Source organism: Pseudomonas sp. URIL14HWK12:I5 (assembly GCF_900176445.1).
Lineage (GTDB): Bacteria > Pseudomonadota > Gammaproteobacteria > Pseudomonadales > Pseudomonadaceae > Aquipseudomonas > Aquipseudomonas monteilii.
Window position 1 is genome coordinate 223,171 of sequence record NZ_FWXQ01000001.1, and the last position, 55,189, is coordinate 278,359.

The window sequence follows — 55,189 nt, forward strand, 5'->3', positions numbered from 1 at the left end:
GACGCACGTTATCAGACTTGCCGATTTGTGACAGAAACAAAAGTCTCAGCGGCGGTCCAGCGAGTAGACGAACGGTGCCACGACTTCGATCGTGCCATTGTTCAGCAACTCGGGTGGCGGCTTGGGTACAGTGCCGGCCCGACGGATCATTTCCAGCGTCGCCCGGTCCAGTGCGGCGCTACCCGAGCCACCAGCCATGGAGTACGACACCACCTTGCCTTCGGCGTCGACCACGAAGCGCAGGCGGTTGATGCCCTGCAGACCGCGACGGCGCGCGTCTTCCGGGTAACGCTTGTACTTGGCCAGGTGACGCAGCAGGTCGCTCTGCCAGGTCGGCAGGGCGTTGCTGTTGGACGCAATGCTCGGCGCCGGTGCCGCGGACTTCTGCGGCGGCGTGTTGCTGGGCGGTGCGTCTACCGTTTGTTCGGTCGGTGGTGCTTCCTTCGGCGGCTCAGGCTTTTTCTCGGGCTTGGGCGGCTGTGGCTTGGCCTTCGGCTTGGGCGGCTTGGGAATGGCGATCTTGGGCTTGGGTGCCTCGGCCAGCTTCGGCAGCGGCGGTTCCTCGACCGGTGCCGGTGGCTGCGGCGCCGCTTTCGGGGGCGGTGGTGGCGCAGGCTCCGGCAATGGCGCCAGCTCGACCATCATGGCTGCCGGTGGCAGTTCGATGGCCTGGGGCACCGACCAGTTGAGCGTCAGCAGCACGGCGACCACGTGCACGCCCAGCACGATCGCCAGGCTGCCACCGTAGCGCGCCATGTTAGAGCGCGTTTTTGTCATTTCTTGGCTGCCGTCTCGAGACCTACCAGACCGACCTTGAGGTAGCCGGCCGCGCGCATGTTGTTCATCACTTCCATCAAGTCACCGTAATCCACGCCTTTGTCAGCCTGGAAGAAGATGGTGGTTTCCTTGTCACCCTTGGTCTTGGCATCGAGCATCGGGCCAAGCTGGTCGGGTGCAGCAACCTGATCGTCGCCGACGTACAGCTTCTGGTCGGCCTTGACGCTGACGAACACCGGTTTTTCAGGCCTCGGCGCCGGTTTGGCGGTTGAGGCCGGCAGGTCGACCTTGATGTCGACCGTGGCCAAGGGGGCTGCGACCATGAAGATGATCAGCAGCACCAGCATCACGTCGATGAACGGCGTAACGTTGATTTCGTGGTTTTCGGCGAGGTCGTCGCCACCTTCGTTGAGATGCAGGCCCATGGCTTACCCCACTTTCACCATGTGCGGGGCGGCGCGCTCGCTGCCCTGGTGGTCCAGGTCACGGCTGACCAGCAGCAGTACCTGGGCGGAGGCGTCGGACACCTGGGCCTTGTAGCCGGCGATGGAGCGGGCGAAGACGTTGTAGATGACCACGGCCGGGATTGCTGCGACCAGGCCCAGGGCGGTGGCCAGCAGGGCTTCGGCGATGCCGGGGGCGACCACGGCCAGGTTGGTGGTCTGGGTCTTGGCGATGCCGATGAAGCTGTTCATGATGCCCCATACAGTACCGAACAGACCTACGAACGGCGCGGTGGAACCGATGGTTGCCAGTACGCCGGTGCCGCTGCTCATGGTACGGCCGCTGGCGTGCACCAGGCGCTCCAGACGGAAGCTGACGCGCTCCTTGATGCCTTCTTTTTCGCGGGCATTGGCCGACAGGCGCATCTCTTCGAGGGCGTCGTGAACCAACGTGTGGGCCAGGGTGCCTTCCTTTTTGGAGACTTCGCTGGCTTCTTTCAGGGTGGTGGACTTCTTCAGCTGGGCGATTTCACCACGCAGGCGACGTTTGGCGCCCATCAGCTCGAAGCCTTTGGCGATCCAGATGGTCCAGGTGATGATGGAGGCGATAGCCAGGCCGATCATGACGATCTTCACCACGATGTCGGCGTTTTTGTACATGCCCCACGGGGACAGGTCGTGGGCCATGCCCAGGGACGTGTCTTCAACCAGTGCATCGGTAGCGGGATCACCCACAACCTGCGAATCTGCCGGGGCGGCAGCTTGTACTTCGCCAGCGGGAGCCTGGCCTTCCACAGCCGGTGCCGCCGGGGCAGCTTTAGCAGCCGGAGCGGAAGCAGCGGCTGGTGTAGCGGCATTGGCGGTTGGCTCATCGGCCATGGCCACCGGGGCCAGCACCAGGCTGAGTGTCAGCGCGGCGATGGCGCGCCAGGCGCGCGACGGGGTTGGCGAAGCGGAAGGTTGAGTACGTGTCATGCTGGCCGGACCTGATGAAGAAAAAGTGGACGTTCTCCAAGGCCTCGAGATAGGCCGAGAACAAATTGGTCGCCATTATTGCAAGTAATTCTTGTTAACAAAAGTAATCTTGTTGCTTTTTTCGCCTATGGTCTAGCCGCCCATCGTGTAGCGTGGCCGGGCTGATCAATTGGTCTAGGGAGTTTTGTGATGTCAGACCTATCCGTGATGGTGGTGGGATGTGGTGATGTAGGCGGGCGTTTTGCCAAGCAGATGCTGGCCAAAGGCTGGCAGGTAAGCGGCCTGCGCCGTTCTGTCGGGCAACTGCCTGCGGGTATTGCACCGGTTGCCGCCGACCTGGCGGAACCTGCAATTCCGCAAGCCTGGCCGCAGGGCTCGCTGGACTACCTGGTGTACTGCGTGGCGGCCAGCCAGCACGACGAGGCGGGTTACCAGGCGGCCTACGTCGACGGCTTGCGCCATGTGCTGGCGTGGCTGGCCGAGCGAGGCCAGCGCCCGCGTCGCCTGCTGTTTGTATCGAGCAGCAGCGTGTATGCCCAAAAAGACGGTGAATGGATCGAAGAAGGTGCAGCCACCGAGCCTGAAGGTTATTCCGGGCGGGTGATGCTGGAGGCCGAGCAGCTGGCGCTGGCCAGCGGCATTCCGGCAAGCGTGGTGCGTCTGACCGGCATCTATGGCCCAGGCCGCGAGTGGCTGCTGAGCCAGGTGCGCCAGGGTTACCGCGTCGCCGAGGAGCCGCCGCTGTATGGCAACCGTATTCATGCTGAGGATGCTGCCAGCCTTTTGGCCCACCTGCTGCAGGCCGATGCCGACGGCAAGGCGCTGGACGACTATTACATTGGCGTCGATGACGACCCGGCACCGCTGGCCGATGTGGTGGCTTGGCTGAGGGCGTACATGGGGGTTACCGAGTGGTCTGATGAGCAGCGGGTGCGGCGTACTGGCAGCAAACGCTGCAGCAATGCCCGGGCGCGGGCGTTGGGGTGGGTACCGGTGTATCCGAGTTACAAGGAAGGGTATGCCGCGATTCTGGAAGGGAAGGGCTAATCGCCGAGGTTGATGCGAGTCTCTGTGGGAGCGGGCAAGCCCGCGAAGAATGCAACGCGGTGTATGGCACCGGCTTCGCCGGTGTTCGCGGGCTAGCCCGCTCCCACAGGGACCGCGTTCGACTTCAATTCTGCTCCAGCACCCACTGGCGCTTACCTGCCGCCAGCTCCGGCATTTCATCCGGTTGTGCACGGTTCACTGCCTGGAAAATCTCCAGCTTGCCGCCATCACGCTTGATGATGAACGGCGCACCACGCTGGTTACGCTCCAGCCACAGGCTGTCATTGCTGCCGCCCATGGTCGCGCAATCGCCCGCCAGGCACAGGGCGAAACGGTCCGGCCCGGGCAGGCCGGTAACGTTACCGGTGTCGCTGAAGCGCACGCTGGCACCTTTGCCCTGGCCTTCGGTGATCTTCCAGTCGCCGCCCAGGTAGGCCTGGTACAGCGCCTTCTCGAAGCTGCTACCCAGCGGGGCATTGGCGGTAGCCGGTGCCTTCGCGCGTACGAAGGTCTGCTTGGCTCCGCTTTGATCAACGGTCAGCAGTTCATCGCCATCAAGCGACAACTGCTCGGTCTGGCCACCTTCGAAGCTGGCCTGCCACTGCTTGTCGTTGGCGCTCAACTGGCCGTCAGCGGCCTCGAAACCATTGCTGTAGCTGGCCTGCTGGCTGGCAACGTCGAGTTTCCACTCGAACACCGGGCCGTGCTCGTTCAGCGCCTGGCGCAGGCTGCTGCCCTTGACGGCCGCAGTGATGGCGTCCTGGTTGATCCAGGTGCCGTTGAAGTCTTCGGGTTTGTGGCTGGCGCAGCCGCCCAGAAGCAGGGCTGCCAGTGTGAGGGGCAGTGCTTGACGCATGAGGGAATAACCTTGCAGAAGAGGGAGGGGTGACGGGCGGGGTGCCCGTCACCAAGGGCATCATTCGATGACCAGGATGGCGTCCATTTCGACCTGGGAGCCTTTCGGCAGCGCGGCAACGCCGATGGCGGCGCGGGCCGGGTAAGGCTGCTCGAAGTAGCGGCCCATCACCTCGTTGACCTTGGCGAAGTGGCTCAGGTCGGTGAGGAAGATGTTCAGCTTGACGATGTCCTTGAACGAACCACCAGCGGCTTCAGCCACGGCTTTGAGGTTCTCGAACACTTGCACGGTCTGAGCTTCGAAGCCTTCGACCAGCTCCATGGTCTTCGGGTCCAGCGGGATCTGGCCAGACATGTACACGGTGTTGCCGGCCTTGATCGCCTGCGAGTAGGTGCCGATGGCAGCTGGGGCCTTGTCGCTGTTGATGACGGTCTTGCTCATGATGACTCCTTGCGGTTGGCGGACTACGTACGCATGCGGGTGATGCGGACCACACCGGTCAGGGTACGCAGCTTCTTGATCACACGCGCCAGGTGCACGCGGTCGTGCACGCTGACCACCAGTTGGACCACGCTGATACGGCCGTCGCGTTCGTCCATGCTGATCTTCTCGATGTTGCCGTCGGCGGCGTTGACGCTGCTGGCCAGCAGGGCGATCAGGCCACGCTGGTGCTCCAGTTCGACACGCAGTTCGACATTGAACTCGCCCGCGATGTCCTTGGCCCAGGAGAGCTGCACGCACTTCTCCGGGTTGTGGCGGATTTCACTGATGTTGCGGCAGTTCTCAAGGTGCACGACCATGCCTTTGCCAGCCGACAGATGGCCGACGATCGGGTCACCCGGGATCGGCGTACAGCACTTGGCGTAGCTCAGCACCAGGCCTTCGGTACCACGGATCGCCAGCGGGCCTTCCGGCGCCGGCAACTGCTCGCCTTCGGCCGACAGCAGGCGACGTGCAACCACGTAGGCCATGCGGTTGCCCAGGCCGATGTCTTCGAGCAGGTCTTCGATGAGTTCCAGGCGGTACTCGGCGAGGATCGACTGGATGCGTTCCTGGGGGATTTTCTCCAGGCTGCTGTCGAAGCCGGTAAGCACCTTGTTCAGCAGGCGTTCGCCCAGGCTGATGGACTCGGACCGACGCTGCTGCTTGAGGGCGTGGCGGATGTGCGTGCGCGCCTTGCCGGTGACCACGAAGTTGAGCCAGGCCGGGTTCGGCCGTGCGCCCGGTGCGCTGACGATTTCCACCGTCGAGCCGCTTTGCAGCGGCTCGGACAGCGGCGCCAGGCGGCGGTTGATGCGGCAGGCGATGCAGCTGTTGCCCACGTCGGTGTGCACCGCGTAGGCGAAGTCGACAGCCGTGGAGCCTTTGGGCAGCTCCATGATGCGGCCTTTGGGCGTGAACACGTAGACCTCGTCCGGGAACAGGTCGATCTTCACGCTTTCGATGAATTCCAGCGAGTTGCCGGCACGTTGCTGCAGTTCAAGGATGCCCTTGACCCACTGACGGGCACGGGCGTGGCTGCCCTTGGGCTGCTCGTCGTCGTTGGACTTGTACAGCCAGTGCGCGGCGATGCCGTTGTTGGCCATCTCTTCCATTTCGCGGGTGCGGATCTGGATTTCGATGGGCACGCCGTGCATGCCGAACAGCGTGGTGTGCAACGACTGGTAGCCGTTGGCTTTGGGGATCGCGATGTAGTCCTTGAAGCGACCGGGCAGCGGTTTGTACAGGTTATGCACGGCGCCGAGCACGCGGTAGCAGGTGTCGACCTTGTCGACGATGATGCGGAAGGCGTACACGTCCATGATCTCGTTGAAGGCACGGCGCTTGCCGCGCATCTTCTTGTAGATGCCATAGAGGTGTTTCTGCCGGCCGCTGACCTCGCCCTCGATGCCGTCGGCGGCCAGGCAGTTGGCCAGCGAGTGCTCGATCTTGGCGACGATCTCTTTACGGTTGCCGCGTGCGCTTTTCACCGCCCGGTGGATCAGCGACGAGCGCATCGGGTGCATGGCCTTGAAGCCCAGGTCCTCGAACTCCACGCGCACGGTGTGCATGCCCAGGCGGTTGGCGATGGGGGCGTAGATTTCGAGGGTTTCCTTGGCGATGCGCCGGCGCTTTTCGCCAGACAGCACTTCCAGGGTGCGCATGTTGTGCAGGCGGTCGGCCAGCTTGACCAGGATCACGCGGATATCGCGAGCCATGGCCATGGCCATCTTCTGGAAGTTTTCGGCCTGCGCCTCGGCCTTGGTCTCGAAGTTCATCTGGGTCAGTTTGCTGACCCCATCGACCAGTTCGGCCACGGTCTCGCCAAATTGCTGGCTGAGGGCTTCCTTGGCGATGCCGGTGTCTTCGATCACATCGTGCAGCATGGCCGCCATCAGGCTTTGATGGTCCATGTGCATGTCGGCGAGGATGCTGGCCACGGCCAGCGGGTGGGTCACGTAGGGCTCGCCGCTGCGGCGGCGCTGCCCGTCGTGGGCCTGTTCGGCGTAGAAATAGGCGCGGCGGACCAGGTTGACCTGTTCGGGGCCAAGATAGGTCGACAGCCGTTCGGCCAAGGCTTCTATACCCGGCATGGGTTCACCTCCTGCGGAGGAAGAGGGCCTTGCGCCGTGCGACGTCGACCTGGCATCAATCAGACAGCCTCGTTGTTCTCGTCCTCGAACGCGGCGAACACCGGATCCTCGGTGACGATCTCTTCAGCGGCGATGAACTCGTTGGTGACAATGCCTTCGGCGATTTCACGCAGGGCAACAACGGTTGGCTTGTCGTTCTCCCACGCAACGCGTGGCTCTTTGCCGCCGGTCGCCAGCTGGCGAGCGCGCTTGGTCGAGAGCATGACCAGCTCAAAGCGGTTATCCACGTGTTCCAGGCAGTCTTCAACAGTTACGCGGGCCATGGTCTTCCTCAGTAGCAAATGCGGTGGGCGTGCAGCCCAGTAATGGGCAGGCGGACTCGATAGTATAAAAATTCACCAGCCAATAGGGAAGCGCTGTTTTGTCGGGTGGATCGGTGTGGAATTCTTCACGGGCATGCCCGCTCCCACAAGTTCTGCCCATTTCTCACCGCCGCCGCTTTACCTGTGGGAGCGGGCAAGCCCGCGAAAGGGCCGGAACAGACAGCCTCAAACCTGAACTCGACGATAACCTCAGAGCATCGCGCCACGCAACCGCGGCGTAAGCTCTTCAAACAAGGTCTGCACCGAGCGCAGCGCCCGGCAGTCCGGCCGGGTCAGCAGCCACAATTGGGTGTCGCAACCCGGTAGCGGCCCACTCAGCGCATCCACGCCCGGCAGGGCATGCACCATATAATCCGGCAGCGCCGCCACGCCTAGGCCAGCGGTCACCAGTTGGGCGATGGTCGACATGCTGCTGCACTGATAGCGCGGACTCAGCCCCGGGTGCTGCTGGTTGCGCCAGACCACCGTAGGGTGGTCCACCATCGAGTCATCGGGGGCGATCCACGGCACGTTGGCGGGCGACTCGGCCAGACGCTCGCGCCACTGTGGCTGGCCGCAGACGACATAGGAGGTAGAACCCAGGTTGCGGCCCACCAGGTGCTCCGGTGGCGTGTTGGTCAGGCGCAGGGCGATGTCGGCATCGCGCCGGCTGAGGTTGGCAAACGTGTTGGAGGTGCCCATCTCCAGCGATAACGCCGGGTAGTTGGGCATGAACTCGGCCAGCGCCGGCAGCAAGAGGCTGTGCATCACCGCCTCGGTACAGGTCAGCCGCACCGTGCCGCTTACCACCTGCTCGCCACTGGTCATGGCAATGCGCGCCGCCTCCAGTGCCTGTTCCGCGCGTTCGGCCTGCTCGGCCAGCGCCTGAGCGGTGTCGGTCGGCAGGTAGCCCTTGCGGCTCTTGACGAACAAGGCGGTGCCCAGCGCCGACTCCAGCCGGCGGATCGAGCGGAATACTGTCGAAACATCGACTTTCAGCAGCTCGGCGGCCTTGGCCAGCGAGCGGCCCCGCTCCAGTGCCAGGACCAGGGAGAGGTCCGCGTGGGTGATCTGATATTGCATTGGTGCACGCTCTGCTTGCCGAATTGCCAATGTCTGTTGCGTCAGGGCCATTTTATAGTGAAACGGCCCCCCGGAATCAATGCGCCCGGTCGGGTAACCAGTCCCCACGATGGGAAAGTGAAAAGAACAACAGCTGCAACCATCGTCGCCCGTGAGGCGCCAGCCGTATCCCACATCGCCGCAGCACATCAAAGGATGTACACCATGACGTCGGTAACCCCGTGCGCCAGTTCTTCCAGCGAGATGAATGACTTCCTCCAGGCCCATCCGGACACGCAGTACGTCGACCTGCTGATCTCCGACATGAATGGCGTGGTACGTGGCAAGCGCATCGAGCGGGCCAGCCTGCACAAGGTGTACGAGAAGGGCATCAACCTGCCCGCATCGCTGTTCGCCCTGGACATCAATGGCTCCACCGTCGAGAGCACCGGCCTTGGCCTGGACATCGGCGATGCCGACCGCATCTGCTTCCCGATCCCGGGCACGTTGTCGGATGAGCCGTGGCAGAAGCGCCCCACGGCCCAGTTGCTGATGACCATGCACGAGCTGGATGGCCAGCCGTTCTTCGCCGACCCGCGCGAAGTGTTGCGCCAGGTGGTGAGCAAGTTCGACGACTTGGGCCTGGATATCTGCGCGGCGTTCGAGCTGGAGTTCTACCTGATCGACCAGGACAACCTCAACGGTCGCCCGCAGCCGCCGCGTTCGCCCATTTCCGGCAAACGCCCGCAGTCGACCCAGGTGTACCTGATCGACGATCTCGATGAATACGCCGACTGCCTGCAGGACATGCTTGAAGCCGCCAAGGAACAAGGCCTGCCCGCCGACGCCATCGTCAAGGAAAGCGCCCCGGCGCAGTTCGAAGTCAACCTGCACCACGTGGCCGACCCGCTGAAGGCCTGTGATTACGCGATCCTGCTCAAGCGCCTGATCAAGAACGTGGCCTACGACCATGAAATGGACACCACGTTCATGGCCAAGCCCTACCCGGGCCAGGCAGGTAATGGCCTGCACGTACACATTTCGTTGCTGGACAAGAAAACCGGCAAGAACATCTTTGCCAGTGATGATCCGTTGCAAAGCGACACGCTGCGCCACGCCATCGGTGGTGTGCTGGAAACCATGCCGGCGTCGATGGCGTTCCTGTGCCCGAACATCAACTCTTATCGCCGCTTTGGCGCGCAGTTCTACGTGCCCAATGCGCCAAGCTGGGGCCTGGATAACCGCACCGTGGCCGTACGCGTGCCCACCGACAGCAGCGACAACGTGCGCCTGGAGCACCGTGTGGCTGGCGCCGACGCCAACCCGTACCTGATGCTGGCAGCCATTCTGGCCGGCGTGCATCACGGGCTGACCAACAAGGTCGAGCCGGAGGCGCCGATCGAAGGCAACTCCTACGAACAGCTGGAGCAAAGCTTGCCGAACAACCTGCGCGATGCCCTGCGCGCGCTGGACGACAGCGAAGTCCTCAACCAATACATCAGCCCGGACTACATCGATATCTTCGTGGCCTGCAAGGAAAGCGAACTGGCCGAGTTCGAAGTGTCGATTTCCGACCTTGAGTACAACTGGTACCTGCACACGGTGTAAGCCCATGAGCGCAACTGCGGTCCCCTTGATCGGTGTCAGCGCCTGCCGCCAGCAGGTGGGGAAGAACTCGTCGCACACGGTAGGCGACAAGTATGTCGAGGCGGCCGGCTTTGTCGGCTTGCCGCTGATCTTGCCGGCCCGCGACGGAGGCAGCGACCCACAGGCGCTGCTGGCCTGTCTGCACGGCATTGTTTTTACAGGCTCGCCTTCAAATATCGAACCGCATCATTACAATGGCGCCCCCAGCGTGGCGGGTACCCGGCACGACCTGGCGCGTGATCGGCTGACCTTGCCACTGCTGCAGGCGGCGATTGCCGCCGGTGTGCCGGTGTTCTGCATTTGCCGTGGCTATCAGGAACTGAACGTGGCCCTTGGCGGCAGCCTGCACCAACGCGTGCAGGAGCTGCCTGGCTACCTTGATCATCGCGAACCTGAGGACGCACCCCTGGAGGTGCAATACGGCCCTCGTCACCCGGTCGGCATCGAGCCTGGCGGGTTGTTCGAGCGCCTGGGTCTGGCGGCGCAGTTCGAGGTCAACTCGTTGCACAGCCAGGGCATCGACCGCCTGGCCCCCGGCTTGCGCGTCGAGGCACGGGCCCCGGATGGCCTGATCGAAGCAGTGTCCATGCCCGATGCGCCGGGCTTTGTGCTCGGTGTGCAGTGGCACCCGGAGTGGCGCTTCAACGAAAACCCGGTCTCGCTACGCCTGTTTCAGGCGTTTCGCGAGGCCTGCATTGCCTACGCAGCACGGGAGGGCGCACGGCAGGAATGATTCTGACGTCAGCCGAAGGTCTCGGATGACTTGTCCCCGACAGCAAGCTTTCAATGAGTGAAAGCGGGCCTTGTACGCAAGGCCTGTGAAAACAATTCCAAAATTTACGGCAAATACTCATGAGCAATTACACAGAAGCCGGCCGCCCACCCGACGTGGCAGCCGACGCGGGCAACACTCAGCGCAGCAAAGGCCTGGCCAAGGGCCGTTTGGGCTTGCTGGCCAGCGTGGTGCTGGGCATTTCCACCATCGCCCCGGTCTACACCCTCACCGGCGCCCTTGGCCCGACCGTGCGCGAGGTCGGTGCCCACCTGCCAGCCGTGTTCATCGTCGGCTTCCTGCCGATGTTGCTGGTGGCCTTGGGCTACCGCGAGCTGAACTCGGCAGAACCGGACAGCGGTACATCGTTCACCTGGTCGGCACGTGCCTTCGGCCCGATGATCGGCTGGATTGGCGGTTGGGGGTTGGTGGTTGCCACCACCATCGTGCTGTCGAACCTGGCAGGGGTTGCAGTCGACTTCTTCTACCTGTTCCTGGGCCAAATCACCGGCAAACATGAGCTGGCGGCGTTGGCCGATAACCTGTTGATCAACATCGTTACCTGTTGCGTGTTCATCGCCCTGGCGGTGTGGATCTGCTGTCGCGGCATCGCCACCACCATGACCGTGCAGTATGGCCTGGTGGCCTTGCAGTTGGTGGTGTTGATCGGCTTTGCCGTCGCCGCCTTCGGCGGTACCACCGCGCCGCCACCGCTGGCGTTTGATTTCGCCTGGTTCAACCCGTTCGGTGTCGAGTCGTTCTCGGCCTTTGCCGCCGGGCTGTCGCTTTCGATCTTCATCTTCTGGGGCTGGGACACATGCCTGACCGTCAGCGAGGAGTCGGTGGGCAGCGAAGAGGTGCCGGGCAAGGCCGCCACCTGGACCGTGATGCTGATCCTCGGCCTGTACCTGTTCACCGCCATCGCCACCCTGCAGTTTGCCGGTATCAGCGAAACGGGCCTTGGCCTGAACAACCCGCGCATCCAGGAGAACGTCTTTGCCCACCTGGCCGGCCCGGTCATGGGGCCGCTGGCGATCCTGATGTCCATTGCCGTGCTGGCCAGTACGGCGGCGTCGTTGCAGTCGACCTTCGTGGCGCCGGCGCGGACCCTCTTGGCGATGGGGTACTACGGTGCGGTGCCGCCGAAGTTCGCCAGCGTCTGCCCACGTTCGCAAACCCCCCGCTACGCCACTATTTGCGCAGGCCTGGCAGCAGGTCTGTTCTACGTGACCATGCGTAGCCTGAGCGAGAACGTGTTGGCAGATACCATCACCGCGCTGGGCATGATGATCTGCTTCTATTATTCGCTGACCGCATTTGCCTGCGTCTGGTATTTCCGTGGCAGCCTGTTCGACAGCCTGCGCCACTTCATCATGCGCGGCCTGTGCCCGTTGGTGGGTGGGGTGATCCTGTCGGTGATCTTCGTACGGACTGCCATCGACAGCGCCTCGCCGGACTTCGGCAGTGGCTCGCATGTGGGTGGGTTGGGGCTGGTGTTCGTGATTGCCGCGATCATCTCGGTGCTGGGCATCGGGCTGATGATGCTGTCGCGCATGCGCGCGCCGGCTTACTTCCTGGGGGCGACTCTGCGTCAGCAGGCTACCTTGCCACTGCAGGAATAAATAGTTGGGGCCGCTCTGCGGCCCCAACTCGTTTTTCAGCCGATCATTTGCTTCAGAAGCGTCGCATGACGTTGTTGCTGTTTCTTCAACAGCAAGCGATTCGAGCGGAACACCGCCTTCAAATCCTCCAGCGCCACGTCGAAGTCATCATTGATGATCACGTAGTCATACTCGTCGTAGTGCACCATCTCGCTGACCGCTTCTTTCATGCGCCCGGCAATGATTTCTTCGCTGTCCTGCCCACGGCCGTCCAGGCGGTGGCGTAGCGCTTCCTGGCTCGGTGGCAGGATGAACACCGACAGTGCCTGTGGCATCAGCTTGCGCACCTGCTGGGCGCCTTGCCAGTCGATTTCCAGGATCAGGTCGTAGCCCTGATCCAGCGTCTGCTGCAGCGCGCTGCGCGAGGTGCCGTAGAAGTTGCCGAACACTTCGGCATGCTCCAGGAAGTCGCCCTGCGCGATCAGCGCCTTGAATTCTTCGTGGACGACGAAGTGGTAGTTCACCCCGTGTTCCTCGCCCGGGCGCATGGCGCGGGTGGTGTGCGAGACCGAAACGCGGATCTGCCGGTCGTCCTTGGTCAGGGCCGTTACCAAGCTGGTCTTGCCGGCGCCCGAAGGGGCCGAAACGATGTAGAGGGTGCCGCTGCTGTGGTTCATGGTCGGGGTGGCCTTACTCGATGTTCTGTACTTGTTCACGCATCTGTTCGATCAATACCTTCAGGTTGACCGCCGCTTGCGTGCTGCGTGGGTCGAAGGCCTTGGAGCCGAGGGTGTTGGCTTCGCGGTTGAGTTCCTGCATCAGGAAGTCCAGGCGACGCCCTGCGGCACCGCCACCCTTGAGGACCCGGCGCACTTCAGTGACGTGGGTGCTGAGGCGGTCGAGCTCCTCGGCCACGTCGCTCTTCTGCGCCAGCAGCACCATCTCTTGTTCCAGGCGCTGTGGGTCGAGCTCGGCTTGCATGTCGCCGAAACGGTCGAGAATTTTCTGCCGCTGCGCCGCCAGCATCTGCGGCACCAAGGCGCGCAGGGTGGTGACTTCACTGGACATGCTGTCCAGACGTTCGTTGATCAGCCGGGCCAGTTCCTGGCCTTCGCGCAGGCGACCGGCCTTGAGTTCGGCCAGGGCTTCGTCGAACAGCGCCATGGCTTCGGCGTTCAGTGCCTGCGGGTCGCTGGTGTCGGCCACCAGCACGCCAGGCCACGACAGCACTTCCAGCGGGTTCAGGGGTGCTGGCTGCTTGATCAGGCCGGCCACTTCCTCGGCGGCGGCAACCAGCTGCGCGGCGCGCTCGCGGTCTACCTTCAGTGGCTTGCCGTTGCTGTCTTCGTTGAGGCGCAAGGTGCATTCCACCTTGCCCCGCGACAAGCCCTGGCGCAGGCCTTCACGTACGGCGCCTTCGAGGTCGCGCAGGGCCTCTGGCAGGCGCAGGTGCGGTTCCAGGTAACGATGGTTGACCGAACGCAGCTCCCAGATCAGGGTGCCTTGGCTGCCGGCGCGCTCGACACGAGCAAAAGCGGTCATGCTGTGCACCATGGGGAGTACCTCGCTTAGATGAATGAACGGTGGGAGCCTCTCGGCTGCAAGGCGCAGGATTGTAGCGCAGTGGGGCCGTGGCGCCCAATCTGCCTATGTTACCGACGGGCGGCCGCGCCAGTAGGAAAAGGCGACGGGCTGTGGCGGGTACGACAATAGGCATGTCTTCCCCGGGCTGCGGGCTCTATAATGCTCGGCAGATTCAAAGTCCCAGTACAGGTATCCCAGATGAAACGTCCAAGTGGTCGCGCCGCCGATCAGCTCCGCTCGATCCGCATCACCCGCAACTACACCAAGCACGCCGAAGGGTCGGTACTGGTCGAGTTCGGTGACACCAAGGTCATCTGCACGGTCAGCGTTGAAAACGGTGTACCGCGCTTCCTGAAAGGCCAAGGCCAAGGCTGGCTGACCGCCGAATACGGCATGCTGCCGCGTGCTACCGGTGAGCGTAACCAGCGCGAAGCCAGCCGTGGCAAACAGGGTGGCCGCACCCTGGAAATCCAGCGCCTGATCGGCCGTTCGCTGCGCGCCGCGCTGGACATGAGCAAGCTGGGCGACATCACCCTGTACGTCGACTGCGACGTGATCCAGGCCGATGGCGGTACCCGTACCGCGTCCATCACCGGTGCCATGGTCGCCCTGTGCGATGCGCTGGCGGTGATCAAGAAGCGTGGTGGCCTGAAGGCCGGCAGCCCGCTCAAGCACATGATCGCTGCCGTGTCGGTGGGCATGTACCAGGGCGAAGCCGTGCTCGACCTGGACTACCTGGAAGACTCCGCCGCCGAAACCGACCTGAACGTGGTCATGACCAGCGCCGGTGGCTTCATCGAGGTGCAGGGCACTGCCGAAGGTGCGCCGTTCCAGCCTGAAGACTTCAACGCCATGCTGGCGCTGGCGCACAAGGGCATGACCGAAATCTTCGAGCTGCAGCAGGCTGCACTGGCGGACTGACTGATTTCGTAGATACAAAAAAGCCGACATTACTGTCGGCTTTTTTGTATCTGAGCAACGCGCTTAGATGGTCAACGTCCAGTCATAGTCCACGATCAGCGGCGCATGCTGGGAGAAGCGCGGCTGACGCGGCAGGCGGGCGTTACGCACGAAACGGCGCAGGCCTGGCGTGAGGATCTGGTAGTCGAACCGGTAGCCCAGGTTGAGCATCTCGGCCTGCTCGTTGTCCGGCCACCAGCTGTACTGGTCGCCTTCACGGCTGACTTCGCGCAGGGCATCGACGTACCCCATCTCGCCAGTGATCGCATCCATCCAGGCGCGCTCCGGCGCCAGGAAGCCCGGCGACTGCTGGCTGTCACGCCAGTTCTTGATGTCGAGCTTCTGCTGCGCCACGTAGAACGAGCCGCAATAGATGTACTCGCGACGCTTGCGACGCTGCTTGTCCAGGTACTTGGCGAAGTCGTCCATCAACTTGAACTTCTGGTTCAAGTCTTCGTCGCCGTTCATGCCCGAAGGCAGCAGCAGGCTGGCAATACTGACTTTGTCGAAATCTGCTTGCAGGTAACGCCCGTAGCGGTCGGCTGTCTCGAAACCCAGGCCGGTGATGACTGCCTTGGGCTGCATGCGCGAATAAAGGGCCACACCACCTTGGGCAGGCACCTCCGCGTCGCAGGCATAAAGGAAATAGCCATCGAGCTGGAAAGCTGGGTCATCGAGTTCAAAGGCCGAGGCGCGGGTATCCTGAAGGCAGATGACGTCGGCATTCTGGGCTTGCAGCCAGCTGAGCAAACCACGCTCGGCCGCAGCCTGAATGCCATTTACGTTCACACTGATGATCCGCATAAATGGCCCCAAAAATCTCGTGCGTGTATGATACCCGAGCTCAACCCATTTAGCTAAATCCGTGGTGTCCGGGACTATTCATGCAGCCGTATCAGCGCGACTTTATCCGTTTTGCCATCGATCGCGGGGTACTGCGTTTCGGTGAATTCACCCTGAAATCGGGGCGTACCAGCCCGTATTTCTTCAATGCCGGCCTGTTCAACACCGGTTCTGCATTGGCCGAACTGGGGCGGTGCTATGCCGCAGCCATTGTCGACAGCAAGATCCCGTTCGACGTGCTGTTCGGCCCGGCCTACAAGGGTATTCCGTTGGCGGCGACCACTGCCGTGGCCCTGGCAGACCAGCATAAGCTCGACGTGCCTTGGTGCTTCAACCGCAAGGAAGCCAAGGACCACGGCGAAGGCGGCAGCCTGGTGGGTGCGCCACTGGCCGGTGACGTGCTGATCATCGACGACGTGATCACCGCCGGTACTGCCATCCGTGAGGTCATGCAGATCATCAACGCCCAGCAGGCCAAGGCCGCCGGCGTGCTGATCGCGCTGAACCGCGAAGAGCGTGGCAATGGCGAGCTGTCGGCGATCCAGGAAGTGGAACGCGACTTCGGTATCCCGGTGGTCAGCATCGTTTCGCTGACCCAGGTGCTGGAGTTCCTGGCAGATGACCCTCAGCTGAAGCAGCATCTGCCGGCTGTCGAGGCTTACCGCGCGCAGTACGGGATCTGATCCTGGCCTGGAAATGAAAAAGGCGACCTTCTTGTGAAGGTCGCCTTTTTTTGTCGCCCGTGTCGGCCGATCAGCGCGGCTTGCGGTTGGTAATCAGGGTACCCACGCCGCTGTCGGTGAAAATTTCCAGCAGCACAGCATTCGGCACACGGCCGTCGATGATGTGCGAGCTGTTCACGCCGCCCTGCACCGCATCCAGTGCGCACTTGATCTTCGGCAGCATGCCGCCGTAGATGGTGCCGTCAGCGATCAGTTCGTTGACCTGTTCGGTGGTCAGGCCGGTCAGAACCTGACCTTGCTTGTCCATCAAACCGGCGATGTTGGTCAGCAGCATCAGCTTCTCGGCTTTCAGCGCTTCCGCGACCTTGCCTGCTACCAGGTCGGCGTTGATGTTGTACGACTCTCCGTTGGCACCCACGCCGATCGGCGCGATGACCGGGATGAAGTCGCCCTTCACCAGCATGTTCAGCAGATCGGTGTTCACGCTCACCACTTCGCCCACGTGGCCGATGTCGATGATTTCCGGGGTGGTCATCTCGGGCGTCTGGCGGCTGACGGTCAGCTTGCGGGCGCGGATCAGTTCCGCGTCCTTGCCGGTCAGGCCGATGGCGCTGCCGCCGTGGCGGTTGATCAGGTTGACGATGTCCTTGTTGACCTGGCCACCCAGCACCATCTCCACCACGTCCATGGTCGCCGAGTCGGTGACGCGCATGCCGTCGATGAAGTGGCTTTCGATCGACAGGCGCTTGAGCAGGTCGCCGATCTGCGGGCCACCACCGTGGACCACCACTGGGTTGATGCCCACAGCTTTCATCAGCACGATGTCACGGGCGAAGCCGGTTTTGAGCTCCTCGCTCTCCATCGCGTTGCCGCCGTACTTGATCACCAGGGTCTTGCCGACAAAGCGGCGGATGTAAGGCAGTGCTTCGGACAAAACCTCGGCTACATGGGAAGCGGCATCGCGATCGAGGGTCATGCAGGGCTCCTGTAAGGAACAGATAGTCGGTCAGAACGGCAGTTGCAGCTCAGGGGCAACCCGCAGCAACTGGGTACGGAAAACATCCTTGATACGTTGCAATTCGGCGTCGCTGTCGGCCTCGAAGCGCAGTACCAGCACCGGGGTGGTGTTGGAGGCGCGAACCAGGCCCCAGCCGTGGGCGTAGTCGACCCGCACACCGTCGATGGTGGTCAGGTTGGCTTCGCCCCAGTCGGCGTCGCGTTGCAGTGCATCAATGATGCTGAATTTACCCTCGTCGGTCACATCAATATTGATTTCCGGCGTGGAAATATCGTTCGGGAAGGCGGCAAACAGGTTTTCGGCGCTTTGCCCGGCCTTGCTGAGGATCTCCAGCAGGCGTGCGGCACTGTAGATGCCGTCGTCGAAACCGTACCAGCGTTCCTTGATGAAGATGTGACCGCTCATCTCGCCGGCCAGCAGCGAGCCTGTCTGTTTCATCTTCTTTTTGATCAACGAATGACCGGTCTTCCACATCAGTGCGCGGCCGCCATGCTGTTCGATCAGCGGGGTCAGGCGACGGGTGCATTTGACGTCGAAGATGATTTCGGCGCCAGGGTTGCGCGCCAGCACGTCCTGGGCAAACAGCATCAGCAGGCGGTCGGGGTAGACGATGCTGCCGGTATTGGTCACCACACCGACGCGGTCGCCATCGCCGTCGAAGGCCAGGCCGATATCGGCGCCGGTTTCCTTGACCCTGGCGATCAGGTCTTCAAGGTTTTCCGGCTTGCCCGGGTCCGGGTGGTGGTTGGGGAAGTTGCCGTCTACTTCGCAGAACAGCGGGATCACTTCACAGCCCAAGGCTTCGATCAATTGCGGTGCGATCACGCCAGCGGCACCGTTGCCGCAGTCCACCACCACCTTGAGCTTTTTCGCCAGCTTCACGTCCTCGACGATCTGCTGGAAATAGCGGTCAAGGATCTCGACCTTTTCCACGCGGCCTTCGGCCAAGGTCAGGTCGTTGGTTTTCAGGCGGGTGAGCAGGGCCTGGATCTGTTCGTTGGCCAGCGTGTCGCCAGCGATGACGATCTTGAAGCCGTTGTAGTCCGACGGGTTGTGGCTGCCAGTCAGCATCACGCCCGACTTGCCTGCCAGCACGTTGGCCGCGTAGTAAAGGGCCGGGGTGGGCACCAGGCCGACGTCGCTGACGTGGCAGCCGGCATCGACCAGGCCCTTGATCAGCTGTTCGACCAGCATCGGGCCGGACAGGCGGCCATCACGGCCGACCGAAACCTGCGGTTCGCCCTGGGCCAGGCTTTGCGCACCGATGGCGCGGCCTATCCAGTAGGCGGTTTCGGCGTGAAGGGTTTTGCCGACCACGCCGCGGATGTCATACGCGCGGAAAATGCTGTCGGGCAATGCGGCGGGGACCAGGTGGGCCATGTCGTTCATCTCTGGAAGCTCCATTAGTCAAAGGCTTTCTGGGCAGGCGCAAACTGAACGCTTGGACGGTGCTTTCGCCAGAGAGTTCGCCATCCTTGGCCTGAACGGTCATTTGCCGGCTCAGTGGCTGCCGGAGTGACCGAAGCCGCCAGCACCACGCTGGCTTTCATCGAAGGCTTCGACGATGTCGAAATGGGCCTGTACCACCGGCACCAGCACCAGCTGGGCGATACGCTCGCCAACGGCGATGGTGAATGGCGTGTTGCCGCGGTTCCAGCACGACACCATCAGCTCGCCCTGGTAATCCGAGTCGATCAGGCCGACCAGGTTGCCCAGCACGATGCCGTGCTTATGGCCCAGGCCCGAGCGCGGCAGGATCACCGCCGCCAGGCCCGGGTCGCCGATGTAGATCGACAGGCCGGTAGGGATCAGCAGGGTCTGGCCTGGCTCAAGGACAGTGTCCTCCTTGAGCAGGGCGCGCAGGTCCAGGCCCGCGGAGCCAGGGGTGGCGTAGGTCGGCAGGGGGAATTCGGAACCCAGGCGTGGGTCGAGGATCTTGGCTTGAAGAGCGTGCATGTAACTTATTGAACCTGGTTGAGCCGTTCGGCGATGAAGGCGACCAGTTGCCGGGCGATCTTGCCCTTGCTGGTCTGCGCGAAGAGGGTCTGGTGCTGCTGGCGGTCGATCACGGTCAAGGCGTTTTCTTCGCTGTTGAAGCCGATGCTGGGGTTGGCCACATCATTGGCGACGATCAGGTCGAGGTTCTTGTCCTTGAGCTTGCGAGTGGCGTAATCGAGCAGGTGTTCGGTTTCGGCGGCGAAGCCGACGCTGAACGGGCGGTCGCTGCGGCCAGCAATGGTGGCAAGGATATCGGGATTGCGCACCATCTGCAGCAGCATACCGTCGCCGGTCGTAGGATCTTTCTTCAGTTTTTGTGTGGCAACCACTTCCGGGCGGTAGTCCGCGACCGCTGCCGAGGCGATGAACAGGTCGCATGGCATGGCTGCTTCACAGGCCGCGAGCATGTCCCGCGCGCTGACCACGTCGATGCGGCTGACCCGGTCGGGGGTTGGCAGGTGCACCGGGCCCGTGACGAGGGTCACCCGAGCCCCGGCTTCGGCAGCCGCTTCGGCCAGGGCGAAGCCCATCTTGCCGGAGCTATGATTGGTGATGTAGCGCACCGGGTCGATGTTTTCCTGGGTCGGCCCGGCGGTGATCAATACGTGTTTGCCGGTGAGTGCCTGGCGCTTGAAGCTTTCTGCGGCGCACCAGGCCAGGTCGGTGGCTTCGAGCATGCGGCCCAGGCCCACGTCGCCACAGGCCTGGCTACCGGAGGCCGGGCCGAATACCTGAATGCCACGGCTCTTGAGCAGCTCAAGGTTGGCCTGGGTGGCCGGGTCGCGCCACATGGCCTGGTTCATGGCCGGGGCCACGGCGACGGTGGCGTCGGTGGCCAGTACCAGGGTGGTCAGCAGGTCGTCGGCCATGCCCTGGGCCATGCGCGCCATGAGGTCGGCGGTGGCCGGGGCGATCAGCACCAGGTCGGCCCACTTGGCCAGTTCGATATGGCCCATGGCTGCTTCGGCGGCAGGGTCGAGCAGGTCCATGTGCACCGGGTGGCCCGACAGCGCCTGCAGGGTCAGCGGGGTGATGAACTCGGCACCACCACGGGTCATGACGACGCGCACCTGCGCGCCGTGCTCCAGGAGTCGGCGAATCAGCTCGGCGCTTTTGTAGGCGGCAATGCCGCCACCCACGCCGAGAACGATGCGCTTGCGATACAGCCGCTGCATAGGCTTGCCTTTTTCCAGTGAGAGCGGGCGGCGACGTTCGAAATGCCTGCGGCAGAACGTCGCATGTACGAGGCGAAATAGATTAACACAGGGTCGAAATGGGCCGCAGCAAGGGCAGGGGGCGGGGATGAATATCAGGGAGTGGCCGGCTGAAGAGCGGCCGAGGGAGAAGCTGTTGCAGCGTGGTGCGGCGGTACTCACGGATGCCGAATTGCTTGCCGTGCTGCTGGGCTCAGGGGTGGCCGGGCGCAATGTACTGGACCTTGCGCGGGGGCTGCTGATGCGTTTTGGCGGGCTGAGGCAGTTTCTGGAGGCCGAGCGCGACGCGCTGCTGCGCGAGCCGGGCATCGGGGCCGTGAAGTATGCACAGTTACAGGCGCTGCTGGAGATCGGCCGGCGTTATCTGGGTGAGAACATCAAGCGCGCAGAGGCTCTGGATGGGCCAGCGGCGGTGCGGCGTTATCTCAAGGCCATGCTGCGGCATGAGGCCAGTGAAGTGTTCGGGTGCCTGTTTCTGGACACCAAGCACCGGCCGTTGGCGTTCGAGATCCTGTTCAGGGGCACGATAGACCGGGCGAGTGTTTACCCGCGGGAGGTAGTGCGGCGGGCTTTGCTGCATAACGCGGCGGCGTTGATCCTTTGCCACAACCACCCCTCAGGCAACAGTGAACCGAGCCAGGACGATGTGCATCTGACCTTGTTGCTGAAGCGCGGGTTGGCATTGATCGATGTGCGGGTGCTGGATCACATCATCATTGGCGATGGGGAGCCGTTGTCGATGGTTGAGCATGGGTGGATTGTGGCCTGAGGCAGGTCAATGGGGGCAGGGCTGTCAGGTTTCCGTCATGAGGGGTGTGGCGCCTGGGAGATCGAGCGCCGCCCGTGCGGCGCTCGATCTCCCAGGCGCCACACCCCTCAAGGCGGGCACCCCAATACCTACCGTGTCACCGACACCTTGCTGAAATCCAGCCGCCCGAACGGGTTCACCTGGTACCCCTCAACCCCTTGGCGCAGCAGGGTAGCCGCCGTCGGGTGCGCCAGTGGCACCCACAACGCCTGCTGCTGGATCAGCGTCTGCGCCTGCTGGTACAGCCGGCTGCGCACGCTCTGGTCGTTGGTGGTACGCCCGGCGCTGATCAACTGGTCCAGGCGGTTGTCGCAGAAGCGCGCGAAGTTGGTCCCCGACTCGACCGCCGCACAGGAAAACTGCGGGCTGAGGAAGTTGTCCGGGTCGCCGTTGTCGCCTGCCCAACCCATGAACAGCAGGTCATGCTCGCCGGCCTTGGCGCGGCGGATCAGCTCGCCCCACTCGATCACGCGGATTTCAGCCTTGATGCCGATCTTGGCCAGGTCAGCCTGCAGCATCTGCGCGCCGAGGCTGGGGTTGGGGTTGAGCAGGCTGCCGGACGGGCGGGTCCAGATCGTGGTGCTGAAGCCTTCACCCAAGCCAGCCTTGGTCAGCAACGCCTTGGCTTTCTTCAGGTCCAGCGGGTAGCCGGGCAGGTCCTTGGCGTAGCTCCAGGTATTGGGCGGGTAGGGTCCGTTGGCGGCCACCGCGGAATCTTCGAACACGGCCTTGAGATAGGCCTGCTTGTCGAAAGCCAGGTTGATGGCCTGGCGCACTTCCGGTTTGTCCAGCGGCGGGTGCTGGCTGTTGATGGCGACGAAGGCGGTCATGAACGCAGGGGTGCTGGCCACCTTGAGGGTGCCGTCCTTGCCCGCTTCGGCAATGTCCAGTGGCTTGGGTGACAGGGCGACCTGGCATTCGCCGCGCTTGAGCTTCTGCAGGCGCACGTTGGCGTCGGTGGTGATGGCGAAGATCAACGGGTCGACCGCCGGCTTGCCGGCGAAGTAGTCCGGGTTGGCGCGGTAGCGCACCACGGCGTCCTTCTGGAAACGCTGGAACACGAAAGGCCCGGTGCCGATTGGCTGGCTGTTGAGCTTCTCCGGCGTGCCGGCCTTCAGCAGTTTGTCGGCATATTCGGCGGAATAGATCGAGGCGAAGCCCATGCTCAGGGTGGCCAGGAAGGTGGCGTCCGGGTGGCTGAGGGTGAAGCGCACGGTATTCGGTGTCGGTGCCTCGATCGCCTTGATCAGGCTACCCAGCTGCAGCGATTGGGCATGCGGGTAGCCGCCCGGTGCAGTCTTGTGCCAGGCATGGGCCGGGTAGAGCATGCGCTGGAAGCTGAACAGCACGTCGTCGGCATTCAGTTCGCGACTTGGCTTGAAGTAGGCAGTGCTGTGGAACTTCACGTCATCGCGCAGGGTGAAGTCATACACCAGGCCGTCGGCCGATACCGTCCAGCTGGCCGCCAGGCTCGGCACCACCTTGCCTTGCGCCGCGTCGAACTCCACCAGACGGTTCATCAGCACGTCAGCCGTGGCGTTGGTGGTGGTCAGCGAGTTGTACTGCACCACGTCGAAGCCTTCGGGGCTGGCCTCGCTGCAAACGCTCAGCGGGGCGGCCTGGGCAACGGCGGTAGCGAACAGAGCGCCGGCGGCGAACAGAGAGTTGAACAATAAGGAAAGGGCGGCTACACGCATGGTGGCTCCTTGGCAGTCAGTGGCCCATCTGCCTGTGCAGTCTGGAAAAGGCTTACCCTAGTGCGCCCGCCGGCAAATGACCACACCCTTTTTTACAAATCTGGCGACGAGCGGTCGACGGCTGGCGGGGCCCGCCGCTATGCTGGCCCGGCGTGTTCTAGCTTGCGGCAATGTGCATCTACTGTTGTTGCAGCCAAGTCTTTCTGGTATAAAGCAGCGCTCTTTTCTAGGGGCTCGGCCTGTCGCATAAGCGGATCCGGTCGATAAGACCTCCAGAATCACGGCGCCCAGGCGCCAAAGACTGAGAGATTAAGCGGCCAACCCATGCCGGGTTGGGCATGAGGTTTTAGAGGGCTGAGTCATGTCGAGAGTCTGTCAAGTTACTGGTAAGGGTCCAGTAACCGGGAACAACATTTCCCACGCAAACAACAAAACCCGTCGTCGTTTCCTGCCGAACCTGCAGCACCACCGTTTCTGGGTTGAATCCGAGAAGCGTTTCGTGCGTCTGCGCGTTTCCGCCAAAGGCATGCGTATCATCGACAAGCGCGGCATCGACGCCGTTCTGGTTGACATCCGTAAAGCTGGCGCCAAGGTTTAAGGGAGAGCATCATGCGTGAATTGATCCGTCTGGTTTCGAGTGCCGGTACCGGCCACTTCTACACCACCGACAAGAACAAGCGCACCACCCCGGACAAAATCGAGATCAAGAAATATGATCCGGTTGTTCGCAAGCACGTGGTGTACAAGGAAGCCAAGATCAAGTAATTGATCGGCGACCTGAAAAAAACCCGCATCCGAAAGGACGCGGGTTTTTTTATGCCTGCATTAAGGTCAGTTGAAGTTGAAGCCCTGGATCAACAGGTCGGTGCCGGCCTTGATCTGGATGCGCTCGATGTCGTACTCGCGGGTGCACATCTCGTCGGGGCCGACTACCCGGGTGCGGCCGGTGAGGGTGCAGATGGTGTCCTTGATTGCCGGCGAGTAGGGGGTGCCGACCAAGTGGGCGAGGGTTTTCAGAACGTCTTCGTTGGTCATGGTGATCTTCCTGTTGAAGTTGGATGGCCCGACATGGGCAGGGCCATCCTCACGCACGCCAGCAGGCTGCCTGCACTACATAGTTACTTCTGTTCGAACATCACATAGATCTTGCGGCACGGTTCCAGCACCTCCCAGGTGCCTTTGAAGCCGGCCGGAATCACGAACCGATCGCCGGCACGCAGGGTTTTCGCCCCGCCGTCCTGGTCGCGCAGTACCGAAACGCCCTGGACGATTTCGCAGTATTCGTGTTCGGTGTAGTTCACCGTCCACTGGCCCACCTCACCTTCCCACACGCCTGCGGCAAACTGGCCGCACGGGCTGGAATAATGGTTGTAGACAGCCTGGTCAGGCTCGCCCTTGAGGATTTTTTCCGCCGCCGGGCGGTAGCGTTCGGCCTCGGTGATGACCTGCGCGAAGTCGATGATGCTGTCTATTCTCATGGTGCGGCTCCTGTTGTTGTTTAATAAAATGAACATCAGTAGGCTTTTGAGCCCTGCGTGTCAAATATATTGATAGTTTACACCGGCTGGTTTAGGGTATCGCTTGCCCGTGTGCGCGTGTCGCCCGGCCAGAATTCTGACAACGCCTGTGAGTCCTCAGTGCGGCGTTGCACCTAAACAAGAGGAGGAGTTTCGTATGACCACCCTGACCCGTGCGGACTGGGAACAACGTGCCCAGCAACTGAAGATCGAAGGCCGCGCCTTCATCAACGGCGAATACACCGATGCCGCATCCGGTGAAACCTTCGAGTGCCTGAGCCCGGTCGACGGACGCTTCCTGGCCAAGGTTGCCAGTTGCGACCTGGCCGATGCCAACCGCGCAGTGGAAAACGCCCGCGCTACCTTCAATTCGGGCGTGTGGTCGCAGCTGGCCCCGGCCAAGCGCAAGGCCAAGCTGATCCGCTTCGCCGACCTGCTGCGCAAGAACGTTGAAGAGCTGGCGCTGCTGGAAACCCTGGACATGGGCAAGCCGATCGGCGACTCCTCCAGCATCGACATCCCGGGGGCTGCGCAAGCCATTCACTGGACTGCCGAAGCCATCGACAAGGTCTACGACGAAGTCGCCCCGACCCCGCACGACCAGCTTGGCCTGGTGACCCGTGAGCCGGTGGGTGTGGTCGGTGCCATCGTACCGTGGAACTTCCCGCTGCTGATGGCCTGCTGGAAGCTCGGCCCGGCGCTGGCCACCGGTAACTCGGTGGTGCTCAAGCCGTCCGAAAAGTCGCCGCTGACCGCCATCCGTATCGCCCAGCTGGCGATCGAAGCCGGTATCCCGGCGGGTGTGCTGAACGTGCTGCCAGGCTACGGCCACACCGTGGGCAAGGCCTTGGCCCTGCACATGGACGTCGACACCCTGGTGTTCACCGGTTCGACCAAGATCGCCAAGCAGCTGATGGTGTACGCGGGCGAGTCGAACATGAAGCGCATCTGGCTGGAAGCCGGCGGCAAGAGCCCGAATATCGTCTTCGCCGACGCGCCAGACCTGCAAGCAGCTGCCGAAGCGGCTGCCAGCGCTATCGCTTTCAACCAGGGCGAAGTGTGCACCGCAGGTTCGCGCCTGCTGGTCGAGCGTTCGATCAAGGACAAGTTCCTGCCAATGGTGGTCGAGGCCCTGAAAGGCTGGAAGCCAGGCAACCCGCTGGACCCGGCGACCACGGTCGGTGCCCTGGTCGACACCCAGCAGATGAACACCGTACTGTCGTACATCGAGGCCGGCCACCAGGACGGCGCCAAGCTGCTGGCTGGCGGCAAGCGTACCCTGGAGGAGACGGGTGGCACCTACGTGGAGCCGACCATCTTCGACGGCGTGACCAACGCCATGCGCATTGCCCAGGAAGAAATCTTCGGCCCAGTGCTGTCGGTGATTGCCTTCGACACCGCCGAAGAAGCCATCGCCATTGCCAACGACACGCCGTATGGCTTGGCGGCGGGCATCTGGACGTCGGACATTTCCAAGGCCCACAAGACTGCCCGTGCCGTGCGCGCAGGTAGCGTGTGGGTCAACCAGTACGACGGCGGCGACATGACCGCACCGTTCGGTGGCTTCAAGCAGTCGGGCAACGGCCGTGACAAGTCGCTGCATGCGCTGGAGAAATACACCGAGCTGAAGGCGACCTGGATCAAGCTGTAATCGCCGGGGCTGCAGAGCAGCCCCAACAATAGCCGGGTCGGCTCACGCTGCCCCGGCTTTGTCGTTTTTGCTGTTCAAGAACTCTGCCTGGGAGGCTGCAATGCGTTGGGGTACCTATTTCGCCGTGCTGGCATCCGTACTCAGTGTCGGGCTGGCCCTTGGCGTAAGCATGCCGCTGGTATCCCTGCGCCTGGAGGCTTGGGGCTACGGCAGCTTCGCCATCGGCGTAATGGCTGCGATGCCAGCGCTGGGTGTTCTGGCTGGCGCCAGTATCGCCAGCCGACTGGCCGGCTGGGTCGGCGTGCCGTCGGCCATGCGCTTGTGCCTGTGGGGCGGGGCGCTGTCGATCGGGTTGGTCGCGCTGCTGCCCAGCTACCCGCTGTGGCTGTTGCTGCGGCTGATGATCGGTATGTCCCTCACTGTGGTGTTCATCCTCGGCGAAAGCTGGATCAACCAGCTGGTAGTCGAGCAGTGGCGTGGCCGGCTGGTGGCTTTGTACGGCAGCAGCTATGCCCTGAGCCAGCTGGCCGGGCCGTTGGTGTTGGGTTTTCTCGGCTCGGATGACGACTTCGGCTTCTGGGCCGCGACCGGCCTGCTGCTGGCGGCACCGCTGGTGCTGTTGGGGCGTGGCGGAGCGCCGAGCACAGAGGCCTGCAGCGTTACCTTCCGCGACTTGTTCGCCTTCTGCCGGCGCTTGCCTGTGATTGCCTGGGCCATCGCCCTGTTCGCCTCGTTCGAGGCGATGATCCTTACCTTGCTGCCGGTGTATTGCCTGCAGCAAGGCTTTACCACTGAAATCGCCCTGTTCATGGTCAGTACCGTGGTGGTGGGTGATGCAGTGCTGCAGCTGCCTATCGGCGCGCTGGCCGACCATATGTCGCGACGTGCATTGTTCACGGGGTGTGCGGTAACGCTGCTGGTGTCCAGCCTGGCGATTCCCCTGCTGCTGCATACCCCGGTTGTGTGGCCATTGTGGGTGCTGTTCGGGGCCAGTGCTGGTGGCTTGTTCACCCTGTCGCTGGTGCTGATCGGTGAGCGCTACCGCGATGATGAGCTGGTAAGGGCCAATGCCCATGTGGCGCAGCTCTGGGGTATTGGCTGCCTGCTCGGGCCGTTGCTGGCGGGGGCCGGCAGCCAGTGGATCAGCGGACATGCATTGCTGTTCCTGATGGCGGCCGGGGCTGCCGGGCTGGTGGTGTTGACCCAGCGGCGTGGGGCTTTCGAGGCAGTGTCTGCCTGATGGGATTTGGGGCTGCAAAGCAGCCCCAGAAATTGCCGCTACAACATCTTCTCCAAGCCAACGGCCTTGCTGATCCAGGCATTGAACCGCCGCCACATCCCACCTGGCTCTGATGTCAGCATGTGCCGCTGACCATTGTCCTCGGTCGCCCATACCAATTTGTTACCCACCAGTTTCACCTGGTAACTCAACGCAGGCGCCATGCCTTGCTGGGCCAGTTCGCGGGTGTATTCGGCCAGCTCCGGGCTGTCCACCAGCACGCCTACCTCGGTGTTCCACAGCACTGAACGCGGGTCGAAGTTGAATGAGCCGATGAAGGTCTTGCGCCGGTCGAACACGATCGCCTTGGTGTGCAGGCTCGAATCCGAACTGCCACGGAAACTCAGGTGCCCCGCGCTGGGGTCGCCGGGCTGGCGGCGCAGCTCGTACAGCTGCACCCCGTGCTCGAGCAAGGCCCGGCGATAGGGCGCGTAGCCTCCGTGCACCGCCGGTACATCGGTGGCTTCCAGCGAGTTGGTCAGCAGCTTCACCGAAACACCGGCGTCGGCGCGGCCGGTCAGGTACAGCAACCCCGGTTCACCCGGCACGAAGTACGCCGATGTCAGCATCAGCTCGCTGCGCACGTTGGCCAGGTCCGGTGCCAGTTGCTGGCTCAGCAACAGCTGTGGGTCGGGTTCGTCATCGGCCAGCACCTTGTTCGGTGCATCCCACAACGCCTGGGCATGAGCCCAGATCAGCTCGTTGCGCCATACATCCAGGCGCGGCTGCGACTGGTAGGCCATCAGGCGGTCGTACAGGGCCTTGCGCCGGGTTCTGGCTTCGGCCAGGGACACCTCCAGGCGATGGCGGCTGGCGTGCAGGTCATTGGCATCCGGAGCACGCCAGAGGAAGTCGGTAATCGGCCGGCTCAGGGCGCTGTTCCAGTATTGGTCGAAACTGTGGCCAAGCTGTTCAGCCACCGGGCCTACACCCAGCAGGTCTATGTCGGTGAAGTTGAGGTTGGGTTCGGCATCGAAATACTCGTCACCCAGGTTGCGGCCACCCACGATGGCCATGCTGTTGTCCACCAGGAACAGTTTGTTGTGCATGCGCCGGTGCTGGCGCGACAGGTTGAACAGCCGGCCCACGGCGCGCGTCACGCCTGTACTACGGCCCAGGTGCAGCGGGTTGAACACGCGAATCTGGATGTTCGGGTGGGCATCCAGGGTGCCCATGATGGTATCCAGGCCATCGCTGGTGGTGTCGTCCAGCAGGATGCGCACACGCACGCCACGGTCGGCGGCGCGTAGCAGTTCATGCACCAGTGCGCGGGTGCTGAGGCCGTCGTGGACGATGTAATACTGCAGGTCGATGCTTGCCTGAGCGTTGCGGATCAGTTCGGCACGGGCGCGGAATGCCTCGTTGCTGTTGGGCAGCAGGCGAAAGCCCGAGCGCCCCCCGTAGGGCGCGGCCTGGCGCAGCACCGAGCGGCCGAAGGCCGAGTCGTTGGCGGGTAACGCCTGGCTGGTTTCGCGGGGCACACTGACACTGGCGCAGCCGGTAAGGCCGAGCGACAGTACCAGCAGCAGAGGCAAGGCTCGCTGGAGTCTCAAGGGTGGATCGTCCTGTGCAGCAAGGGCTTTAGGGGGTTGGACCGTGGCGGGCGGCGCAAAGTTACGCGTCGGCGCTTTCTTCATCCAGTAGACGAAGGGCGGTTTCACCAACCTTGCGCACGGCGGCTTCGATCTGCGGCGTTGGCCGCGCTGCGAAGTTCATGCGCAGGCAGTGGCGGAACTTGCCCGAGGCCGAGAAGATACTGCCGACGGCAACCTGCACGCCCTGCTCCAGTAAAGCCCGGTTCAGGCGTAGCGTATCGAAATGTTCGGGCAATTCTACCCAGAGCATGAAGCCGCCTTGGGGCCGGCTCACCCGGGTGCCTGCCGGGAAGTAGCGGGTCACCCAGTCGCTCATCAGGTCGCGGCCGCGTTGGTACTGGCTACGCATACGCCGGACGTGGGGTTGATAGTGCCCGGCGGCGATGAAGTCGGCGATGGCCAGTTGGGGCTGGCAGGCGGTGCTGCCGGTGCTGATGTATTTCATGTGCAGCACGCGTTCCAGATAGCGCCCAGGGGCCACCCAACCTACTCGCAGGCCAGGGGCAAGGGTTTTGGAGAACGAACTGCACAGCAGCACGCGGCCATCGTCGTCGAACGACTTGAGGGTGCGCGGGCGCGGGTAGGTGTAGGCCAGGTCGCCGTAGACATCATCCTCCAGAATTGCCACGTCGTAGCGCTGGGCCAGGCTCAGCAAGGCCTTCTTGCGTGCCTCGGGCATGATGTAGCCAAGCGGGTTGTTGCAGCTGGGGGTGATCTGGATGAGCTTGATCGGCCACTGCTCCAGGGCCAGCTCCAGCGCCTCCAGGCTGATGCCGGTGACCGGGTCGGTGGGGATTTCCAGCGCCTTCATACCCAGGCCCTTCAGGGTTTGCATGGCGCCGTGGAAGCTGGGGGAGTCGACGGCAACGATGTCGCCCGGCTCGCACACGGCGCGGATGCTGCACGACAGCGCCTCGTGGCAGCCGGTGGTGATCACCAGGTCAGCCGGGCCCAGGCGGCAACCGGAATCGAGCACCAGCCGGGCAACCTGTTCACGCAGGGCCAGGTTGCCGTGGATGTTGTCGTAGTACAGGCCTGGCATGTCCTGCCGCCGGCTCAACTGCGCCAGGCTGCGCAGCAGCGGCTTGAGGGTGGGGCTGTCGATGTCGGGCATGCCGCGGCCGAGCTGGACCACATCCTTGCGTGGGGTGCTGCGCACCAGTTCCAGCACCTGTTCCCACTGCGAGATGTCCACCGGGCGTTGGGCCGGGCGGCTGACGGCGGGCAGGGCTGGCAGCAGGCGGTGGTCACTGACGAAGTAGCCGGACTTGGGCCGTGGCGAGACCATGCCGCTGTCTTCGAGCGTGCGGTAGGCCTGCTGCACGGTGCTCAGGCTGACGCCATGCTCCACGCTCAGGGCGCGCACCGACGGCAGGCGCTGGCCGGGGCGGTACAGGCCCTGTTCGATGCGGGCGCCGAGCAGTTCGGCGAGGTTCAGGTAGAGGGTCACGGCATACTCCTGCGCTGCATTGGCATAGCGACCGGTACAGTTGGGTTGAAAATACAGCATTCAGTCGATCTTCAGCCAATTCTGTATGGGAATAATAAGGCTGTATTGGATCTGTATTGCCGGTGCTGCCGACGCGCATGCTTTCTCCACGGTATCAATCGAACGGGAGTACGCAGCGATGGGTGGCATGAGCGATGTGCGCTTGCAACTGTTGGCCAGGGAGCTGGAAGTCGGGCAGCAGGCCAAGGTATTCAACGCGCCGGAGGGTTTGGGGCGTTGGGGGCTGATGCTGCATCGCTGGCACACCCGCAGGGCGCTGCTGCAGTTGACGGATGACGAGCTGCGCGATGTCGGGCTGAGCTGGGAGCAGGCCCGGACAGAAGGGCGTAAGCCCTTCTGGAAAGATTGAGGCCTTAGACCAGTTCTTTAAGCCGGTGCCACAGCATCCCCAATGCCAGCAGCGGCGAGCGCAGGTGCTTGCCGCCAGGGAAGGTGATGTGTGGCACCTTGGCGAACAGGTCGAAACGCCCGCTCTGCTGGCCGCTGATGGCTTCGCCCAGCAGGCGCGCGGCCAGGTGGGTGGCGTTGAGCCCATGGCCTGAATAGGCTTGGGCGTAATACACGTTCGGCTGGCTGGCCAGGCGGCCTACCTGGGGCAGGCGGTTGGCGCCGATGCCGATCATGCCACCCCACTGGTAATCGATGCGCACGTCGGCCAACTCAGGGAACACCTTGAGCATCTTCGGCTGCATGTAGGCGGCAATGTCCTTCGGGTCGCGGCCCGAGTAATGGCAGGCCCCACCGAACAGTAGGCGGTTGTCGGCAGACAGGCGATAGTAGTCCAGCGCCACACGCTGGTCGCACACCGCCATGTTTTGCGGCAGCAACCTGCGCGCGCGTTCCTCACCCAGCGGCTCGGTGGCGATGATGTAGCTGCCGGCTGGCAGCACCTTGCCGCCCAGTTCGCGGTTGAGGTTGTTGTGATAGGCGTTGCAGCACAGTACCAGGGTCTTGGCGCGCACCCGGCCTTGGGCAGTATGCACCTGAACCTCGGGACCATAGTCGATACGGGTGACCTCGGACTGCTCGAACAGCTTCACGCCTAGGCGGGCTGCCACGGCGGCTTCGCCCAGGGCCAGGTTGAGCGGGTGCAGGTGCCCCGAGCCCATGTCGACCAACCCACCCACATAGCAGTCGGCGCCGACCACACTGTGGATATCATCTTTGCCGACCAGACGCAGTTCATGCGCGTAGCCCAGGCTGCGCAGTTCTTCGGCGTCCTCGGCAAAGCCCAGCAATTCGGCGGGTTTGTTGGCCAGGTCGCAGTAACCCCAGGTCAGGTCACAGGCGATGGCATGCTTTTCCACCCGCTCGCGCACGATCTGCACGGCCTCCAGGCCCATCAGCTTCATGCTGCGCACGCCGTCCTCGCCAATTACCGGCAGGAACTGTTCAAGGCCATGACCAACGCCACGGATCAACTGCCCGCCATTGCGCCCACTGGCGCCCCAGCCCAGTTTGCGTGCTTCCAGCAGGATGACCGAGAAGCCGCGTTCGGCCAGTTCGATGGCAGTGTTCAGGCCCGAGTAGCCCCCGCCGACGATGCACACATCGGCGCTGTGTGCGCCTTGCAGGAAGGCGTAGTCAGGGTGTGGCGCGCTGCTGGCGGCGTAGTAGGAGGCGGCGTGCTGCGCGCTGTGAATCATTGTGCAGGTCCCGAGGTTATCGACAAAGCATGGAGGATAAGCTCGGGACCAAGAGGGGGCAACCAAGCGGCTATTCAGGTCTGTCTTGTTATCCCAACCGTCAACGGTAGAGATTGCGCTGGGTCGGGCGCATCCATGGTACCGGCGCCACGGATGTCGTAAAGCTGGTGAGCTGTAGCTACCGCAGCAAGAATCCCGTTGTCGGTTTGTGTGGGCAGCTTGTTTTTACTCATCCGTAACAGAGTGTTGGTTGCCTTTAAAGACACAGCCGCCGGGAGTGCTCTGTTCCCGGCTTGAGCGTTTGCCCGGGTAAGCTCAATAAGTGAGTTGACCACCCTTATATTGCCATTGTGCATTTCCAGAACTTGCTCCCCATTCATTGGGGTTACGTGATACGGCCTTGTCTGATTGCCGTTGGATTTCAGCGGCGCATTTGGATCGTACGGCGGCGGTGGCTCGCCCCAACCAAAGTACGTTGGTGGGGCCGGGCTTTTACCTGTGACTACTGCTCCGGGCGCGGCTGGTGAATAGTGAGGCAGCGTAGGCTGTGCCGGAGGCTGATTACGGTTGTCTTGGAAGATTGAATGAATAAGGCTTTGCGGAGCTTTGCGGAGGTCACGCAACCTGACTCGCCCCGACGGGTCCGAGTAGTTGACCGGATCGTTCGAGCAGTAAGCATGAGTATTGATCCCGCCTCTGAGGAACGGGCTTTGTGAGTCGGGGCTATGGAAGCGCATCAATTCAGGACTGTAGCTGCGATGACCCGCCCCGAGTAGATAGCAACCACTGGCAAGATCCAACCGCTCCCCGACGAATCCAATGCTCACTGAGATTGCAGTGGGCATATGGCCAAAAGGAGTAAATGCAAAAGAGTGGTGAGTTTTACTCGATCCGATCATTACGGGCGTTCGTCTTTGATCTAGAGCGACCAAGGCAACACCCGCGTTTTTCCTTTCGGCGAGAGGGAGGTCCAGTGCCTGAACGATGCGAAGCGTATCCTGGGTGCCTTTCAGCACAACAAGCTTCTTTCGGCTGTAGAAGAGTAGAATATGGTTCTTCATTCGCTAGGCTCGATTAGCTGGACTGGGTCGCTGTCTCGTCAGTGTGTGTAGCAAGTAGGCTTACCCACAACTGTCAGAACTACTAGGTCCGCTACCTTTACCGAGCACAAGCGTTATCCGGATAAAACAGCCATCTTCGCCATGTCCTGCAACCGCCACAAAATCCACTTCCTGCGCGAACTCATCCCCTCCTTCGAGTGCGAACCCGGCTGCCACGACTGCTGCGGCCCGGTCACCACCTCGGCAGAAGAAATGGCCCGCCTCCCGCGCAAGTCCCAGGCCGAACAGGACGCCGCTCTGGAGCGCCTGGACTGTGTGCACCTCGGCCCCAACGGCTGCACGGTGTATGAAGAGCGGCCCATGATCTGCCGCCTGTTCGGCACCACGCCGCGCATGCCCTGCCCGCGTGGTCGTGGCCCTGAACCGATGATCGACCCTGCCGCCGAGCAGCTGGTCCATCAGTTCATTGCCACCACCCGCCAGGTGTTGGTCTGACTTCAGTCCGGAATTGGCAGGCAGAGGCTCTCCTTTACCTCCTCCATCACGATGTAGCTCTTCGACTCACGCACGTGCGGCAGCTTCAGCAGGATGTCGCCAAGCAGCTTGCGGTACGACGCCATCTCCGAAATACGCGCTTTCACCAGGTAGTCGAAGTCGCCCGACACCAGGTGGCACTCCAACACATGGGGCAGCTTCAACACCGCGCGGCGGAACTCCTCGAAGGTGTCGCCCGACTTGTAGTCCAGGCTGATTTCCACGAACACCAGCAGGCTGCCCTTGAGGTGCTGCGGGTTCAGGCGGGCGTTGTAGCCCATGATGATGCCCTCGCGCTCCAGGCGGCGAACCCGCTCGGTGCAAGGGGTGGTGGACAGCCCAACTTTCTCGCCCAGTTCGGTGAAGGAAATACGCCCGTCATTCTGCAGGATGCGCAGGATGTTACGGTCGATCTTGTCCAGTTCACGCTTGCTCTGGTGCTGGGTTCTCATAGGGGATGCCCCTCCGTGAAAGGCGATTTTGCCGAGAATTCTCGCCAATAATAGGCTTTTATATAGTGAATTGCACTGGTCTCAAATTCCTATACTGCGTCCATTCATGCCATTTCAATAAAAGTCTGCGGCGTGCCGCGTGTGAGGGATATAACGATGCGAGTTCTGGTACTTGGTAGCGGCGTAATCGGAACCGCCAGTGCCTACTACCTGGCCCGGCAAGGTTTCGAAGTGACGGTGGTCGACCGCCAGCCGGCGGTGGCCATGGAAACCAGTTTTGCCAACGCCGGTCAGATCTCGCCCGGCTATGCCTCGCCCTGGGCCGCACCTGGCGTGCCGCTGAAGGCCATCAAGTGGCTGCTGGAGCGCCACGCCCCCCTGGCCATCAAGCTCACCGGCGACGTCGACCAGTACCTGTGGATGGCACAGATGCTGCGCAACTGCACCGCCAGCCGTTACGCGGTGAACAAAGAGCGCATGGTGCGTCTGTCCGAGTACAGCCGTGACTGCCTCGACGAGCTGCGCGCTGAAACCGGCATCAATTACGAAAACCGCAGCCTGGGCACTACCCAGCTGTTCCGTACCCAGGCTCAGGTAGATGCTGCGGCCAAGGACATTGCCGTGCTCGAACAGTCCGGCGTGCCTTACGAATTGCTCGACCGCGACGGCATTGCCCGCGTGGAACCTGCCCTGGCGGGTGTGAAAGACATCCTGGCCGGCGCCCTGCGCTTGCCTAACGACCAAACTGGCGACTGCCAGCTGTTCACCACCAAGCTTGCCGACATGGCGCTGAAGCTGGGCGTGGAGTTCCGCTTCGGCCAGGACATCCAGCGCCTGGACTTCGCTGGCGACCGCATCAATGGCGTGTGGATCGACGGCAAGCTGGAAACTGCCGACCGCTACGTGCTGGCGCTGGGCAGCTATTCGCCGCAGATGCTCAAGCCGCTGGGCATCAAGGCCCCGGTTTATCCGCTTAAAGGCTACTCGCTGACCGTGCCGATCACCAACGGCGACATGGCCCCGACGTCGACCATTCTTGATGAAACCTACAAGGTTGCGATCACCCGTTTCGACAACCGCATCCGCGTTGGTGGCATGGCTGAAATCGCCGGTTTTGACCTGTCGCTGAACCCGCGTCGGCGCGAAACGCTGGAGATGATCGTCAACGACCTTTATCCTCGCGGCGGTGATCTGAGCCAGGCCAGCTTCTGGACCGGCCTGCGCCCGGCGACCCCGGACGGTACGCCGATTGTGGGTGCGACCGCGTTCCGCAACCTGTTCCTGAACACCGGTCACGGTACTTTGGGCTGGACCATGGCGTGCGGCTCCGGTCGTCTGCTGGCCGACCTGATTGCGCGCAAGAAGCCGCAGATCAGTGCCGAAGGCCTGGACATTTCCCGTTATGGCAACAGCCCGGAAGTGGCCAAGCACGGGCAGACTGCGCCGGCTCACCAGCAGTAATTGCCTGTACCGGCCCTTTCGCGGGCTCGCCCGCTCCCACAGGTATTTCACAGCTTTTGAAAGCTGTGCAGTACTTGTGGGAGCGGGCGAGCCCGCGAAGAATCCAACACCGATTTCAACCCGAACCACCATAAGGCAGCCGCCATGCGTCCCGCCCGCGCCCTGATCGACCTCCAGGCCCTGCGCCACAACTACCGTCTGGCCCGTGAACTGACCGGTGCCAAAGCCCTCGCCGTGATCAAGGCCGACGCCTATGGCCATGGCGCCGTGCGTTGCGCCCTGGCCCTGGAGGCCGAAGCCGACGGTTTTGCCGTGGCCTGCATTGAAGAGGCGCTGGAACTGCGCGCCGCCGGTATCAAGGCCCCGGTGCTGCTGCTGGAAGGCTTTTTCGAAGTCAGCGAGCTGGCGCTGATCGCCGAGCACGACCTGTGGTGTGTGGTGCATTCGTTGTGGCAGCTCGAAGCCATCGAGCAGACCCAGGTCCACAAGCCGCTCACTGTCTGGTTGAAGCTCGACAGTGGCATGCATCGTGTCGGTCTGCACCCCAAGGATTACCACGAGGCTTACCGGCGCCTGCTGGCCAGTGGCAAGGTTTCTCGCATCGTGCTGATGAGCCACTTCGCTCGCGCCGACGAGCTGGATGCCGACGCCACTGCCCAGCAGATTGCCGTGTTCGAGGCTGCCCGCCAGGGCCTGGCCGCCGAATGCAGCCTGCGCAACTCCCCCGGCGTGCTGGGCTGGCCACAAGCCCCCAGCGATTGGGTACGCCCAGGCCTGATGCTGTATGGCGCCACCCCGTTCGAAGTGGCCCAGGCCCAGGCCCAACGCCTGCAACCGGTCATGACCTTGCAATCGCGGGTCATCAGCGTGCGCGAGCTGCCTGCCGGCGAGCCGGTGGGCTATGGCGCCAAGTTCGTCAGCCCCCGGCCAACCCGCGTTGGCGTGGTTGCCATGGGCTATGCCGACGGCTACCCGCGCCAGGCCCCCAACGGCACCCCGGTATTGGTTGCCGGCCAGCGCACCCAGCTGATTGGCCGTGTATCGATGGACATGCTCAGCGTCGACCTGACCGACGTGCCACAAGCCACTGTCGGCAGCCCGGTCGAGCTGTGGGGCAAGCAGGTGCTGGCCAGTGAAGTGGCCGCACACGCGGGCACCATTCCTTACCAGATCTTCTGCAACCTGAAGCGCGTACCGCGGGACTACATCGGCGAATGACACGCTGAAGCGGACAGGTTGAGGGGCGGTGTGTTGTAAATACTGAACGGCATTGCCATGATATCGTTCACATCCACCCCCCATTCCACCGTTTCAGGAGGCTCCAGCTTTGGACGTCGGCGAACGACTGCAAGCCATCCGCAAGCTCAAGGGCCTGTCCCAGCGTGAACTCGCCAAGCGTGCCGGCGTGACCAACAGCACCATCTCGATGATCGAGAAGAACAGTGTGAGCCCCTCGATCAGCTCGCTGCGCAAGGTGCTGAGCGGCATCCCCATGTCCATGGTCGAGTTCTTTTCGGTCGAGCTGGAACCTCAAAGCCCCACGCAGATCGTTTACAAGGCCCACGAGCTGATCGACATCTCGGACGGTGCGGTGACCATGAAGCTGGTCGGCAAGTCGCACCCCAACCGCGCCATCGCCTTTCTCACCGAGGTGTACCCGCCGGGTGCCGACACCGGTGCCGAGATGCTCACCCATGACGGCGAGGAAACCGGCATCTTGTTGGAAGGCCGCCTGGAACTGGTGGTCGGCAACGAGATCTTCATCCTCGAAGAAGGCGACAGCTATTACTTCGAAAGCACCCGCCCGCACCGTTTTCGCAACCCCTTCGACCAGCCCGCGCGGTTGATCAGCGCAGCGACGCCTTCAAACTTTTGATCCAGCGCAGTGCATTGATTCGGCAATACCCCTTTCCCGTGTAGGGTCGTTTCACGGCCTCTGGGTTCCCGCTATACTTTTCAACGCTCGCCGTTTCGTGGCCGCGAGCGTGATTAGCCACCATGAGGGTGTTCGCGTGAACCAAATCAAGAAGATGCTGGCCGTACCAGCAGCCGTATTCGCCCTCTGGGCAATGAGCGCAACCGCTGCGACCAACGACGACATTGCCAAGCGCCTGGAGCCGGTCGGCCAGGTGTGTGTCCAGGGCCAGGAATGCAAAGGCATGGAAGTGGCTGCAGCGGCGGGGGGCGGGGGCGCCAAAACGCCGGATGACATCATCGCCAAGCACTGCAATGCCTGCCATGGCACCGGCCTGCTCGGCGCGCCGAAAATTGGCGACACCGCCGCGTGGAAAGAACGCGCCGACCACCAGGGCGGGCTGGATGGCATCCTGGCCAAGGCCATTACCGGCATCAACGCCATGCCGCCGAAAGGCACCTGCGCGGACTGCTCGGATGACGACCTGAAAGGCGCGATCAAGAAAATGTCCGGGCTGTGATCTACAGCTGAATTGCACGAAGCCCGCCTTTGATGGCGGGTTTTGTTTATGGGCTCCAGTGCAGGCAACCAATTGCCGTAGGCCTGTGTCCAACCCCTGAACCCATGTCTCAGGAGGCCCCGATGCACCTCTGCGCCATCGACCAGGCTGTCGAGCAGGTCCTGTCCCGGCTGCCAGCCCATATCCACATGGGCCTGCCCTTGGGTCTGGGAAAGCCTAACGCTTTCGTAAACGCCCTCTATGCCCGGGTGCGCGATCTGCCAGAGCGGCAGTTGACCATCTACACCGCGCTGACCCTCGGCCGACCACCACTGGGCGACGGCCTGCAACGACGCTTTCTCGAACCCTTCGTCGAGCGCGTCTTCGCCGACTACGAAGAGCTCACCTACCTCGCCGACCTGCGCAACGACAGCCTGCCGCCAAACATCCGCGTAGAGCAGTTTTTCATGCAGCCCGGCAGCCTGCTGCACAGCGAATCGGCCCAGCAGGACTACATCAGCAGCAACTACAGCCACGCCGCCCGTGACATCAATGCCAAGGGCCTGAACCTGATCGCGCAACTGGTCGCTGCCACTCCCGAGAAGCCCGTCCACCTCAGCCTGGCCTGTAACCCCGACATCACCCTCGACCTGCTGCCAATGATCGCCAAGCGCCGTGCGGCCGGCGAAACCATCCTGATGCTTGGCCAGGTACATACCGAACTGCCGTACATGCCCGGCGATGCGGAATTGCCCATCGATGCGTTCGACCTGCTGATCGATGAAGCCGAGCAGCGCCGGTTGTTCTCCACGCCGAACATGCCGGTCAACACCCAGGATCACTGCATTGGTTTGCACGCCAGCACGCTGGTGCGTGACGGCGGCACCTTGCAGATCGGCATCGGTGCCATGGGGGATGCAGTCGCTGCAGCGTTGCTGGCGCGCCAGGGCGACAACGCGGGCTACCGGGCCCTGCTCGACGAGCTGGATATCGGCCCGTGGCAGGCGCTGATTGAGCGGGAAGGGGGGCTGGAGACTTTTGCCGAAGGCCTGTACGGCTGCAGCGAAATGTTCGTTAACGGCCTGTTGGTGCTGGCCGAAGCGGGCTTGCTACGGCGCTCGGCCGATGAGCAGGGGCCGTTGTTGCATGGTGGCTTTTTCCTCGGGCCTCAAGCGTTCTACCAGCGGCTGAGGGAGATGCCGCTTGAGCAGCGCGCACGGTTTGCCATGACCCGTATCAGCTTCATCAACGAGCTGTACGGGCAGGAAGAACTCAAGCGGCACCAGCGGCGCGATGCGCGCTTCATCAACACGGCGTTCGGCATGACGCTGCTCGGTGCCGGGGTGGCCGATCAGCTGGAAGATGGCCGTGTGCTCAGCGGCGTGGGTGGGCAGTACAACTTCGTCGCCCAGGCTCATGCACTGGAGGGTGGGCGCTCGATTTTGCTGCTGCGCAGCTGGCGTGAGTCGGGCGGGGAGGTGACCTCTAACCTGTTCTGGACCTATGGCCACTGCACCATCCCCCGGCACCTGCGCGATATCGTGGTGACCGAGTACGGCATTGCCGACCTTCGCGGGCAGACCGACAGCGAGGTGATTGCGCGGTTACTGGCAGTGTGCGATTCGCGGTTCCAGCAGGGGCTGACCGAGCAGGCGAAAGAGGCCGGCAAGCTGCCCAGGGATTTTCAGCTGGATGCGCGTTTTACTGACAATACGCCACAGCGTCTGGAGGCAATCCGGGCGCGGCATGCGCGGTTGTTCCCGGAGTACCCGATGGGGACGGATTTTACGGCCGAAGAGCGTGACCTGTTGCGGGCGCTGACCTGGTTGAAAAGCAAGTTCAAGCTGAGCGAGGTGCTGGAGTTGGGCAAGGCAGCGCTGGATGCGCCGGGGCCGGAGGGGTATGAGGGGCACCTGACGAGGATGCAATTGGATCAGCCGCATGGGCTAAAGGAGGAGCTTTATCATCGGCTGCTGCTGGCGGGACTGGCGGCGACCTGAAGATTGCCGGGGCTGCTTTGCAGCCCTTTCGCGGCACAAGGCCGCTCCTACAGTGAGAATGCGATCGCCTGTAGGAGCGGCCTTGTGCCGCGAAAGGGCCGCAAAGCGGCCCCAATGGTGCTTACTCGATGAAGCTGACCACACCACCTTCCAGCGACTTCACCCGGGCCAGCGATTCAACGCGGTAGCCCTGGCTGTCCAGCTCGGCACGGCCGCCCTGGAACGACTTTTCGATGACGATACCCAGGCCCGCCACGGTGGCGCCGGCTTGCTTGATGATCGAGATCAGCGCCTGCGACGCCTTGCCGTTGGCCAGGAAGTCGTCGATCACCAGCACGCGGTCGCTGCTGTTGAGGTGGCGCGGCGAGATGGCCACGGTGTTTTCGGTCTGCTTGGTGAAGGAATACACCGAGGCGGTCAGCAGGTTCTCGGTCAGGGTCAGCGACTGGTGCTTGCGGGCGAAAATCACCGGCACGCCCAGCTTCAGGCCCGTCATCACCGCCGGGGCAATGCCCGAGGCTTCGATGGTGACGATCTTGGTCACGCCCGCGTCAGCGAACAGGCGGGCAAACTCGTCACCGATCAGCTGCATCAGCGCCGGATCGATCTGGTGGTTGAGAAACGCGTCGACTTTAAGAACCTGGTCGGAAAGCACGATGCCTTCTTCGCGAATCTTCTGATGCAGTGCTTCCACTTTGTTTTCCTCGATGTAGCAAAGGTGGCCGCAAATAGCGGCAAAGTTTAAGAGTAATGGTTGATCAGCGTTTGAGCATTGCCCGGATATCGGCCAGGGCGTTATTGCCGCGTGCGGCCTTCACCTCGACCGGTGCATCGTCCAGGCCCTCCCAGGCCAGGTCGTCCGGTGGCAGTTCGTCGAGGAACCGGCTGGGCGTGCAGTCGATGATTTCACCGTACTGCTTGCGCTTGGCAGCGAAGGTGAAGGCCAGCGTCTGGCGTGCGCGGGTGATGCCCACGTAGGCCAGGCGGCGTTCCTCTTCGATGGTGTCGGCCTCGATGCTGGAGCGGTGCGGGAGGATTTCCTCTTCCATGCCCATGATGAACACGTAGGGGAACTCCAGGCCCTTGGAGGCGTGCAGGGTCATCATCTGCACACCTTCGGCGTTCTCTTCCTCTTCCTGCTGGCGCTCGAGCATGTCGCGCAGCACCAGCTTGCCGATGGCGTCCTCGATGGTCATGTCACCCTCTTCATCCTTCTCGAGGGTGTTCTTCAGCGCTTCGACCAGGAACCAGACGTTGCTGATGCGGAAATCGGCAGCTTTGTCACTGGCGGTCTGCTGGCGAATCCAGTTCTCGTAGTCGATGTCGCGGATCATCTCGTGCAGCGCGGCAATCGGGTCTTCCAGGGCAACCTTTTGGCGTACCCCGTCCAGCCAGTGCTTGAAACGCTGCAAACGCTCGGTGTAGCGGGCATCCAGGTGCTCGCCCAGGCCCAGCTCCTCGCTGGCGGCGTACATCGAAATGCCGCGCTCGGTGGAATAGTTGCCGAGCTTTTCCAGGGTGGTGGAGCCGATTTCCCGGCGCGGTACGTTGATGACGCGCAGGTAGGCGTTGTCATCGTCCGGGTTCACCAGCAGGCGCAGGTACGCCATCAGGTCCTTGACCTCCTGGCGACCGAAGAAGCTGTTGCCGCCCGACAGGCGATATGGCACCTGGTGGTGCTGCAGCTTCAGCTCGATCAGCTTGGCCTGGTAGTTGCCACGGTAAAGGATGGCGAAGTCGCTGTACGGGCGGTTGGTGCGCAGGTGCAAGGTGAGGATTTCCATGGCCACGCGCTCGGCCTCGGCTTCCTCGTTCTTGCAGCGGATCACGCGGATCTCGTCGCCCACGCCCATCTCGCTCCACAGTTGCTTCTCGAACGCGTGCGGGTTGTTGGCGATCAGCACGTTGGCACAGCGCAGGATGCGGCTGGTGGAGCGGTAGTTCTGCTCCAGCATGACGATCTTCAGGGAGGGGTAGTCCTCCTTGAGCAGCATCAGGTTCTCGGGACGGGCACCGCGCCAGGCATAGATCGACTGGTCGTCGTCGCCTACCACGGTGAACTGGTTGCGCATGCCGATCAGCATCTTCACCAGCAGGTACTGGCTGGCGTTGGTGTCCTGGTATTCGTCCACCAGCAGGTAGCGCACGCGGTTCTGCCAGCGTTCCAGCACCTCGGGATGCTCCTGGAACAGCTTGACCGGCTGCAGGATCAGGTCGTCGAAGTCCACCGCGTTGAACGCCTTGAGTGTGCGCTGGTAGTGGGTGTAGACGATGGCGGCGGTCTGCTCGCGCGGGTTGCGCGCCTTTTCCAGGGCTTCGGGCGGCAGGATCAGGTCGTTCTTCCAGGCACCGATCATGTTCTTGATCTCGTCGATGCCGTCGTCGCCGGAGTATTCCTTCTGCATGATGTCCGACAGCAACGCCTTGATGTCGGACTCGTCGAAGATCGAGAAGCCCGGCTTGTAGCCCAGGCGCTCGTGCTCCTTGCGGATGATGTTCAGGCCCAGGTTGTGGAAGGTACACACCGTAAGGCCACGGCCTTCCCCCGGGCGCAGCAAGGTGCCGACACGTTCCTTCATCTCGCGCGCGGCCTTGTTGGTAAAGGTCATCGCCACGATGTACTGGGCACGGATGCCGCAGTTCTGGATCAGGTGGGCAATCTTGCGCGTGATCACGCTGGTCTTGCCCGAACCTGCACCGGCGAGCACCAAAAGAGGGCCGCCGACGTAGTCACGGGCTTCCTGCTGCCGGGGATTGAGTCGGGACATGCTAGAAACCGGGGGTCGCCAGAAAATAGCCGCGCATTCTAACAGGCATGGGGCCGTTATGGCGCGACCGTCTGACGTCTGAGTCAGACTTTTATCCGGCCTACTATTAGTGGGACTAATCCTAGCACCTGAAAAAATCATATTTGCCGGTTCGGCTCGTTTCGAGCAGGATGCACGACAAAATACGTCGGGATGCTACACCCGTAGAAACATGTATAAAAGTGAAAATCATTTTCATTAAATGCAGTAGCATACCCGCCAGTTATCGTTGCACCGTGAAGCCCTAAGGAGTCCGCTTGTCCACGCCTGTCGAACCTTTGCGTTTGCTGCTGTTGGCTGATGAGCCGGAATGGGCCGCCTTGTTGCACGCTTGCATGCCTGCCCTGAGCGGCAGCGCCGTGCTGCTTACCGCCCCGAACTGGGAATCCGTCGACAGCCTGTTCAGCAATGATCGCCAGGCTGTGGTGCTGGCAACCCCGGCCCTGCAGCCCGTGCCCGGGCGCTGCGACCTGCCGACCATCCTGCTGCTCGACCACGAGCCCGAGGTGGCGCCCACGGCCGTCAGCGACTGGCTGGTACGCGGCCAGCTCAATGCCGATACCTTGCGCCGCTCGCTGCGTCATGTGCGTGAACGTGGAGTGCTGGTGGCCACCTTGCAGCGCCTGGCTGAGCAGGACCCCCTGACCGGCATCGCCAACCGCCAAGGTTTCCAGGCCTTGCTGACTGCGCGCCTGGCCGAAAACGAAGGCCGTGGCGTTGCCTTGGGCCACCTGGACCTGGACAACTTCCGCCACGTCAACGATGCCCTCGGCCACCAGAGCGGCGACCGGCTGATTTTGCAGGTGGTGGCGCGGCTGCAAAACCAGCTGGAGGCGGGTGACCAGCTGGCCCGCCTGGGCAGCGACGAGTTTGCCCTGCTGATCGACACCCGCCGCGACGCCAACCGCGCCGAATGGATTGCCGAGCGTATCGTCGAAGCCTTGGCCGAACCCTACTTCATCGACGGCGAAAGCCTGCTGCTGGGCTGCAGCCTGGGCCTGGCCCATGCCCGCGCCCAAGCGGGGGCCGACCCTTTGATGTGGCACGCCCACATCGCCATGCGCCAGGCCAAGGGTAGCCAAGGCTGCACCTTCCATGTGTTCAACGAGCGCATCAACCGCAACGCCCGTAGCCTGGCCGATTTGGAAAGCGAGCTACGCCGCGCCCTGCGCCGTGATGAGCTGGAGCTGCACTATCAGCCACGGCTTGACCTGGCGGACGGGCGCATCGTTGGCCTGGAGGCGCTGGTGCGCTGGCGCCATGCCGAGCGCGGGCTGCTGCCGCCCAGCGAGTTCGTGCCGTTGGCCGAGCAAAGTGGCCTGATCGTGCCGCTGGGTTACTGGGTGATTTCCCGGGCGCTGCGCGACATGCAGGCGCTGTGCGAGCGCGGCCTGGAACCGCTGCACATGGCGGTTAATCTCAGCTTCCGCCAGTTCCAGGACAGCCAGCTGCTGGCCACCCTGAGCCGCCTGATCATCGAGCATGGTGTGGATGCCCGTTGGCTGGAGTTCGAGCTGACCGAAACGGCAGTGATGCGCCGCAACGAACTGGTACGCCAGACCATGGATGCCCTTGGCCGCCTGGGTGTGCGCTTCTCGCTCGACGATTTTGGCACCGGGTTCTCTTCGTTCGTGCACCTCAACAGCCTGCCGATCACCTTGCTCAAGGTAGACCGCAGCTTTGTGGCCGAAATGGAAATGCGCGAGGAAAACCGCAAGCTGGTGCATGCCATGATCAACCTGGCGCATAACCTCAACCTGGAGGTGGTGGCCGAGGGGGTGGAGAGTGAAGCGCAACTGGCCTTGTTGCGAGGGTTTGGGTGCGATCAGGTGCAGGGCTACCTGGTCAGCAAGCCGCTGCCGGTGGGGGAATTGATCGAATTTTTGCTGGATTGCAGCAGGCCGAAGCTGGTTAGCGTTTGAGATAGCAGGGGAGGGCTTCGCCCTCCTTTCGCGGCCCCAACAATCAAACAGACACCACAGACCTGTCAGGTGAACCGGCCTTCCCCAGCAGCCGCTTCATCCGCCACTCAAAGCCAAACGTCAGCGCCACCGCCGCACACGCCAGCCCCAGCGCCAAGCCCCACCAGATCCCGACCGCGCCGGCGCCCAGGTTGAACGCGAACAGCCACGCACTCGGCGCACCCACCAGCCAGTAGCACACCAGCCCGATCAGGAAGGTGGTCTTGGCATCCTTCAGCCCGCGGATCGAGCCCATGGCAATCGTCTGCATGCCATCGAACAGCTCGAACCACGCCGCCACCATCAGCAACTGCACGGCCACCTGGAAGATCGCGGCAAAGGCCGGGTCGTTACGGTCGATAAACAGCCCCACCAGCGCCTCGGGCAGCAGCAGGAACAGCGCGGCGAAGGCAAACATGATCATCGCCCCGAAGCCAATGCCCACGCGCCCGGCGCTGCGCGCCGCCAGCAGGTTGCCAGCGCCGTAATACAAGCCCACCCGCATGGTCACCGCATACGACAGCCCTGTCGGCACCATGAATGCCGTGGACACGATCTGCAGGGCGATCTGGTGCGCGGCCAACTCGGTACTGCCCAGCACGCCCATGCACAGCGCGGCGAAGGCGAACAGGCCCACTTCCACCATGTAGGTACCGCCAATTGGCAGCCCCAGACGCCACAGCTCGCGCAGTGCTGGCAGCGACGGGCGCGACAGGCCCTGGCGCAGCGGGTAGGCGGCATAGGCCGAGTGCCAGCGGATATACAGCGCCAGCGCGATAGCCATGCCCATCGACACCACCGCGGTGACCAGGCCGATGCCCATCAGGCCCAGCTTGGGCAGGCCGAACATGCCCTCGATCAGCGCCACGTTGAACAGGTAGTTGAGCACCGTGCCGGCCAGGCTGATGACCATCACCGGGGTCGAGCGCCCCAGCGCACTGGTGAAACCGCGCAACGCCATGAACGTCAGGTAGCCGGGCAGTGCCAGTGGCAGCAGCGTGAGGAATTCGGCCGCCGAGGCTACGTTCTCGGGCTTTTGCCCGAACAGTAGCAGCACCGGCTCCAGGTTCCACAGCACCAGCGCGGCGAACAGTGCCAGGCCCCAGGCCAGCCACAGGCCGCTCTGCGCCAGTCGGGTCGCGCCTTCGATATCGTTGGCACCCTTGCGAATCGCCACCAGGGTGCCGACTGCGGCGATCACACCCAGGCAGAAGATCGACACGAACGAGTAGCTGGCTGCACCTAGACCGCCACCGGCCAGGGCCTGCGGGCTGATGCGGGCCATCATCAGGGTGTCGGTCAGCACCATCAGCATGTGCGCCAACTGCGAGGCAATCAGCGGCCCGGCCAGGCGCAGCAAAGCCTTGAGTTCTGTGGTGGGCGCGACGTGCATGAGGGCTGTCCTTCTTCCTGAGGTGATGAACGAAGGGCGATTCTGAGGCTTTGGTCAACTTTGCACAAAAGGATAAAAGCGATCATTGGCATGAGTCTGACTCATGTATATATGCTTCTTGGTGATCCGCTCCACAGCCCCGTATGGCAGGTGCCTCATGTCCCGTCAGCTTCCACCGTTGTATGCCCTTCGCGCATTCGAAGCCGCCGCGCGGCTAAGTTCCTTCACCCGTGCCGGTGAGGAACTGTCGATCACTCAGAGTGCGGTCAGCCGGCATATCCGCACGCTGGAGGATCACTTCGCCTGCCGCCTGTTCGTGCGCAGTGGCCGCAACCTGCAACTGACCGAGGCCGCACGGGTATTGCTGCCAGGCGTTCGCGAAGGCTTCGCGGCGCTGGAGCGGGCCTGCGATACCTTGCGCGGTGAAGACGACATCCTGCGCATGAAGGCCCCCTCGACCCTGACCATGCGCTGGTTGCTGGCTTGCTTGAGCCGTTTCCGTCACCTGCAGCCAGGCAATGAAGTACAGCTGACCAGTGCCTGGATGGACGTTGACCATGTGGACTTCAACCAGGAACCGTTCGATTGCGCGGTGTTGCTCAGCGACGGGGTGTTCCCGCCGGACTGGGAAGTGCGCAAGCTGTTCCCGGAGTTGCTGATACCCGTAGGGGCGCCAGACCTGCTGGAAAAAGTGCCGTGGGACGAGCACCGGCTGGCCTCTATCGAGCTGCTGCACCCCACGGTGGACAAGCGCGACTGGCGGGAGTGGCTGGAACGCATGGGGTTGAGCGACAAGGTTTCGCTCAAGGGCGGGCAGGTGTTCGATACCCTGGAGCTGGGCATGATTGCGGCGGCGCGCGGCTATGGGATTTCCATGGGCGATTTGCTGATGGTGGCCGAGGATGTGGCGCAGGGGCGCTTGAGCCTGCCATGGCCGACGGCGGTGCCCAGTGGAATGGATTATTACCTGGTGTGGCCGCGTACCCGGCCAGGGGGGGAGCGGTTGCGGCGGCTGAGTGCTTTTCTGGAAGACGAGGTGGCGGCGATGGACTTGCCGAATGTGGAAATCCTGCCGCCTCTTTGATCGCCTGTACCGGCCCTTTCGCGGGTAAACCCGCGAAAGGGCCGCAATGCATTACATCGAGCCCAGGTTCAACGCCTGCGCACAGGCTTGCAGCGACCGGCGTTCACTTTGCGCATACAGCGCCAGCTCATCTTGCACCTGCAACCCCAACGCTGCCTCGAACGCATCGCGGTTGGCATTGCTGCCATATTCGGCCTGCGCATCGTCGCCCAGGTTGGACTGGAAGATGCCCGCCGCGCTCACCGGCAGGAAGTCCTCGTACACCAGCGCCTCGAAGTGCACATGGCCTGCGTCGATCAGCCCTTGCAGGGTGGTCGGGCGGCCTTCCTGGTCACGCGCAGCCAGGCCTTTCTCGGTGGCGAAGTAGCGGAAGTATGCCAGGCCCTGTTCACGCATCTGCGCCAGGTCGTCCGGGAATGCTGCAAAGGTTTCTTTCAGCAGCGACATGTAGCGCTCGGCGTTGGCCTCGACCGGTGCGCCACCCAGGGCAGCGCGGGTGGCATCGAGCAGCTTGTCGTACAGCTGGCGACCCTTCGGCGTCAGCGCCGCACCGCGTTGTTCGATCTCGCCGAAACGGGCGGTGTGGCTGCCTTCGCTGCCCTGCTGGTCGCTGAACGCGACCTTTTCCTGCAAGGCCTTGAAGCTGGTCTGTCGCAGCAGGATCGGGTGGCGACGGGTAGGCGGGCCTTCGACCACGGCCTTCGGCGGGATGCCTTTGGCCGGCATGCCGACCTGGATCGCATCGATGTCCAGGGTACGTGGGGTCAGGTGGTTGATGTGCGGGCCCTTGAAGGCCACCACATCGGCGATCAGGCGGTGCTGGTCGTGCAACTGCTGGTACTGCTCGGCGGTGACGGTGGCGTCATGGTGCCAGCGGAAGGTGTGCAACGCTTCCTGCACGAACGTCCCGGCATCTGTGGCGTTCAGCCCGCCATCGCGCTCGCTTTGGGCGATCAGTTCGAGGGCGCGGCTGGTGAAGATCTGGCGCTTGGCCAGGATGCCCTGTGCCAGCTCGCGCAGTTGCGGGTTGTCGATCAGCTCCAGGCGCAGCAGCGAGGTGAACACACGGAACGGGCTGACATGCAACGACTGTTCATGCACGGCACGGAAGGCGGTGGAGTGCACCGGCACGCCAGCAGAGCTCAGGTCGTAGTAGCCGACCGGCTCCATACCCATGACGGCAAACAGGCGGGCGATGGTGGCCAGCTCTTCGGCGGTGCCAACGCGGATGGCGCCATGGCGTTCCTGGTCCAGTCGCTCGATTTCCCCGGTCCAGCGCAGGGCCTCGGCAACCTTGGGCTGCTGGGCCATGACCTGCTGGTTGATTTCGCTCACCAGCTCCAGCAGCGTGCCGTACAGGGGCACTTCCTGTTTGTACATGAGCGACATGGCGGCAGAGAACTGCGCGCGAATGCTGTCTGGGCTGACGAAATCGTGGGCGGGCATCGCTAGCTTCCTGGTTGGGTTCGGACGCTTACATGAAAGCTGGGAATGCACTTGGCTCACAAGCGAAAAAAAGTGAGTGTGTCATTCCTTTTTTGATCGACCTTCAGGGCTCTTTCGCGGGTTCACCCGCGAAGAGGCCCTCAAGCCTGAAGCTGCTCGTGAATCCACTCCACCAATGCCCTGACCTTGGGCACCTCCGCCGCATGCTCGGCATACGCCAGATAATGCGCTCCGGCACTGCGCATCGCATGGTTCCAAGGCACCACCAGGCTCCCGTCCGCCAACTCTTTCGCCGCCAGGTAACGCGGCACCAGCGCCACCCCGCACCCGGCCTGCGCCGCGCTCAAGGCCATATAGAACGTATCGAAGCGTGGCCCGTGGTAAGCGCTGACGCTCTGCAGGTCCTGCTCCAGGAACCACTCATGCCACGCCTCCGGCCGCGACGTGCTCTGCAACAGCACTAGGTCGGCAAGCTCTGCGGCATCGCCCAGTGTGCGCCCGGCCAGTAGCTCCGGCGCGCACACCGGCACCACCTCTTCGCGGAACAGCTCCACGCAGGTGGCCCCCGGCCAGGTGCCCTGGCCGTAGAAAAACACCACGTCCGCCGAGCCCTGCAACAGGGCAAACGGCTCCATCTCGTTGCGGATATCGAGGTGAATATTGCTGTGCCGCTTCCCAAAACCTTTCAGGTGCGGGATCAGCCAGCGCACGCCAAAACTCGGTTGAGTGGCTACCTTCAATATCTCGGTCTGCTCGCCGTAGGTGAGTACGTAGCGGCTGGACATGTCCACCTGGGTGAGGATCTTGTTGACCTCGGCCAGGTACAGGCTGCCGGCCGGGGTCAATTGCAGGCGCCTGCGAATGCGCAGAAACAGGTGGTGGCGCAGCATGTCTTCAAGCTGCGCCACCTGCTTGCTGACCGCGCTCTGGGTCAGGTGCAGCTCTTCGGCGGCACGGGTAAAGCTCAAATGGCGGGCTGCAGCTTCAAAGCACTGCAGGGCGGTCATGGAGGGCACCAGGCGTTTGGACATAGCGGTCTCTGCGGCTCAAATCATTACCTGGCGGAATGATATGCGGAATAAAGGTCGTTTGTTGTACCTATGTGATCGGATTAATACTGATCCACATCATTTTTCCACCCCATCACCCGATGTAGGAGAAGCACAAATGGTTGCTGGATTGCTCGAGCGCCTTGGCGTTGCTGCCGAGGCTTACACCCAGGGCGACTACCCTGTTCACACGCCGATCGACGGCAGCCAGATCGCCTCGGTGAAACTGCTCGGCAAGGCCGAGACCATCGCCCGCATCGACCAGGCCCAAAGCGCCTTCGAAGCCTGGCGCACTGTGCCGGCCCCGCGCCGTGGCGAACTGGTGCGCCTGTTTGGCGAAGTGCTGCGTGAGCACAAGGCCGACCTGGGCGAGCTGGTATCGATCGAAGCCGGCAAGATCACCCAGGAAGGCCTGGGCGAAGTACAGGAAATGATCGACATCTGCGACTTCGCCGTTGGCCTGTCGCGTCAGCTGTACGGCCTGACCATCGCCTCCGAGCGCCCGGGCCACCACATGCGTGAAACCTGGCACCCGCTGGGCGTGGTCGGCGTGATAAGCGCCTTCAACTTCCCGGTCGCCGTCTGGGCCTGGAACACCGCCCTGGCCCTGGTGGCCGGTAACTCGGTGGTGTGGAAACCGTCTGAGAAAACCCCGCTCACCGCCCTGGCTTGCCAGGCGCTGTTCGAAAAAGCCCTGAAAGCCTTCGGCGATGCCCCGGCTGGCCTGGCGCAACTGGTCATCGGTGGCCGCGAAGCTGGCGAAGCCATGGTCGACGACCCGCGCGTACCGCTGGTCAGCGCCACCGGCAGCACCCGCATGGGCCGCGAAGTGGGGCCACGTGTTGCTGCCCGCTTTGGCCGCAGCATCCTCGAGCTGGGTGGCAACAACGCCATGATCCTGGCCCCGAGCGCCGACCTGGACCTGGCCGTGCGCGGCATCCTGTTCTCGGCTGTCGGCACCGCCGGCCAGCGTTGCACCACCCTGCGCCGCCTGATCGTGCACCGCTCGATCAAGGACGAAGTGGTTGCCCGCGTCAAAGCCGCCTACGGCAAAGTGCGCATCGGCGACCCACGCAAGGACAACCTGGTCGGCCCGCTGATCGACAAGCTGTCGTTCGATGCCATGCAGGGCGCGCTGGCCAAGGCCCGCGACGAAGGTGGTCAGGTGTTTGGTGGGGAGCGTCAGCTGGCCGACCAGTACCCGAACGCCTACTACGTGTCGCCTGCCATTGCCGAAATGCCGGCGCAGAGCGACGTGGTGCGCCACGAAACCTTCGCCCCGATCCTGTACGTGCTGGCCTACGATGACTTCGAAGAGGCCCTGCGCCTGAACAACGAAGTGCCACAAGGCCTGTCGTCGTGCATCTTCACCACCGACATTCGTGAGGCCGAGCGCTTCCAGAGTGCTTCGGGCAGCGACTGCGGCATCGCCAACGTCAACATCGGCACCAGCGGCGCCGAGATCGGCGGTGCGTTTGGTGGCGAGAAGGAAACCGGCGGTGGTCGTGAGTCGGGTTCGGATGCCTGGAAAGGCTATATGCGTCGTCAGACCAACACCGTGAACTACTCGCGCGAGCTGCCGCTGGCGCAGGGTATCGTGTTCGACTGATGGTTTGATGCTGCATGGCCGGGGACTATGCCCCCGGTTCGCGGCACAAGGCCGCTCCTACACAGGCATCGCGACCTTCTGTAGGAGCGGCCTTGTGCCGCGAATGGGCTGCAAAGCAGCCCCAACAAGAACAAATTGCTGGAGCCGGGCCATGTCCGAACTGCGTCAAGAATGCTTGTGGGAATTCGTCAGCAAACCAACCGTTGCCGCCCAGGCCCTGGCCGGTGAGCACAAGGCCGATGTCTGCGTGATCGGTGGCGGCATTACCGGCCTGTCTGCAGCCATCCACCTGCTCGAACAGGGCAAGTCGGTGATTCTGCTGGAGGCCTGGAAGGTCGGTCACGGCGGCTCCGGGCGCAACGTGGGTCTGGTCAACGCCGGCACCTGGATCCGCCCTGACGACGTCGAGGCCACCCTCGGCCAGAAGCAAGGCAGCCGCCTGAACAAAGTGCTCGGCGAAGCCCCGGCTGAAGTGTTCGCCATGATCGAGCGCCTGGGCATCGACTGCCAGGCCCAGCACAAAGGCACGCTGCACATGGCGCACAACGCCACCGGCCTCGCCGACCTTGAGGCCCGTCACGAACAATGGCGCCGCCGCGGTGCCGACGTAGAGCTGTTGACCGGCGCCCAGTGCCAGGAATACTGCGGTACCAACAAGATTTCCGCCGCGCTGCTCGACCGCCGCGCCGGCACCATCAACCCCATGGGTTACACCCAGGGCCTGGCGGCTGCCGTGGCCCGTCTGGGCGGCAAGTTGTTCCAGCAGTCTTCGGTCGAAGGCCTGGAGCGTGACGGCGATGCCTGGCGGGTGAAGACCGCCCGCGGCTCGGTGCGCGCCGACAAGGTGGTGATTTCCACCGGTGCCTACACCGAAGGCGACTGGAGCAACCTGCAGAAGCAGTTCTTCCGTGGGTACTACTACCAAGTGGCGTCCAAGCCGTTGCAGGGCGCAGCAGCCGACAAGGTGCTGCCGCACGGCCAAGGCTCGTGGGACACCCGCACCGTGCTTAGCAGCATCCGCCGTGACGACCAAGGCCGCCTGTTGCTCGGCAGCCTGGGCCGGGTCGACAACAAGCCGGCGTGGTTCGTGCGCAGTTGGGCAGACCGGATCCAGAGCCACTACTACCCGGAGCTGGGCAAGGTCGAGTGGGAAATGCACTGGACCGGTTGCATCGACTTCACCCCGGACCACCTGATGCGCCTGTTCGAGCCAGCGCCGGGGCTGGTGGCGGTGACCGGTTATAACGGGCGAGGTAACACCACCGGCACCGTGATTGGCCGGGCGTTTGCCGAGTTCCTGCTGAAGGGGGAGGCGGATAGCCTGCCGATTCCGTTCTCGCCGATGACCGGTGTGAGTGCACCTTCGCTGCGTACCGCTTTCTATGAGTCCGGGTTCTCGCTGTACCACGCGGGGCAATGCTTGAGAGTTGTGTTGTAAGTTCTGGCCTCTTCGCGGGCGAGCCCGCGAAGAGGCCGGTCAGGCTTACTTGTGCAACCAGCTAAGGAAGCCGCCTTTCTTGATCAGGGCCGGCTTCTGCAGCAACAACGACTCCCGGCTCTGGCGCCGGAACCGCTGCAACTTGCTCAGCGCCGTCTGCACCTCGCCACGCTGCTGCAAGCAGCTCTTCACCTGTTCCTTGTCGATCCGGTACAGCACGCAACTGGTCAGCGTGCGGAACTCGGCCAGCGAATCCTCTTCATCGATGATGCCCTCGATCCCCAGCACCTCACCCGGCCCCATGCGCCCGGCTTCGACCAACTTGTCGCCATCGCGCACCGATGCCGAGATGACCCCGCTGCCAATCACCAACAGGTTATCGGAATGCTCGCCAACGCCCAGGATCACCTGATCCGCCAGGTACTCCACCGCCGTCATGCGCTGGCTCAGCGCATCACGCTCTTCATCGCTTAGCGAGCGGAACACCCGCACCTCGTCCAGTACTTCGCGCTGGCGGCTGCGCGGCGGCAGGGCCAGGTCCACGTTCCACATCACCCCGCTGGCCTCCAGGTGGCGGTGCGCAAGGTCGAACAGCTGGTTGCGCGCGTCGCCCTTGGCGCCTGCTTCGGCCACGAAACCGCTGGCCTCGTACTCCACGGATTCCAGTGTCGAGGCCTTCACCGTCACTTTCGGCTTTGGGGTCTCAAGAATGGCACTGACGCCCTGCAGGGCCTTTTCCAGTGCATCGAACACCCGTTTGGGCCGCACCTTGGCCGGCACCACCACGCTGATCGACACCCCATGCACATCGGCCGGGCGGCTGTGGTTGAGCAGCCGGGCCTTGGCCGCCACCGAATTGGGGATCACCGCCAGGCTGCCAGTGCCGGTCAGCAGGCGTGTGGCGCGCCAGTCGATGTCCAGCACCTTGCCTTCTGTGCCGTCGATGGAAATGGAGTCACCAATCTGGTAGGGCCGCGTGGTGTTCAGCACGATGCCGCTGAATACGTCGGCCAGGGTGCTTTGCAGCGCCAGGCCGATGACGATGGCCATCACCCCGGAGGTAGCCAGCAGGCCTTTGACCGGCAGCTGCATCACATAGCCGGCGGCAGCCACCACAGCGGCGAGGAAGATCAACGCCCCCAGCACATCCTGCAGCAACCGCCCGCCATGGCTGCCACGGGCCACCAACAGCAGGCCAAACACCACCGTGACCGTGCGTGCGCCAAACAGCCACCAACCGATCGCCAATACCGTGGCCATGAGGTTGCGCGACACATCGTCGGGCCAGGGCGGCGGTTGCAGCGGGCTCATGCCAGCGGCCACCAGCACCGAGCTGAACAGCAGGAATATCACCAGGCGCGTGCCGATGCGCCAGGCGCGGCGCTGGATGGGGATGAGTTGCCAGAGCACGAGATCCAGCAGGAGCAGGGCAGTACCGAGCAATAACGGGGACGACTGGATGAACGCCAGCATGGTGGTCTCGGGGTGGGAGAAGGGCTGTGGGTAGTAATAGAGCAGGTAGCCCAGCAAATCCACTGCCAATTTGTCGTTCCTTAAATAGAACGCTAAAGCCAAAATCAGCTATCTACCGCTCCAAAGGTGATGGTTTTAATCTTCTCCCATCAACGCGAAACACCCCACTTACTGAACATCAAAACCCTTAGGAGCAACGACCATGACCAACTTCAAATACAACCGCCTGAACAAAGACGACGCCGCTGTCCTGCTGGTCGACCACCAGGCTGGCCTGCTGTCTCTGGTCCGCGACATCGAGCCGGACGCATTCAAGAACAACGTGCTGGCCCTGGCTGACCTGGCCAAGTTCTTCAACCTGCCGACCATCCTCACCACCAGCTTCGAGCAAGGCCCCAACGGCCCGCTGGTGCCAGAGCTGAAAGCCCTGTTCCCGGATGCGCCGTACATTGCCCGCCCAGGGCAGATCAACGCCTGGGACAACGAAGACTTCGTCAAGGCCGTGAAGGCCACCGGCAAGAAGCAACTGATCATCGCCGGCGTGGTGACTGAAGTGTGCGTAGCCTTCCCGGCCCTGTCGGCCCTGGAAGAAGAGTTCGACGTATTCGTGGTCACCGATGCCTCCGGCACCTTCAACGCCATGACCCGTGACGCTGCCCACGACCGCATGAGCCAGGCAGGCGCGCAGTTGATGACCTGGTTCGGCGTGGCCTGTGAGCTGCACCGCGACTGGCGCAACGATATCGAAGGGCTGGCGGCGCTGTGCTCCAATCACATCCCGGACTACCGCAACCTGATGACCAGCTACAACGCCTTCAACGCCGGCAAGTAAGCCAAACCGCCGCCCCGGGCACCGCCAGTCGGTGCCCGCCCAGGGCAGCACACCCAT

Annotated in this window: 51 protein-coding genes and 1 pseudogene; 23 read left to right on the forward strand and 29 right to left on the reverse strand. The window is 62.9% G+C overall.

Annotated features, from left to right (window positions below):
• Nucleotides 1–45 precede the first annotated feature (45 nt).
• From B9A31_RS01085 to exbB, 3 genes are read right to left on the reverse strand one after another with little or no spacing between them, the layout of a single operon-like run.
• The gene (locus B9A31_RS01085; protein ID WP_016489831.1) at nt 46–777 is read right to left on the reverse strand and encodes an energy transducer TonB; all 732 of its coding nucleotides are present in this window, start codon (nt 775–777) and stop codon (nt 46–48) included.
• Nucleotides 774–1,202 (reverse strand): TonB system transport protein ExbD, encoded by a 429-nt coding sequence (gene exbD, locus B9A31_RS01090; RefSeq protein WP_003253367.1) that lies wholly within the window; start codon nt 1,200–1,202, stop codon nt 774–776. Before exbD ends, B9A31_RS01085 begins: the two co-directional genes overlap by 4 nt.
• A 3-nt stretch (nt 1,203–1,205) precedes the next feature.
• Nucleotides 1,206–2,195, reverse strand: a complete 990-nt coding sequence (exbB, locus tag B9A31_RS01095; protein WP_019096642.1) for a tonB-system energizer ExbB — start codon at nt 2,193–2,195, stop codon at nt 1,206–1,208.
• 189 nt (nt 2,196–2,384) lie between these two features.
• On the opposite strand from exbB, the gene B9A31_RS01100 reads away from it, so the two are divergent.
• Nucleotides 2,385–3,242, forward strand: coding sequence for an SDR family oxidoreductase (locus B9A31_RS01100; RefSeq protein ID WP_019096643.1), 858 nt, complete (start codon nt 2,385–2,387; stop codon nt 3,240–3,242).
• 124 nt (nt 3,243–3,366) lie between these two features.
• Here B9A31_RS01100 and B9A31_RS01110 read toward each other — a convergent pair whose 3' ends face one another.
• The 5 genes from B9A31_RS01110 to B9A31_RS01130 all read right to left on the reverse strand — a co-directional run bounded on the left by B9A31_RS01110 (nt 3,367) and on the right by B9A31_RS01130 (nt 8,116).
• Nucleotides 3,367–4,098 (reverse strand): hypothetical protein, encoded by a 732-nt coding sequence (locus tag B9A31_RS01110; RefSeq protein ID WP_019096644.1) that lies wholly within the window; start codon nt 4,096–4,098, stop codon nt 3,367–3,369.
• A gap of 60 nt (nt 4,099–4,158) precedes the next feature.
• Nucleotides 4,159–4,539 carry a RidA family protein gene (locus tag B9A31_RS01115; protein WP_003253379.1) on the reverse strand — a complete coding sequence of 127 codons (381 nt, stop codon included), beginning with the start codon at nt 4,537–4,539 and terminating at the stop codon, nt 4,159–4,161.
• 23 nt (nt 4,540–4,562) lie between these two features.
• A complete protein-coding gene (spoT, locus tag B9A31_RS01120) occupies nt 4,563–6,671 on the reverse strand; it encodes a bifunctional GTP diphosphokinase/guanosine-3',5'-bis pyrophosphate 3'-pyrophosphohydrolase (protein WP_019096645.1) in 2,109 nt (702 codons plus the stop codon).
• A 59-nt stretch (nt 6,672–6,730) separates the two neighbouring features.
• Entirely contained in the window at nt 6,731–6,994 is a 264-nt protein-coding gene (rpoZ, locus tag B9A31_RS01125) for a DNA-directed RNA polymerase subunit omega (RefSeq protein ID WP_003253383.1), read from the reverse strand.
• 249 nt (nt 6,995–7,243) lie between these two features.
• A complete protein-coding gene (locus tag B9A31_RS01130) occupies nt 7,244–8,116 on the reverse strand; it encodes a LysR family transcriptional regulator (protein WP_019096646.1) in 873 nt (290 codons plus the stop codon).
• A gap of 204 nt (nt 8,117–8,320) precedes the next feature.
• On the opposite strand from B9A31_RS01130, the gene B9A31_RS01135 reads away from it, so the two are divergent.
• The 3 genes from B9A31_RS01135 to B9A31_RS01145 all read left to right on the forward strand — a co-directional run bounded on the left by B9A31_RS01135 (nt 8,321) and on the right by B9A31_RS01145 (nt 12,136).
• Nucleotides 8,321–9,703 (forward strand): glutamine synthetase family protein, encoded by a 1,383-nt coding sequence (locus B9A31_RS01135; protein WP_003253387.1) that lies wholly within the window; start codon nt 8,321–8,323, stop codon nt 9,701–9,703.
• 4 nt (nt 9,704–9,707) lie between these two features.
• A complete protein-coding gene (locus tag B9A31_RS01140; protein WP_019096647.1) occupies nt 9,708–10,475 on the forward strand; it encodes a gamma-glutamyl-gamma-aminobutyrate hydrolase family protein in 768 nt (255 codons plus the stop codon).
• Nucleotides 10,476–10,594: 119 nt separating this feature from the next.
• Nucleotides 10,595–12,136, forward strand: coding sequence for an APC family permease (locus B9A31_RS01145; RefSeq protein WP_016712706.1), 1,542 nt, complete (start codon nt 10,595–10,597; stop codon nt 12,134–12,136).
• Nucleotides 12,137–12,171: 35 nt separating this feature from the next.
• Here the strand turns inward: B9A31_RS01145 and gmk are convergent, their stop codons facing one another.
• The gene (gene gmk, locus B9A31_RS01150) at nt 12,172–12,792 is read right to left on the reverse strand and encodes a guanylate kinase (protein ID WP_016712705.1); all 621 of its coding nucleotides are present in this window, start codon (nt 12,790–12,792) and stop codon (nt 12,172–12,174) included.
• 13 nt (nt 12,793–12,805) lie between these two features.
• Nucleotides 12,806–13,669 (reverse strand): YicC/YloC family endoribonuclease, encoded by an 864-nt coding sequence (locus B9A31_RS01155; protein WP_019096648.1) that lies wholly within the window; start codon nt 13,667–13,669, stop codon nt 12,806–12,808.
• Between the two features lie 228 nt (nt 13,670–13,897).
• Here B9A31_RS01155 and rph point away from each other — a divergent pair, with 228 nt between their 5' ends.
• Complete coding sequence (rph, locus tag B9A31_RS01160) at nt 13,898–14,620, forward strand: ribonuclease PH (protein ID WP_019096649.1); 723 nt, start codon at nt 13,898–13,900, stop codon at nt 14,618–14,620.
• Nucleotides 14,621–14,683: 63 nt separating this feature from the next.
• On the opposite strand, the gene B9A31_RS01165 is transcribed toward rph, so the two are convergent.
• Nucleotides 14,684–15,463, reverse strand: a complete 780-nt coding sequence (locus B9A31_RS01165; RefSeq protein ID WP_003253401.1) for an exodeoxyribonuclease III — start codon at nt 15,461–15,463, stop codon at nt 14,684–14,686.
• Nucleotides 15,464–15,543: 80 nt separating this feature from the next.
• On the opposite strand from B9A31_RS01165, the gene pyrE reads away from it, so the two are divergent.
• The gene (gene pyrE, locus B9A31_RS01170; RefSeq protein ID WP_016712702.1) at nt 15,544–16,185 is read left to right on the forward strand and encodes an orotate phosphoribosyltransferase; all 642 of its coding nucleotides are present in this window, start codon (nt 15,544–15,546) and stop codon (nt 16,183–16,185) included.
• Between the two features lie 70 nt (nt 16,186–16,255).
• Here the strand turns inward: pyrE and argB are convergent, their stop codons facing one another.
• The 4 genes and pseudogenes from argB to coaBC form a co-directional block, all read right to left on the reverse strand.
• On the reverse strand, nt 16,256–17,161 hold the full coding sequence (gene argB, locus B9A31_RS01175; RefSeq protein WP_004575216.1) for an acetylglutamate kinase: 906 nt from the start codon (nt 17,159–17,161) through the stop codon (nt 16,256–16,258).
• Between the two features lie 30 nt (nt 17,162–17,191).
• Nucleotides 17,192–18,559, reverse strand: a pseudogene (locus B9A31_RS01180) (phosphomannomutase/phosphoglucomutase); the annotation flags it as partial.
• A 144-nt stretch (nt 18,560–18,703) separates the two neighbouring features.
• Entirely contained in the window at nt 18,704–19,159 is a 456-nt protein-coding gene (dut, locus tag B9A31_RS01185) for a dUTP diphosphatase (protein WP_016712700.1), read from the reverse strand.
• 5 nt (nt 19,160–19,164) lie between these two features.
• The gene (coaBC, locus tag B9A31_RS01190) at nt 19,165–20,376 is read right to left on the reverse strand and encodes a bifunctional phosphopantothenoylcysteine decarboxylase/phosphopantothenate--cysteine ligase CoaBC (protein WP_016712699.1); all 1,212 of its coding nucleotides are present in this window, start codon (nt 20,374–20,376) and stop codon (nt 19,165–19,167) included.
• A 127-nt stretch (nt 20,377–20,503) separates the two neighbouring features.
• On the opposite strand from coaBC, the gene radC reads away from it, so the two are divergent.
• Nucleotides 20,504–21,184 carry a RadC family protein gene (radC, locus tag B9A31_RS01195; protein ID WP_025754242.1) on the forward strand — a complete coding sequence of 227 codons (681 nt, stop codon included), beginning with the start codon at nt 20,504–20,506 and terminating at the stop codon, nt 21,182–21,184.
• Between the two features lie 128 nt (nt 21,185–21,312).
• On the opposite strand, the gene B9A31_RS01200 is transcribed toward radC, so the two are convergent.
• Nucleotides 21,313–22,920 (reverse strand): ABC transporter substrate-binding protein, encoded by a 1,608-nt coding sequence (locus B9A31_RS01200; RefSeq protein WP_019096652.1) that lies wholly within the window; start codon nt 22,918–22,920, stop codon nt 21,313–21,315.
• Between the two features lie 361 nt (nt 22,921–23,281).
• Here B9A31_RS01200 and rpmB point away from each other — a divergent pair, with 361 nt between their 5' ends.
• Together rpmB and rpmG are read left to right on the forward strand one after the other, a co-directional pair.
• Entirely contained in the window at nt 23,282–23,518 is a 237-nt protein-coding gene (gene rpmB / locus B9A31_RS01205) for a 50S ribosomal protein L28 (protein ID WP_003253504.1), read from the forward strand.
• Between the two features lie 11 nt (nt 23,519–23,529).
• Nucleotides 23,530–23,685, forward strand: a complete 156-nt coding sequence (rpmG, locus tag B9A31_RS01210; protein WP_003253507.1) for a 50S ribosomal protein L33 — start codon at nt 23,530–23,532, stop codon at nt 23,683–23,685.
• Nucleotides 23,686–23,751: 66 nt separating this feature from the next.
• On the opposite strand, the gene B9A31_RS01215 is transcribed toward rpmG, so the two are convergent.
• Nucleotides 23,752–23,955, reverse strand: a complete 204-nt coding sequence (locus B9A31_RS01215; protein ID WP_019096653.1) for a hypothetical protein — start codon at nt 23,953–23,955, stop codon at nt 23,752–23,754.
• A gap of 83 nt (nt 23,956–24,038) precedes the next feature.
• Nucleotides 24,039–24,398 (reverse strand): cupin domain-containing protein, encoded by a 360-nt coding sequence (locus B9A31_RS01220; RefSeq protein WP_012274818.1) that lies wholly within the window; start codon nt 24,396–24,398, stop codon nt 24,039–24,041.
• A gap of 196 nt (nt 24,399–24,594) precedes the next feature.
• Here B9A31_RS01220 and B9A31_RS01225 point away from each other — a divergent pair, with 196 nt between their 5' ends.
• Both B9A31_RS01225 and B9A31_RS01230 read left to right on the forward strand, forming a co-directional pair.
• Nucleotides 24,595–26,088, forward strand: a complete 1,494-nt coding sequence (locus tag B9A31_RS01225; RefSeq protein ID WP_016712689.1) for an aldehyde dehydrogenase — start codon at nt 24,595–24,597, stop codon at nt 26,086–26,088.
• Between the two features lie 100 nt (nt 26,089–26,188).
• A complete protein-coding gene (locus B9A31_RS01230) occupies nt 26,189–27,328 on the forward strand; it encodes an MFS transporter (protein ID WP_016712688.1) in 1,140 nt (379 codons plus the stop codon).
• 38 nt (nt 27,329–27,366) lie between these two features.
• Here B9A31_RS01230 and B9A31_RS01235 read toward each other — a convergent pair whose 3' ends face one another.
• Together B9A31_RS01235 and B9A31_RS01240 are read right to left on the reverse strand one after the other, a co-directional pair.
• The gene (locus B9A31_RS01235) at nt 27,367–28,920 is read right to left on the reverse strand and encodes a phospholipase D family protein (RefSeq protein WP_025754243.1); all 1,554 of its coding nucleotides are present in this window, start codon (nt 28,918–28,920) and stop codon (nt 27,367–27,369) included.
• A gap of 61 nt (nt 28,921–28,981) precedes the next feature.
• Nucleotides 28,982–30,412: an aminotransferase-like domain-containing protein gene (locus B9A31_RS01240; protein ID WP_161751322.1), complete on the reverse strand. Its 1,431-nt coding sequence runs from the start codon at nt 30,410–30,412 to the stop codon at nt 28,982–28,984.
• A gap of 178 nt (nt 30,413–30,590) precedes the next feature.
• Here B9A31_RS01240 and B9A31_RS01245 point away from each other — a divergent pair, with 178 nt between their 5' ends.
• On the forward strand, nt 30,591–30,821 hold the full coding sequence (locus B9A31_RS01245; protein WP_016712685.1) for a DUF1127 domain-containing protein: 231 nt from the start codon (nt 30,591–30,593) through the stop codon (nt 30,819–30,821).
• A 4-nt stretch (nt 30,822–30,825) separates the two neighbouring features.
• On the opposite strand, the gene B9A31_RS01250 is transcribed toward B9A31_RS01245, so the two are convergent.
• Both B9A31_RS01250 and B9A31_RS01255 read right to left on the reverse strand, forming a co-directional pair.
• The gene (locus B9A31_RS01250) at nt 30,826–32,118 is read right to left on the reverse strand and encodes an NAD(P)/FAD-dependent oxidoreductase (protein WP_025754245.1); all 1,293 of its coding nucleotides are present in this window, start codon (nt 32,116–32,118) and stop codon (nt 30,826–30,828) included.
• Between the two features lie 74 nt (nt 32,119–32,192).
• Nucleotides 32,193–33,179, reverse strand: coding sequence for an RHS repeat-associated core domain-containing protein (locus B9A31_RS01255; protein ID WP_084296603.1), 987 nt, complete (start codon nt 33,177–33,179; stop codon nt 32,193–32,195).
• Nucleotides 33,180–33,320: 141 nt separating this feature from the next.
• On the opposite strand from B9A31_RS01255, the gene B9A31_RS01260 reads away from it, so the two are divergent.
• On the forward strand, nt 33,321–33,674 hold the full coding sequence (locus B9A31_RS01260; protein ID WP_027614810.1) for a YkgJ family cysteine cluster protein: 354 nt from the start codon (nt 33,321–33,323) through the stop codon (nt 33,672–33,674).
• Between the two features lie 2 nt (nt 33,675–33,676).
• Here the strand turns inward: B9A31_RS01260 and dadR are convergent, their stop codons facing one another.
• A complete protein-coding gene (gene dadR, locus B9A31_RS01265; protein ID WP_003258963.1) occupies nt 33,677–34,165 on the reverse strand; it encodes a transcriptional regulator DadR in 489 nt (162 codons plus the stop codon).
• 156 nt (nt 34,166–34,321) lie between these two features.
• On the opposite strand from dadR, the gene dadA reads away from it, so the two are divergent.
• The 5 genes from dadA (at nt 34,322) to B9A31_RS01290 (ending at nt 40,040) form a co-directional block, all read left to right on the forward strand.
• A complete protein-coding gene (dadA, locus tag B9A31_RS01270) occupies nt 34,322–35,626 on the forward strand; it encodes a D-amino acid dehydrogenase (RefSeq protein WP_016712682.1) in 1,305 nt (434 codons plus the stop codon).
• A 144-nt stretch (nt 35,627–35,770) separates the two neighbouring features.
• Nucleotides 35,771–36,844, forward strand: coding sequence for an alanine racemase (alr, locus tag B9A31_RS01275; RefSeq protein ID WP_016712681.1), 1,074 nt, complete (start codon nt 35,771–35,773; stop codon nt 36,842–36,844).
• Between the two features lie 109 nt (nt 36,845–36,953).
• A complete protein-coding gene (locus tag B9A31_RS01280; RefSeq protein WP_019097519.1) occupies nt 36,954–37,502 on the forward strand; it encodes a cupin domain-containing protein in 549 nt (182 codons plus the stop codon).
• A 154-nt stretch (nt 37,503–37,656) separates the two neighbouring features.
• Complete coding sequence (locus B9A31_RS01285) at nt 37,657–38,061, forward strand: c-type cytochrome (protein WP_033693936.1); 405 nt, start codon at nt 37,657–37,659, stop codon at nt 38,059–38,061.
• A 122-nt stretch (nt 38,062–38,183) separates the two neighbouring features.
• On the forward strand, nt 38,184–40,040 hold the full coding sequence (locus B9A31_RS01290; RefSeq protein WP_084296604.1) for an acetyl-CoA hydrolase/transferase C-terminal domain-containing protein: 1,857 nt from the start codon (nt 38,184–38,186) through the stop codon (nt 40,038–40,040).
• Nucleotides 40,041–40,161: 121 nt separating this feature from the next.
• Here the strand turns inward: B9A31_RS01290 and B9A31_RS01295 are convergent, their stop codons facing one another.
• Together B9A31_RS01295 and rep are read right to left on the reverse strand one after the other, a co-directional pair.
• Complete coding sequence (locus B9A31_RS01295) at nt 40,162–40,734, reverse strand: xanthine phosphoribosyltransferase (RefSeq protein ID WP_003253535.1); 573 nt, start codon at nt 40,732–40,734, stop codon at nt 40,162–40,164.
• 64 nt (nt 40,735–40,798) lie between these two features.
• A complete protein-coding gene (gene rep / locus B9A31_RS01300) occupies nt 40,799–42,808 on the reverse strand; it encodes a DNA helicase Rep (RefSeq protein WP_016712678.1) in 2,010 nt (669 codons plus the stop codon).
• A gap of 296 nt (nt 42,809–43,104) precedes the next feature.
• Between rep and B9A31_RS01305 the strand changes: the two genes are divergently transcribed.
• Nucleotides 43,105–44,769 (forward strand): putative bifunctional diguanylate cyclase/phosphodiesterase, encoded by a 1,665-nt coding sequence (locus B9A31_RS01305; protein ID WP_019097521.1) that lies wholly within the window; start codon nt 43,105–43,107, stop codon nt 44,767–44,769.
• Nucleotides 44,770–44,812: 43 nt separating this feature from the next.
• On the opposite strand, the gene B9A31_RS01310 is transcribed toward B9A31_RS01305, so the two are convergent.
• Nucleotides 44,813–46,201 carry a NorM family multidrug efflux MATE transporter gene (locus B9A31_RS01310; protein WP_019097522.1) on the reverse strand — a complete coding sequence of 463 codons (1,389 nt, stop codon included), beginning with the start codon at nt 46,199–46,201 and terminating at the stop codon, nt 44,813–44,815.
• A gap of 157 nt (nt 46,202–46,358) precedes the next feature.
• On the opposite strand from B9A31_RS01310, the gene B9A31_RS01315 reads away from it, so the two are divergent.
• A complete protein-coding gene (locus B9A31_RS01315; protein WP_019097523.1) occupies nt 46,359–47,285 on the forward strand; it encodes a LysR substrate-binding domain-containing protein in 927 nt (308 codons plus the stop codon).
• Nucleotides 47,286–47,336: 51 nt separating this feature from the next.
• On the opposite strand, the gene B9A31_RS01320 is transcribed toward B9A31_RS01315, so the two are convergent.
• Both B9A31_RS01320 and B9A31_RS01325 read right to left on the reverse strand, forming a co-directional pair.
• Complete coding sequence (locus tag B9A31_RS01320) at nt 47,337–48,731, reverse strand: 2-oxoadipate dioxygenase/decarboxylase HglS (RefSeq protein ID WP_084296605.1); 1,395 nt, start codon at nt 48,729–48,731, stop codon at nt 47,337–47,339.
• A 140-nt stretch (nt 48,732–48,871) separates the two neighbouring features.
• The gene (locus tag B9A31_RS01325) at nt 48,872–49,762 is read right to left on the reverse strand and encodes a LysR family transcriptional regulator (protein ID WP_027609979.1); all 891 of its coding nucleotides are present in this window, start codon (nt 49,760–49,762) and stop codon (nt 48,872–48,874) included.
• 136 nt (nt 49,763–49,898) lie between these two features.
• On the opposite strand from B9A31_RS01325, the gene B9A31_RS01330 reads away from it, so the two are divergent.
• Nucleotides 49,899–51,389 (forward strand): L-piperidine-6-carboxylate dehydrogenase, encoded by a 1,491-nt coding sequence (locus tag B9A31_RS01330; RefSeq protein WP_016712672.1) that lies wholly within the window; start codon nt 49,899–49,901, stop codon nt 51,387–51,389.
• Nucleotides 51,390–51,540: 151 nt separating this feature from the next.
• On the forward strand, nt 51,541–52,827 hold the full coding sequence (locus tag B9A31_RS01335; RefSeq protein WP_019096463.1) for an L-pipecolate oxidase: 1,287 nt from the start codon (nt 51,541–51,543) through the stop codon (nt 52,825–52,827).
• A gap of 45 nt (nt 52,828–52,872) precedes the next feature.
• Here B9A31_RS01335 and B9A31_RS01340 read toward each other — a convergent pair whose 3' ends face one another.
• Nucleotides 52,873–54,300, reverse strand: a complete 1,428-nt coding sequence (locus tag B9A31_RS01340) for a mechanosensitive ion channel family protein (RefSeq protein ID WP_084296695.1) — start codon at nt 54,298–54,300, stop codon at nt 52,873–52,875.
• Between the two features lie 202 nt (nt 54,301–54,502).
• Between B9A31_RS01340 and ycaC the strand changes: the two genes are divergently transcribed.
• A complete protein-coding gene (ycaC, locus tag B9A31_RS01345) occupies nt 54,503–55,132 on the forward strand; it encodes an isochorismate family cysteine hydrolase YcaC (protein WP_019096461.1) in 630 nt (209 codons plus the stop codon).
• The last annotated feature ends 57 nt before the right edge of the window (nt 55,133–55,189 follow it).

What these genes read in the sequence shown, in the direction of transcription:
- B9A31_RS01220 (WP_012274818.1), bottom strand. Translation starts at nt 24,398, where the DNA reads ATGAGAATAGACAGCATCATCGACTTCGCGCAGGTCATCACCGAGGCC.
- exbB (WP_019096642.1), bottom strand. Translation starts at nt 2,195, where the DNA reads ATGACACGTACTCAACCTTCCGCTTCGCCAACCCCGTCGCGCGCCTGG.
- B9A31_RS01165 (WP_003253401.1), bottom strand. Translation starts at nt 15,463, where the DNA reads ATGCGGATCATCAGTGTGAACGTAAATGGCATTCAGGCTGCGGCCGAG.
- B9A31_RS01085 (WP_016489831.1), bottom strand. Translation starts at nt 777, where the DNA reads ATGACAAAAACGCGCTCTAACATGGCGCGCTACGGTGGCAGCCTGGCG.
- rpoZ (WP_003253383.1), bottom strand. Translation starts at nt 6,994, where the DNA reads ATGGCCCGCGTAACTGTTGAAGACTGCCTGGAACACGTGGATAACCGC.
- B9A31_RS01245 (WP_016712685.1), top strand. Translation starts at nt 30,591, where the DNA reads ATGGGTGGCATGAGCGATGTGCGCTTGCAACTGTTGGCCAGGGAGCTG.
- pyrE (WP_016712702.1), top strand. Translation starts at nt 15,544, where the DNA reads ATGCAGCCGTATCAGCGCGACTTTATCCGTTTTGCCATCGATCGCGGG.
- B9A31_RS01290 (WP_084296604.1), top strand. Translation starts at nt 38,184, where the DNA reads ATGCACCTCTGCGCCATCGACCAGGCTGTCGAGCAGGTCCTGTCCCGG.
- rpmB (WP_003253504.1), top strand. Translation starts at nt 23,282, where the DNA reads ATGTCGAGAGTCTGTCAAGTTACTGGTAAGGGTCCAGTAACCGGGAAC.
- ycaC (WP_019096461.1), top strand. Translation starts at nt 54,503, where the DNA reads ATGACCAACTTCAAATACAACCGCCTGAACAAAGACGACGCCGCTGTC.
- argB (WP_004575216.1), bottom strand. Translation starts at nt 17,161, where the DNA reads ATGACCCTCGATCGCGATGCCGCTTCCCATGTAGCCGAGGTTTTGTCC.
- exbD (WP_003253367.1), bottom strand. Translation starts at nt 1,202, where the DNA reads ATGGGCCTGCATCTCAACGAAGGTGGCGACGACCTCGCCGAAAACCAC.
- B9A31_RS01340 (WP_084296695.1), bottom strand. Translation starts at nt 54,300, where the DNA reads ATGCTGGCGTTCATCCAGTCGTCCCCGTTATTGCTCGGTACTGCCCTG.
- B9A31_RS01335 (WP_019096463.1), top strand. Translation starts at nt 51,541, where the DNA reads ATGTCCGAACTGCGTCAAGAATGCTTGTGGGAATTCGTCAGCAAACCA.
- B9A31_RS01330 (WP_016712672.1), top strand. Translation starts at nt 49,899, where the DNA reads ATGGTTGCTGGATTGCTCGAGCGCCTTGGCGTTGCTGCCGAGGCTTAC.
- B9A31_RS01110 (WP_019096644.1), bottom strand. Translation starts at nt 4,098, where the DNA reads ATGCGTCAAGCACTGCCCCTCACACTGGCAGCCCTGCTTCTGGGCGGC.
- rep (WP_016712678.1), bottom strand. Translation starts at nt 42,808, where the DNA reads ATGTCCCGACTCAATCCCCGGCAGCAGGAAGCCCGTGACTACGTCGGC.
- dut (WP_016712700.1), bottom strand. Translation starts at nt 19,159, where the DNA reads ATGCACGCTCTTCAAGCCAAGATCCTCGACCCACGCCTGGGTTCCGAA.
- B9A31_RS01285 (WP_033693936.1), top strand. Translation starts at nt 37,657, where the DNA reads ATGCTGGCCGTACCAGCAGCCGTATTCGCCCTCTGGGCAATGAGCGCA.
- B9A31_RS01100 (WP_019096643.1), top strand. Translation starts at nt 2,385, where the DNA reads ATGTCAGACCTATCCGTGATGGTGGTGGGATGTGGTGATGTAGGCGGG.
- B9A31_RS01145 (WP_016712706.1), top strand. Translation starts at nt 10,595, where the DNA reads ATGAGCAATTACACAGAAGCCGGCCGCCCACCCGACGTGGCAGCCGAC.
- B9A31_RS01230 (WP_016712688.1), top strand. Translation starts at nt 26,189, where the DNA reads ATGCGTTGGGGTACCTATTTCGCCGTGCTGGCATCCGTACTCAGTGTC.
- B9A31_RS01140 (WP_019096647.1), top strand. Translation starts at nt 9,708, where the DNA reads ATGAGCGCAACTGCGGTCCCCTTGATCGGTGTCAGCGCCTGCCGCCAG.
- gmk (WP_016712705.1), bottom strand. Translation starts at nt 12,792, where the DNA reads ATGAACCACAGCAGCGGCACCCTCTACATCGTTTCGGCCCCTTCGGGC.
- B9A31_RS01130 (WP_019096646.1), bottom strand. Translation starts at nt 8,116, where the DNA reads ATGCAATATCAGATCACCCACGCGGACCTCTCCCTGGTCCTGGCACTG.
- coaBC (WP_016712699.1), bottom strand. Translation starts at nt 20,376, where the DNA reads ATGCAGCGGCTGTATCGCAAGCGCATCGTTCTCGGCGTGGGTGGCGGC.
- B9A31_RS01260 (WP_027614810.1), top strand. Translation starts at nt 33,321, where the DNA reads ATGTCCTGCAACCGCCACAAAATCCACTTCCTGCGCGAACTCATCCCC.
- B9A31_RS01135 (WP_003253387.1), top strand. Translation starts at nt 8,321, where the DNA reads ATGACGTCGGTAACCCCGTGCGCCAGTTCTTCCAGCGAGATGAATGAC.
- B9A31_RS01215 (WP_019096653.1), bottom strand. Translation starts at nt 23,955, where the DNA reads ATGACCAACGAAGACGTTCTGAAAACCCTCGCCCACTTGGTCGGCACC.
- B9A31_RS01250 (WP_025754245.1), bottom strand. Translation starts at nt 32,118, where the DNA reads ATGATTCACAGCGCGCAGCACGCCGCCTCCTACTACGCCGCCAGCAGC.
- B9A31_RS01155 (WP_019096648.1), bottom strand. Translation starts at nt 13,669, where the DNA reads ATGGTGCACAGCATGACCGCTTTTGCTCGTGTCGAGCGCGCCGGCAGC.
- B9A31_RS01320 (WP_084296605.1), bottom strand. Translation starts at nt 48,731, where the DNA reads ATGCCCGCCCACGATTTCGTCAGCCCAGACAGCATTCGCGCGCAGTTC.
- rph (WP_019096649.1), top strand. Translation starts at nt 13,898, where the DNA reads ATGAAACGTCCAAGTGGTCGCGCCGCCGATCAGCTCCGCTCGATCCGC.
- spoT (WP_019096645.1), bottom strand. Translation starts at nt 6,671, where the DNA reads ATGCCGGGTATAGAAGCCTTGGCCGAACGGCTGTCGACCTATCTTGGC.
- radC (WP_025754242.1), top strand. Translation starts at nt 20,504, where the DNA reads ATGAATATCAGGGAGTGGCCGGCTGAAGAGCGGCCGAGGGAGAAGCTG.
- B9A31_RS01200 (WP_019096652.1), bottom strand. Translation starts at nt 22,920, where the DNA reads ATGCGTGTAGCCGCCCTTTCCTTATTGTTCAACTCTCTGTTCGCCGCC.
- dadA (WP_016712682.1), top strand. Translation starts at nt 34,322, where the DNA reads ATGCGAGTTCTGGTACTTGGTAGCGGCGTAATCGGAACCGCCAGTGCC.
- B9A31_RS01255 (WP_084296603.1), bottom strand. Translation starts at nt 33,179, where the DNA reads ATGAAGAACCATATTCTACTCTTCTACAGCCGAAAGAAGCTTGTTGTG.
- B9A31_RS01325 (WP_027609979.1), bottom strand. Translation starts at nt 49,762, where the DNA reads ATGTCCAAACGCCTGGTGCCCTCCATGACCGCCCTGCAGTGCTTTGAA.
- dadR (WP_003258963.1), bottom strand. Translation starts at nt 34,165, where the DNA reads ATGAGAACCCAGCACCAGAGCAAGCGTGAACTGGACAAGATCGACCGT.
- rpmG (WP_003253507.1), top strand. Translation starts at nt 23,530, where the DNA reads ATGCGTGAATTGATCCGTCTGGTTTCGAGTGCCGGTACCGGCCACTTC.
- B9A31_RS01315 (WP_019097523.1), top strand. Translation starts at nt 46,359, where the DNA reads ATGTCCCGTCAGCTTCCACCGTTGTATGCCCTTCGCGCATTCGAAGCC.
- alr (WP_016712681.1), top strand. Translation starts at nt 35,771, where the DNA reads ATGCGTCCCGCCCGCGCCCTGATCGACCTCCAGGCCCTGCGCCACAAC.
- B9A31_RS01225 (WP_016712689.1), top strand. Translation starts at nt 24,595, where the DNA reads ATGACCACCCTGACCCGTGCGGACTGGGAACAACGTGCCCAGCAACTG.
- B9A31_RS01310 (WP_019097522.1), bottom strand. Translation starts at nt 46,201, where the DNA reads ATGCACGTCGCGCCCACCACAGAACTCAAGGCTTTGCTGCGCCTGGCC.
- B9A31_RS01115 (WP_003253379.1), bottom strand. Translation starts at nt 4,539, where the DNA reads ATGAGCAAGACCGTCATCAACAGCGACAAGGCCCCAGCTGCCATCGGC.